Source organism: Micromonospora yangpuensis (genome assembly GCF_900091615.1).
Lineage (GTDB): Bacteria > Actinomycetota > Actinomycetes > Mycobacteriales > Micromonosporaceae > Micromonospora > Micromonospora yangpuensis.
The window spans coordinates 3,825,112-3,882,782 of the sequence record NZ_FMIA01000002.1; the positions used below are offsets into that span (position 1 = coordinate 3,825,112).

The following is a 57,671-nucleotide window of genomic DNA, read 5'->3' on the forward strand; positions in this document are numbered from 1 at the left end:
GATGCCGAAGGCCAGGTAGAGGGTGAGCAGCAGCACGCCGTAGTAGGCGAGCTTCGCGACGATGTCGCTGGCGTCGTACCTGGACCTGGCCAGTGCGGTGCGGATGCCGCCGCGTTCGACGGCCCGGTCGAAGCCCACCCGCTCCAGCACCTTGTCGACGATCTTCAGAACGGCCTTGGCGACCAGCCAGCCGGCGACCAGGATCGCCACGAAGGCCAGCGCCTTCGGCAGGAACAGCAGCACGGCACGGAACGCGTCACCCACGGCGTCGCCGACGTTGTCGGACATGAAAAGGGTCCCTCCACACGGTCGGGGCGGACAGTAGGGACCCCATCTTCCCCGAGCCGCAGATGGACAAACCCGGCGGGTCGTACCCGAAGCGGGTCCCGGCCTGCCGACGCGGGCCCCGCCGACCCCGGGGGACCTTCGGTGATCGGGTAGTGACACATCGGCACATCGGCCTGCATAATTGCCGCTGCCACGCGCCGGCACGCCGTCGGTCTCCGACGCGCCGACGCCGAGTCGAAGGGACCACTGCGTGAAGCGGGACCACTGCCCGATGCTGCCGGGCGACGGCACCACGGACTACGCGCGCTACATGCGTACCGACGCCCTGCTCGACCTGCAGCGACGGCCGGCGGAGATGCTGCACCGCGACGAGTTGCTCTTCCAGGTGGTGCACCAGTCCACCGAACTGTGGTTGAAGCTCGCCGTGGCCGAGCTGACCGAGGCACTCACCCGGCTCGACGCCGACCAGCCGGCGGCGGCCGAGGCCCTGCTGGTCCGGGCGACGCTGGGCGTCCGGCTGGTCACCGCGCAACTCGACATGCTGGAACACCTCCGCCCGGCCGACTTCCAGACGATGCAGCCCGCGCTGGGCAACGGCTCCGGTGCCGAGTCACCCGGCTGGCGAGGGCTCCAGGCGGTCAGCCGGCAGCTCGGCCGGTCCTTCGCCGCCCACCTCGCCGCCCGGCGCGTCACCCCGGCGGCCCTGCGCGAGGCGGATCCGACGGACCCCGCCCGCCGGCTGGCCGAGGCCATGTGGACGTGGGACGAGCAGGTGTCGCACTGGCGGGCCCGGCACTACCAGATCGCCCTGCGCATCGGTGGTCACGCCCCCGCCGGCACCCCGGGCAGCCCGGCGACGATGCTCGCCCGGCTGGTCGAACACCGGTTCTTCCCGGAGCTGTGGCCACCGCAGCCGAGCACGGTCGAGCGCGCCTCCCGGACGGATTGAGACAGCCGGAGTTCGACCCGCACCGTCCCGATCTGACTGGAATCCCGAGGTGCTCCACGTGCGCGATGTGACCCGCTGGCTGTCCGGCGCGGCCGAACCCGACAGTTTCCCCTACTCACCGGTGCTGCGGGAGTTCCACCGGGTGGGCAAGCACTTCGTCGCCCCGGACCTGCTCGCCCTGCTCGACCAGAGCCGGATCCGGGTGCGTCCGGCGGCGGACCGGCCCACGGGTGACGCCCGGCTGCTGTGCGACTTCCTGGACGTGGCACTGGACAAGTGGGACGGTCGGTACGACTACCGCAGCTACCTGGCCCTGCCGGTGCTCCGGCTGACGGGCCCGCCCCGACAGACCGACGACGCCGTCGAGCCGACCGACGCGCGCCGGGCCCGGGACCGGCTGCTCGTCGGCCTGGTCGCCGACGCGTTGGCGTTCGAGCTGGCCGCCGGGGTGGACACCGACCTCCTGGCCGAGCTGCGTCCGGGGCCGCAGGTGGTGGCCAAGCGCTGCCGCCTGGGCCTGCGGGCGGTCCGGCCGGCGCTGGGCCGGCTGGGCCTGACCACCACGACGGTCGCCGAACCGGCCGCGGCGGCGGCCGCCGCCGCGCTGCACGCCATGGTCACCGCCCTGGACGACCCGACCGACCGGCAGGCGTTGCGGCTGAGCATGCTGCCGGTCTACGTGTCGCACGACGAGTACCTGTTCATCCGGGTGCTCCAGGCGTACGAGTGTCTCTTCGTGGGGCTCGCCGCCGAGCTGCACGCGACCATCGCCGCGCTGGCCGCCGGGGCGGCCCGCACCGCCGCCGAGCGGCTGGCGTACGCCCGGGAGCTGCTCAGCACCGCCAGTCCGCTCTTCTCGTTGCTGGCCACCATGCAGCCGGCGGCCTTCCGCACGTTCCGCGCGTACACCGAGGGGGCCAGCGCCATCCAGTCCCGGTCCTACAAGCTGATGGAGTCGCTGTGCCGTACCCCCGACCGGTCGCGGCTGGACTCGGCCGCCTACCGGTCGGTGCCGGAGGTCCGCGACCGGGTACGCGCCGGGCAGCCCTCGGTCGACGAGGCGTACCGGGCGGCGGTACGCGGCGGTCGGCTCGACGCCGCGGAGCAGGCCCTGCTGGTCGGGCAGCTGCACGGCTTCTCCACCGCCGTGCTGCAGTGGCGGCGCACCCACCACGGGCTGGCCACCCGGATGCTCGGCCCCCGCCCCGGCACCGGCTACACCGAGGGTACGCCCTACCTGGCGGCCACCCGGGGCATCGCGGTCTTCACCGCCGTCGCCCCCGAGTCCGGCGCGCCGTCACCTACCGAACCGACTGGAGGCTGCCCCGCGTGAGCGCACCCGAACTGGCACCCGACATCGAGACGCCCCGGTGCCTGGACCCCGCCGCCCACACGGCGTTACGCGCCGAGTTTCCCCTGCTGGAGACCTGTGTCTACCTGAACAACAACTCGACCGGCGCGGTGCCCCGGGCGGCCGAGCGGGTGCTGACCGACTACTGGGACACCCTGCGTACCTGGCGGGACGACGTCTGGCAGGGCTGGCACGTCGGCCTCGACCGGTACGCCGACTCGGTGGCCGCCCTGATCGGCGCGCCGCCGGGCAGCGTCATCACCGACGCCAACCTGAGCACCCTGCTGGCCCGGGTGGCGTCCTGTTTCGACTACCGCCCGCCCCGCGACCGGGTCGTCACCACCGACCTGGAGTTCCCGACCGTGCCGTTCATCTTCGACGCGTTCCGCCGTTACGGCGCCCGGCCCGTGGTGGTCGGCTCCGGGGGGCCGGACTTCGACCTCGACGCCCTCGACGCCGGGATCGACGAGCGGACGTTGCTGGTCTGCGTGCCGCACGCCAGCTTCACCTCCGGCGCCACCATCGACCTGCCGCGCCTGGTCGACCGGGCCCACCAGGTGGGCGCGCTGGTGGTGGTGGACGCCTTCCAGACCGTGGGGACGGTGCCGCTGGACGTGACCGCGCTCGGCGTCGACGTGGTGCTCGGTGGGGCACACAAGTGGTTGTGCGGGGTGGGCACCGCCTTCCTGTACGTCCGCCCGGAGCTGGCGGCGACGCTGGAGCCGGCGGCCACCGGCTGGCAGGCCGGCGACCGGGCGTTGACCTTCCGCCGGTCGACCGGGTGGGCGGCCGACGCCCAGCGCTTCGCCGGCGGCACCCCGTACCCGCTGACCTCGCTGGTCTCCCAGGTCGGGCTGGACCTGCTGGCCGGCGTGGGCGTCCCGGCGATCCGACGGCACTCGCTGGCGCTGACCGGGCGGGTCCTGGAGCTGGCCGGGGCCGCCGGCATCAAGGTGGTCAGCCCGGTCGAACCGCACCGGCGGGGCGGGGTGGTGTGCCTGGACGTGCCCGACGGTGAGGCGGTCAAAAGGCGGCTGGCCGACCGGAACATGATCTGCAGCTGGCGGGGCTGGCTGCGGGTCGGACCGCACGTCTACAACACCCTCGACGAGGTCGAGGTCTTCATGGCCGCCCTGACCGAGGAACTCCGCCGCTGAGCGCAGACGCGCTGAAGGACGGCGGGAACCGGATCAACCCCTCGCCCGACCAACCAGGAGGAATCACGATCACGAGAAGGTAACCGATGAGCAGCAGTACCCGGCTCGGCCGACGCCGCGCCCTCCTCCTGGCCGGCACCCTGGTCCTGGCCGTCGCGGCCACCGGCTGCGGGTCCTCCGACACGACGACCACCGGCGGGCCCAGCCCGTCCGCCCCGCCCTCGGCCTCGACGCCGACGGACGCCGGGGCCGGGGTGCTGGAGATCCGCGACCCGTGGGTGAAGGCGGCCGACACCGGCATGACGGCGGCCTTCGCCACCCTGGCCAACACCGGGGACACCGACGTCACCCTGACCGGCGCCTCGACCGACGTCTCGGTGATGGAGGTACACGAGATGGCGATGCGGGACGGCAAGATGGTCATGAAGCCCAAGGAGGGCGGTGTGGTCATCAAGGCCGGCAGCAGCCACGTACTGCAGCCCGGCGGCGACCACCTGATGCTGATGGACCTGCGCGAGCCGGTCCCGGCCGGCGCCGAACTGGCCATCACCCTCACCTTCGCCGACGGCCGCAGCCAGCGGTTCACGGCCGTGTCGAAACCGTTCACCGGCGCGCAGGAGAGCTACTCCCCCGAGCACGGCGGGCCCAGCCCGATGCCGGGCGGCAGCGCGACGCCCGGGATGACCATGAGCCCGGCGTCGTGACCGGTGCCCCCGGCTCCCCCGCGGTGAGCAGACGTGGGCTGCTCGCCGCGGGGGCCCTCACCGCCGGTGGCGCGCTGGCCGGCGGCGCGGCGGTCGCCGTCGGCACCGGCCGACCGGACGCCCCGGCCACCCCGCCGGTGCCGGTGGCGGCCGTCGGTACGGCGGTCGAGCCGTTCCACGGTGCCCGCCAGGCCGGGATCGCCACCGAACCGCAGGCGCACGCGGCGTTCGTGGCGTTCACCCTGCGCCCGGCGACCGACCGGGCGGCACTGGGCCGGTTGCTGCGGCTGCTCAGCGACGACGCCGCCCGGCTGACCCAGGGCCGGCCGGCGCTGGCCGACACCGAGGCCGAACTCGGGCTGCTGCCGGCCCGACTCACCGTCACCTTCGGCTTCGGGCCCGGCCTGTACCGGGCCGCCGGGCTGGACGACCGCCGACCGGCGTCCGTGGTCGACCTGCCGTCGTTCCGCATCGACCGGCTCCAGCCGGCCTGGTCCGGTGGGGACCTGCTGCTGCAGATCTGCGCCGACGACCCGATCACCGTCGCCCACGCCCAACGCGTACTGGTCAAGGACTCCCGGCCGTTCGCCACCGTCCGGTGGGTGCAGCAGGGATTCCGCCGCAGCCCCGGCGTCGAGGCCGGCGGACACACCCAGCGCAACCTGTTCGGCCAGCTCGACGGGACCGCCAACCCGCAACCCGGCACCCCGCTGGACACCGCCGTCTGGATCCCCGACGGGCCGCCGTGGCTGCGCGACGGCAGCACCCTGGTCGTGCGGCGGATCCGGATGGACATGGAGACCTGGGACCTGCTCGGCCGCACCGACCGGGAACTGGCCGTCGGCCGTCGGCTGGACACCGGCGCACCGCTGACCGGCACCGCCGAACGCGACGAGCCCGACTTCGCCGCCACCGACGAGTCCGGGCTGACGGTGATCCCGGACTTCTCCCACCTCACCCGGGCCCACGTCACCGACGACCGGTTCCGGATCCTGCGCCGGCCCTACAACTACGACGGGGTACCGGCCGCCGACGGCAGCGCCGACAGCGGTCTGGTCTTCGCCGCCTACCAGGCCGACATCGAACGCCAGTTCCTGCCCATCCAACGTCGGCTCGCCGAGCGGGACCTGCTCAACGAGTGGACCACCCCGATCGGGTCGGCCGTCTTCGCCGTACCGCCCGGCTGCCCGGCCGGCGGCTGGATCGGAGAGCAGCTACTCGGATGAGAACCCGAATCGTGTTGGCGCTGTCGGGTGTCGTGGTGGTCCTGCTCGGCACGCCCACACCGGCGTGGGCGCACAACTCGCTGCGCGCGGCGACCCCGGCCCAGAACGCCACCCTGACCACCGCACCGACCCAGATCACCCTGGACTTCCAGCAGCGCATCGACCCCGCCTTCACCACCATCGTGGTCACCGACGCCAGCAGCCGCCGGATCGCGGCGACGGACCCGGTGGTCACCGGCGCGACCGGCACCGCCCGGCTGACCGAGACCCTGCCCAACGGCAGCTACCTGGTCGCGTACCGGGTGGTATCGGCCGACGGCCATCCGGTCCAGGGCTCGTACCCGTTCACCGTCGCCGACCCCACCGCGCCGCAGGTCGCCCCGCCCACGCCCGCCCCGGCCGCCGCCGCGGCCCCGGACGACCGCCGGTGGACCTGGCTCGCCGTGGCCGCCGGCACGCTCGCCACGCTTGCCGGGCTCGTCGTGGTGACGCTCATCGGCCGGCGGCGGCGCGCCCGTCCGGCCCGCTGAGCACCGGGTACGGGCCGAGCGGCGGGACAGGGCACCATGGGAGGCATGCGCCTGGTGTCGTTGCTCCCCTCCGCGACGGAGATCGTCCACGCCCTCGGCCTCGGCGACGACCTCGTCGGGGTCACCTTCGAGTGTGACCACCCGCCGACCGCCCGCACCGACGCCACCGTGGTCGTCGGCGGCCGGGACACCCGGGGCATGAGCCCCGCCGAGATCGACGACTACGTACGCGCGCAGCTGGCCGCCGGTGGGGACCTCTACACCCTGCACGCCGACGCGTTGTCCGGGCTCGCGCCCGACCTGATCCTCACCCAGGACCTGTGCCGGGTCTGCGCCCTGCCGTCCGGGCACGTCTCCGACGCCCTCGACCATCTCGGCTGCCGCGCCGACGTGCTGTCGTTGGACCCGTACTCGCTGGACGAGGTCCTGGCGACCATCATGGAGGTCGGCGAGCGTACCGGCGTACCGGAAAGGGCCGGCGCGCTCGTGGCCGACCTGCGGGGACGACTCGCGGCGGTGGCCGCAGCGGTCGCCGGGCGACCACGACCCCGCGTCGCGGTGGTCGAATGGGTCGACCCGCCCTTCCCCGCCGGACACTGGGTGCCCGACCTGGTACGCGCCGCCGGCGGGGAACCGGTGGCCGCCCGCCCCGGCAGCCGGACGGCCCAGACCACCTGGACGGAGTTCGTCGAGGCGGCCCCCGACGTGGTGCTGGTCTCCCCCTGCGGCTTCCATCTGCCGGGCGCGGTCGAACAGGCCCGGCTGGTCGCCGAGCGGCTCCCCGACGCGGCGATCTGGGCGATCGACGGGGACGGCCTCGTGGTACGCCCCGGCCCCCGACTCGTCGACGGCGTCGAGGCGATCGCGGCGATCCTGCACCCGGACGCGGTACCGGCCGCCCCCGCCGGGACGGTCGCCCGGGTCGCCTGACCGGCAACCCCCACCACCGGTACGCAGAGCGACCGGTTGGTACCGTCACCGTGGCGCGGCATCGCTGTCGGTGGCGATCCTGACGGGTGACGCTGGTGTGATTGCCGGCCTCGTGTGGTCGGTGCCGGTCGCGGCCGGTGGGGTCCCCTGGGGAGGGTCGGCATGTGGTCCGACGAGGCCGCGCTGGACGCGGCGGCGCGACGGCTCGACGACTGGGAGGCCGGCTTCGCCGACCGGGCGCAGCGGGCCCGGTCCCTGGCGGCGCGGATGCGCAAGCTGACCGGCACCGCGCAGAGTCCCGACCGCAGCATCACGGCCACCGTCGACTCGTCCGGCCGGCTCCTGGACCTGCGGCTGGACGAGAGCACCCGGCAGCACTCCGCCGCGCAGACCGCCCGGCAGGTCCTGGCCACCACCCGGGCCGCCCACGCCGACCTGCTCCGGCAGGTCACCGACGCGACCCGGGACACCCTCGGCGACGACCCGGCCGGGCAGGCTGTCATCGACGCGTACCGGCCCGGTCCGGGTGGCACCGGTGCGTGACCCCCTCCAGGTCCGCCCCGGGGACCTGACCGCACACGCCGGGCACCTCGACCGCACCGCCGCCAGCCTCGACACCGCCCGCGCCGCCGGCCAGCACGTCCGGCTCGGCTCCGAGGCGTACGGGCAGCTCTGCGCGATGATGCCGGTGCTGCTCGGCGGCGTGCAGCGGACCCTCGTGGACGGCATCGGCACGGCAGCCGCCTCCGTCCGCGACACTGCCGGACGCGTGCGTACCAGCGCCGATGGCTACCGCGCCACCGACGCCCGCGCCGAACAGCTGCTCGACCGGGTCCAACCCGCCGGTCAGCCCGACCCGGTCCGCGTATTCACGCAGCAGGATCGCGCCCGCGTGACCGACCACGCCCTTCCCGCCCGAGCAAATCCCGTCTGACGGACCGCCCACTCGAGATCGCCGCTGCCGTGGAAAGCCGCGGAGATCATGCGCCGAGTCGGGTCCACCACTGGTGTTGTCCCCAATTGGACTGCCCGGTGTAGACCGCGCCGTCGAAGTTGCTGTCCAGGATCAGGCCCGTCGCCCGGTTGCCCCAGAGGTACGAGGTGATCCCGTGATCACTGCCGATCATGTCCCAGATCTGGTGGTTGCCTCCGTTGCACGGCAGGGCGTACACGGCGCCGTTGAAATTGCTGTCCAGGCACCAGCCGGAGGCCCGGTTCACGAAGGTGTACCCCCCGTTCACCACGTTGAGGATCCAGTGCTGATTGTGGACGTTCGAGTAGCAGGGAAGCGTGTAGACCGAGTTGCCAGAGCTGTCTAGGCATCGCTTCGTGGCGTAGTTGCGCAGGGCCGTGGTGTCGGCGGCCAGTGCCGGCTGGGCGGCGACCACGAGACCGGACGCCACCAGGCCGATGGTCATGGTGACGCGGAGCAGGCTGCGGGTGAGCAGGTTCTTCACAGTACCTCCGATGCGAGTGCTTGACGTGAAGGTACGGTGGCGCCATTCGGCTCCGCGTCGGCGAAAACTACGTACGTGGGTGCCACGCAAAGTTAGGTGAACGGCCCTCTCAGCCCCCTCGACGGACATCACGATGTCGTCGTGCACGGGACCGACAACGGACTGCGCTGCCGCGTAGGCTCGTCATGAAGGGGAACGGTGCGCGAAGGTACCGGGTGGGGGGGGCTCGTGAAGGTCGTCATTCCCGGTGGCACCGGGCAGGTCGGTTCGATCCTGGACCGGGCGTTGACGGAGGCGGGCCATGACGTGGTCCTCCTGACCCGTTCGCCCCGGGGCGAGCGTCAGGTTTACTGGGACGGTGCCACGCTCGGCGACTGGGCCGAGCAGATCAACGGCAGCGACGTGGTCGTCAATCTGGCGGGCCGCAGTGTGAGCTGCCGGTACACCGCGGAGAACCTCGACGCCATGATGCGCTCGCGGGTGGAGTCGACGCGGGTCGTCGGCGAGGCCATCGCCCGGGCAGCCCGTCCGCCCCGGGTGTGGCTGCAGATGAGCACCGCGACGATCTACGCCCACCGCCTCGACGCGGCCAACGACGAGGACAGCGGTCTGATCGGCGGCAGTGAGCACGGGGTGCCCGGGTACTGGGCGTACAGCGTCGAGATCGCGCGGAACTGGGAAGCGGAGCAGGAGCGGGCGGAGACCCCGTACACCCGGAAGGTCGCCCTGCGGTCGGCCATGGTGATGAGCCCCGACCGCGGTGGGGTGTTCGACGTGTTGAGCTGGCTCGCGCGGCTCGGGCTCGGCGGACCGGTAGCCGGTGGCCGCCAGTACGTCTCGTGGATCCACGATCTGGACTTCGTCCGGGCTGTCCGGTTCCTGATCGCACGCGACGATCTCACCGGCCCCGTCAACCTGGCCGCTCCGGGTCCGGTGCCGCACCGGGAGTTCATCCGGGAACTGCGGGCGGCCTGGCGGATGCCCGTCGGTCTGCCGGCCACCAGATGGATGGCCGAGGTCGGTGCGTTCGCGATCCGGTCAGACACCGAACTGCTGCTGAAGAGCCGGCGGGTCGTCCCTCGCCGACTCTCGGAGGCCGGGTTCACGTTCGACCATCCGCGGTGGCGGGCCGCCGCCCTGGACCTGGTGTCGCGGCGTCGCCGAGGTTAGGAGCCGACCTCAGCTCGACAGGCCGACGGGCCGGGTCGGTCGATGCTGGAGGCGGGCCAGGCGCATCGACGGTAACGGTCACGAGCGGCGGTTGAGGCGGAAGGGGCGGCGGACGGCGACGAACTCGTTGAGGTCGGTGGCCTCGGCGCTCTGCCGACGGGGCAGGTCGGTGGGGATGTCCGGCCGGGCCTCGTCGGCACCCTCCGGGCCGGCCCGGCCCATCCGGCGCAGCCCGAACTGCCGCCGCAACTGCACGGTCCGGTGGTCGTTCGGGCCGAAGACCTTGGTGTGGTCGTCGATCAGCCCGGCCAGTTCCTCGCTCATCTGGTCGGTGAGTCCGAGCAGGGCGTGGCAGGTCGCCACCCTCGACCGGTAGGTCAGGGCCCGCTCGGAGAGCGGGCCGTGGCGGTTGGCGACGTCGTCGGCGAGTAGCCGGTAGACCGCTGCGGCCTGCCGGTAGTCGCCGTCGGCGAAGAAGGCGTCGGCCTGCTCCGAGCGCAGGGTCAGCACGTGGCCCTCGGTGAAGGCGCCGACGGTGACCGGGCGCGGCCCGGCGGCGAGCATCCTGCTCAGGGCGCGGGCGTAGAGGCGTACCCCGTTGGGGGTGGTCGGTGATTCGACCACGCCGGGGATGGGCGCGAGGTCGGTCACGTACGCCAGCAGCAGCTGGTGGACCACGTCGGCGTCGGCGAGCCGTTCCTCGGGGCGTTTGCGCAGCATCTCCAGGACCAGGGCCTCCAACCCGACCGGCACCTCCGGCCGGGCCTGGCGCAGCGGTGGGGGCTCGTCGCGGACCTGCCGGTTCATCACCTCGAAGGGGGTGGCGCCGGCAAAGGGGCGCCGGCCGGTGAGCAGCTCGTGGATGGTGCAGCCGAGCGCGTAGATGTCACTGGCCGGGCCGCTGACGTTCGACTCGATCCGCTCGGGGGCCATGTACTCCGGTGTGCCCATCATGAGCCCGGTCACGGTGATCAGCGACGAGTTGCTGAGCGCCGGCGCGACGGCGAGCCCGAAGTCGAGCACCTTGACCGTGCCCTCGGGCTCCAGCATCAGGTTGCCCGGCTTGAGGTCGCGGTGGATGAGCGAGGCCCGGTGTGCCGCGGAGAGCACCGCGCAGACCTGGGCGGCCACCGCAGCTACCCAGCCGATCGGCAGGCGCCCCTCCTCGACCAGGAGGGTGCGCAGGCTGACCCCCCGGATGCGCTGCATGACCAGGTACGGCCGTCCCTTGTGGGTGCCCACGTCGTAGACGGCCGGCACGCCTGGATGTTCCAGGTGGGCGGTGATCCGCGACTCGCGGACGAAGCGCCGGGTGTAGTCGTTCTCGGCCGCCTGGTCACCGGCGGGAAACCGGATGAACTTGACCACCACCTGCCGGTCGAGCCGGATGTCCCGGCCGAACCAGACCTCCCCCATGGCTCCCTGTTCGGAGGGCCGCTGCAGTAACTCGTAGCGGCCGTTGACAAGTGTTCTCCGCCCCACAGCCGCTCCAGTCACCTGTTTCGATCGGTACCCGAAGGCTAACGAAACCGAAGTCCACTGTAGTCAGCGACACTACGCAGTGCTATCGAACGGTGCACCCTGGTGACGCCCGGGGTCGGAGTCTACCGGCAGGTGTCGACCTGCCGACGAAGGACACCCACCGACCGAAACCACCTCGTCACACCCGACCTATGGATGATCGGGCGGCCTTCCGGCCGTCCCGGGTGATAGCCAGGAGTCAATTTACGACTACCGTCGGCTGATGCCAGCCCACCGACGCCGAATGCTCACGAGGATCACCGATGTGGCGGAACCCCCGAGTGGTGGTGGCGGTCGTCATCACCGGTCTGCTCACCGCGGCGACCGTCCTGACCGGCCTGATCACCAACGAGGCGTCGGCACAGCAACGCTGGCCCGGGCTGCTGGAGTTGGTGCGCACCCACCCCTGGCACACCCTCGGTGTCCTCGCGGTGCTCCTGGTCGCGCTGACCGTCGTGCTGGCCGCTCTGCCCGAGGGCGACAGGTCACGCGGCGAGGGCACGCCCGGCCAGGACGGCGCCGCCCGCCCGGCGGCCGCAGTCCCGCCGGCGGCGTCCAGTGATCCCGTGGCACCCGCGCGGACGAGCAGCGGACGGGTGAGCCTGCTCGACGAGCGGCCCGACCGGCTGGACCGGCTCTCCGCCGGCCTGGTCGGTCGACTGGGCCGGCGGCGGACCGCGTACCCCCTTGATCTGAGCCTGGCCGAGTTGCACCGGATGGGTCTCTTCGTGCCGGGACGACTGGCCGCGTACCACGATCGTGCCGCCGGGCCGGGTGAGCAGTCCGTGGTGGCACTGGTGGCCCGGCTGCGTCGCGGTGAGTCGGTGCTCCTGCTGGGCGAGCCGGGATCCGGCAAGAGCCTCACGCTCTACGGTGTGGCGCTTGCCCTGCTGTCGGCCGGCCGGTTGCCGCTCCCGCTGCGGGCGCTGGATGCCGTGGCGCTGCTGGACACGTTGCGCGGGGCGGGACTCGATCTGGCGGGGCTGCCCGGTGCGGTGGTGCTCGTCGACGGGTTGGACGAGGCGAGTGAGTTGTTCGGCGGCGGCCCGCTGGCCACCGCCCTGCTGAACCTGATGCGGCACGCTCCCGTGCTGGTCACCTCGCGCACCCGGGAGTACGAGGAGTGGATCGCCTTCGAGACCACGGAGATCAGCTTCGACGAGGTCTTCGTGCTCCGGGGCTGGTCGGTGGAGACCGAGTTCGCCGACTACCTGCTCCGGTTGCAACGGCACGGGTTGATCACCGACCCGGATCTGTATCGCACGGTGGTGACCTCGCAGCGGTTGACCGGACTGGTGACCCGGCCCCTCTACGCTCGGATGTTGACGTTCATCGGCCAGGACGCGGCGACCCGGATAACCAGCACGAGCGGCCTGTACGGGGAGTACCTGACCCGCCTGGGTCACGCCACGGACTTCGCGGTACGCAGCGGTCATCCCGACTGGACCGGCGACTCGTTGGCGCTCTGGCAGACCGCCGCCTGGTTCGTCCACTCCCGGGGACTGTCCGCCGACGCCATCCCGATCGCCGATCTGCACGTCACCCTGACCAGGGGGCGTGGCCGCAGCCCCACGGTGCGGGCTCTCGACCAGGTCATCGACCGGCGCACCCTGCACGGCATCGACATCGGCGAGTTCCTGCACTACTCGTTCTACGAGTATCTGCTGGCCCGCCACATCCGGGATCGTCTGCTCTCCGACCTGACCGCCGGACAGGCCACCGCCCTACTGCGACGGGACCTGACCAGGGAGGTCCGACATCACCTCGCCGGACAGTTGCAGGAGTTGTCCGACGAGCGGCTCGGCGACTGGCTGTCCGCCTCGTACCGGCAGATCCGTGACGAACCGGGGATCGACCAGGCCGACCGGCTCACCGTGTGCAACCTGCTGGTCTACCTGATCTCGCGCACGAGCCCGCAGGCTCAGCGTCAGTTGGACGCGTTGCTGCACCGGGAACGCGACGAGTTCCTGCTCAGCGCGATCCTGTGGGCGTTGTGCCACCACCGGTCGGACCAGGCGCTCGCGCGCTTCTTCGCGCTGTTGCAGTACGACGCCGTGTTCCGGGCGTGCAACCGCGGTTACGTCCTCTACTACTACGGGGACGTCCGGACGGGCCGCCCGCCGTTTCTGGACGAACCGCCGCACCAGGCGCACGAGCGTACGTCGACCCGGGTGTTGGCGATGTTCGAGAGCCCGACGTTCCGGATCATCCCGGCGCAACGTCGTTACGTCGACCTCTACACCTTCATTGACATCTATCTTGTACGCCATGAGACGGTCGACGGTCGCGCCCTGTCCACGCTCCGCGCGGCCGTCGCCGACCTGTCGGGACAGGGGTTGGCGAGCCCACTGGTGGAACAACTGTCCGAGATGCTGCAGGCAATCTCCGGTCAGCCCATACCGGACGCAAATCCACCCTCGTTCTCGGGGTGAACGAATGACGATCCCACGCAACCCTGGGAGGGCCGAGAAGTGAAACTCTTCGTCTGGGACCTGCACGGCGTACTGGAACAGGGCAACGACCGGGCGGTGGTCGACATCTCCAACGAGGTCCTGTCGTCGTTCGGCTACACGCCCCGCTTCGGGTACGCCGACGGCCGACGCCTCTACGGGCACAAGTGGTACGAGTACTTCGCCTTCCTGCTGCCCGAGGAGCCGCATGAGCGCCACCTGCAACTGCAGGACGCCTGTTTCACGCTCTCCGAGGAGCGGCCCGAGCTGCAGTACCGGTGGATGCAACCGACCCCGCACGTCAACGACGTCCTGGCCGGGATCGCCGCCCGGCACCAGCAGATCGTCATCTCCAACACCCGCCCCGGCACCTTGGACATGTTTCTCAAGCTGTTGGAGTTGACCGACTACTTCACCCCGGACCGCGCCTTCGCGGTGGATCAACATGTCCGGGACGTGCAGACCACCAAGAAGGACGTACTGGCCCAGTACCTCGCGACCCGTGCCCCGTTCGAGGAGATAGTGATCATTGGTGATTCAGCCGGCGACATGCACCTGGCGGAGGTCGCCGGCGGGACGACCTACCTGTTCGCCCATCCGGGTTTTGCATTCCGCAAATGTCCGTCGGATTTCCGAATTCGAGACCTACGCACGATACTCAACCACACGTAGACCCGACGAACGCCACTAAATACACTGGCGACAGTCGATGCCTCTGTCGTGTGAGGTGCCCATGGCATCACCTCGGGCCGATTGGTCCCCGTCACCGGACACACCGTCCTCGCCCTGCGATGCGTTGATCGTCGTACCACCGCCGTCACCGTCGGACACGAATCCGCCACTGGGTCCGGCGATCCTCGCGACCGCTGCGGCGCGCGGTGGTTTCCGGGTGGAGGTGCTGGACCTCAACATCCTGTTGCTCAGACGGTTCGCCAGACAGGCCGACCGCGCCGGCCCGACCCTCGGTGACCACGGCAAGGACCGCTCTGGCGTGTCCGCAGCGGCGCGGTGGCTCTTCACGCAGACCGGCCTCTACGACACCCCACCGTTGCACCTGCCCGACACCGCCGATCCGGTCGCCGGCATGCACTACCCACTGGAGGCGGTCACCGCGGCCGTCAGCGGTGCCGTCGGATCGTGGCGGGAATGGTTGGAGCAGCAGCTGCGCGCCTGTTGCGACCGTCCGCCGACGATGGTCGGGGTGTCGCTGATGGGACCGTCCCAGGTCTTCGTTGGCCTGCTCGTCCTCCGGGTGGCCAAGGCGATCTGGCCCGGCACGACGACCGTACTCGGCGGCAGCCACGTGACCCTGCTGGCCGACGAGATAGAGCGCGACCAGCGGCGGAGCGTCCTGGCCGACCTGATGCTCACCGGGCACTGCGAGGACGACTTCGTGACCACCCTGGCCGATCTCGACCCACCCGGCGTCCAACGGCCACCCGCTCCGGCGCCGGACCGCCCCGAAGGCCCCTTCGAGTACCTTCCCACCTTCTCCGAACGGCAACTCGCCCACTGCGGGCCTTCGCCGAGGCACTGCTCGCGGAGCCGGTGACGTCGATCCGATGGAGCGCCACCACGAAGGCCAACCGGGCAGCCCCCGGTTGGCGGCGGGACTTCGTCAGCGCCCTGGAGCGGGTGGAACGGGCCCGGTAGCCCTCCCGCGCGAACGCCCGGCCGACGGGACGTACGCGGCGGGCCCGGCTGTGCGCCGGGCCCGCCGCCGTGGTTCTCAGCCCCTCGTGGTCACGAGCGGGTCGGTCCCCGGTCGTGTCGTCAGCGTTGCAGGGTGAGCATCCCGGGCCGGTACGGCAGGCGGCCGTAGTCGCCGCCGGAGTTCGGGTCGCGGCCCTGGTAGAGCAGCTGCAGGTTGCAGGGGTCGATGGTCATGGTCTGGTCGGCGTTGGTCCGGATCAGCTCGCCGTGGCTGATGTCGCTGGTCCAGGTGGCGCCGCTGTTGGCCTTGCCGGCGAACGGGTTGCTCTCGGTGGCCGCCTGCGGCGTCCACGTACCACCCAGGCTGGTGGCGGTGAACGACCGGAAGTACCGGCCCTGCGCACCGATCGCCTCGACGATCATGAGGTACCGGTTCTCACCCTGGAGCTTGTAGACCTGCACCGCCTCGAAGAGGTTGTTGGTGGTGTCGGTCATGATCGTGGTGTAGTTCGTACCGAAGCTGCTCGGGAAGTTGCCGATCGGCATGCTGGCCCGGTAGATCCGCCCGTTGTCACCGGCGAAGAACAGGTACATGTTCTGCCCGTCACCGATGAGCGCCTGGTCGATCGGCCCGGTGCCGGAGTTGGAGATGCTGCCGCTGAACAGCGTCTGCGCCGGCCCCCACGAGTTCACGTTCGTCGGGTCGGTCGAGGTCCGGTAGGAGAACGCCGGCCCACCCCACTGGTACGCCAGCACCCAGATGTTCTTCGGCGCGAAGTAGAACAGGCTCGGGGCCACCGCCGAGAACGGCATCGCGTTCTGGCTGGCCGAACCCATCTCCGACCAGTTGGTGAAGAGGCCGAAGTTCATCGAGCCCCACGACGTACCGTTGTCGTGCGTGGTGCCGTACACCAACTGCCGGCCGTTGTACGGCGCGTGGGTGAAGTCCTTCAGCGACACCCAGCCCGACCTCGGCTGGGCCAGCGGACCCGTCGACGACCACCGGTACGACGACGGCAGGCCGCAGGTGCCACCCGGTGGCGGCGTGGTGGGCGGCGGGTTGCTGCCGCCATCGACCCGGACGAGCTGCCACTGCTGGTTGGTGCCGCCCCAGTCGTCGTACTGCACGATGTTGCCGCCGTCGGCGGTGGAGGCGCCCTGCACCTCCACGGCCTTGTTGCTGTTGCGGTTGATCAGGCGGACGTGGCCGCCGTCGGAGTCGGCCAGGCGGAACTGCTGGTTGGTGCCGTTGCCGTCGCTCCACTGCACGATGCTGGCGCCGTTGGCGGTGGAGAAGTTGTAGACGTCGAGGACCTTGTTGGACAGTCGGGACTTGAGCCGGTAGTAGCCGCCGCCGGAGTCGACGAACTGCCACTGCTGCTGGTTGCCGTTGTTGCGGGTCCACTGGGTGATCCGCGCGCCGTCGTTGGTAGCCAGGTTGTAGACGTCCAGGGCCTTGCCGCTGTTGCGGTTGACCAGCACGTACCAGGCGCTGGTGTCGACCGTCGCGGCCGCCGCCGGCGTCGACACCGCGACGGCGGCGACACCACCGACCACCACTGCCGACACACCGGCGGCGACGGCTCGCGCCAACCACCCGCGCCGCCGCCGCGACGGCGGCGCGATCGATGGAACTGTGCCCAAGGCAGACATGATCCTCCTTCAACGACCAACAGCCGAACGGTCTGCCCGAAGCTGGGCGCACCGCTTCACACGGGCCGGGCGTGGTCGGGAGATGTCAGCGCTAACACCATCTCCCGCACGCCGTGGCGCACGCCTTGTCCAAGGTCCGGCGACGCGGGCCCGCCCGGTGAGCCCCGGGCGGCGCCACCCCTTGGCCATCGACTGTGAGCGATAACATGCTGTTCGTCAAGTCGTAACGTTCGATGTCCGGTCAGCCGGTACGGTGCCCGCGTCGCCGTTCCAGCTCGTCGAGGATGACGTCGAGTCCGTAGTCGAACTCGGCGGCGAACGAGTAGTCGCCGCTGGCGGTGAGCTCCCGGACCAGCTCGACGAGGTACGGGTACTCCGCCGACGGCGGCGCGACCTCGGCGACGAAGTCGGCGGCACCGGTGGAGGCGTCGAACGGCAGGTTCTGCTCGGTCAGGACGAAGCCGTAGACGTACGCGTCGACGACGGAGAAGGCGTGCGCGGCGAGGGCGACCGGGAAACCGTCGCGTCGCAGGCATCCGAGGACGGCGTCGTGGTGGCGCAGCAGCGCCGGGCCGGGGTTCCTTCTCGACTCGATGAGGGTGAGGGCCCACGGATGCCTGCCCAGGACCCCTCGTGCCGACGCGGCCCGTCGCCGCATCCCCTCCCGCCACGACGATCGCCGGTCGGGCAGCTCGATCCTGGTGAAGATCCAGTCGGCGAGGCCATGAGAGCCGCCGTCGTCGTCCGTTACGGACCGCCGGAGCAGGTAGTCGTCACCGACGTACGCACGCCCGAGCCGCGCCCCGGTGAGGTGCTGGTCCGCGTCGAGGCCGCCGCGGTCACCGCCGGGGACGCCCGGCTGCGCGCCGGCCGCTTCCCGGCGGGCTTCGGCGTCCTCGCCCGGCTCGGCGTGGGCCTGCGCGGGCCTCGGGCCCGGATCCTGGGCGGCACGCTCTCCGGTCGGATCGAGCGGGTCGGCCGGGACGTCACCCGCTTCTCCCCCGGTGACCTCGTCGCCGGGATGACCGGCATGCGACTGGGCACGCACGCCGAGTACGCCACCGTCCGGGCCGCCTCCCTGGTGCCCAAACCCGCCGGGGTAGGGCACAGCGACGCCGCCGGGGTGCTCTTCGGCGGTACGACCGCACTGTGGTTCCTGCGCGAGCGCGCCAGGATCAGGGCCGGGCACCGGGTGCTCGTCAACGGGGCCTCCGGGGCGGTGGGGTCCAGCGCCGTGCAGATCGCCGCACACCTCGGCGCCACCGTGACCGCGGTGACCAGCGCCCGCAACACGGCCTTCGTGACCGGGCTGGGCGCCCACCGGGTGGTCGACTACACCACGACCCCGGTCACCGGACTCGACGAACGGTTCGACATCGTCTTCGACGCGGTAGGCAACGTCTCCCGCGCCGAGGGGCTACGACTCCTGGCCCCCGGCGGCTCGCTCGTGCTGGCGGTCGCGAACCTGCTCGACACCCTCCGGGCACGCGGGCCGGTCCTCGCCGGCCCCGCGCGGGAGCGGGCCGAGGATTTCGGGTACCTACTCGATCTCGTGTCGAGCGGGCAGTTCGCTCCCGTCACCGAGGTCGTCGGCGGGCTGGACCGCCTGCCCGAGGCACATCGCCGCGTCGACACCGGCCGCAAGGTCGGCAATCTCGTGATCACCCCCCACTCGGCGGCAGGCTGACCGCCCGGCTCGGGCCAACCCGGCCGGCGACGGCCACCTGCCCGCGTCCCCGGAGGTCGTCGCCGCGTTACCAGGACGTGCACGGCGTACTCGATCATGATTTGGCGCTGCGCGACTGGGCCGTCGCGGCGGCCGGCGCGGTGGGGTTGCTGGTCGCCTCCTGGGCGCTGTTGATCCTGCTGGCCCGCCGGCTTCCGCCCGGCGTGCTGCGCGAGGTCGCCGGCTTCGTCCCGGACTGCGTCACGGCCGTCCGGCGGCTGCGCCGGGATCCCCGGGTACCCCGTCGGGCGAAGGTGGCCGTCCTGGTCGCCGGGCTCTGGGTGGCCAGCCCGGTCGACCTGATCCCCGACTTCCTGCCCGTCGTCGGGGCCCTGGACGACCTCGTCGTGGTGGCGCTCGCCCTGCGCTACGCCGGCCGGCGGGTGCCCCGGGAGGTCCTGCTGGCCGCCTGGCCGGGTGAGCCCCAGCTGATCGAACGGCTACTCGGCACGCCGTCGACCCAGGGCTGCCCCGCGCCGGTCAGTCGGCCTCGACCGGCGCTTCGCCGAAGACGGTGAAGCTGACGACCCAGTAGGCGACGTAGAGGGCGAGCAGCAGGTACCCGTGCCACCGCCGCAGCCGGCGGGTCCAGAGGAAGTACGCGGCCAGCGCGGTCATGCCGACGAGCACCGGCAGGTGCCAGCTGAGCACGTCGTCGTCGACGACGATGCTGCCACCGGCGAGCAGGATGATGCCGAGCTTGCCGGTCACCCCGAAGACGACGCTGCCGACCACGTTCGCGAGACCGATGTCGACCGCGCCCCGGCGGGCGGGCCGGACGGTCAGCAGCACGTCCTCGAAGGTGAGCACGAGGGTCGCGATGATGGCGCCGAAGAGGGCTCCCTGGATCTCGAACTCCTCCAGGATGCCCTCGGTGCCGATGCTGGTCATGGCCGCGCCGACGACGAGACCGACGAGTGCGACGACGGCCAGCCCGACCGCGGGCCAGCCGGAGCGCGGACGACCCCGGTCGAACGGCCCGGTCACGACGAAGGGCGACGGGCCTGTGAGTGTCGGACCGGTGGTGGTCGGGCCCGAAGTCGACGGGCCGGTGGTGGACGGGTCCCGGTGCCGTTCGCGGACGGCGACGTAGCCGAGGAAGAGCGCGAAGAGCAGCAGGAGCAGCCGTCCACCCGGACGCAGCACCCGGGCCATCTCACGGACCGCCGCCACCGGGTCGGGAATGGCACAGAGCGACAGGGTGCAGGTCACCGTGTCGAAGCTGGCATCGGGGTACGGCAGGGCCTGCGCGTCGCCGACGCGCAGTTCGACCGCCAGGCCGAGTGCCGTGGCGTGACGCCTGGCGATCTCCAGCATCGCCGGACTGAGCTCGATGCCGGCAAGGCGCACCCCGGCCGGGTAGCAGGGCAGGTTACGGCCGGTGCCGACGGCCACCTCCAGCACCCGCCCGGTGGCCCGACTGCCCACCCACTGGCGACCACCGGCGAACTGGACCCGTTCCCAGAACTCGATGCCCCGGTCGTAGCGGGGTGCCACGCTCTCCCACACCCGCCGCGCCTTCGCGGTCGGGTCCTCCCCTGCTGCCATCCGACCCCCTTCGGTGACAAGTGCCCCCGCCCTCATTGTCCGCGCCGGGTCCGCCCGCGACAGGGCGGTGCCCTGAGCCAACCGGTGGCTCAGGGCACCACCGAAGCGCTGTCCGACAACGGGTCGCGGTGTCGCCACCGGCCAGTCGTGGCTCGATTCGCGCAGGTCAGCCGGTAGTCGCCGGGACGGACAGGTTGGTCTGGTCAGGGCACCACACCGAGGACCCCAGGTTGAGCATCAGGTCGTCCCGGATCCATCCCCGCTTGGTCGGGTTGGGGACGCTGACGACGTAGGTCCACGTGTCGATCCCGTTGATGTCCAGCGCGTAGCTTCGAACCTCCCCGTGAAGGATTCAGACCGCCCTATCCTCGGGATACATTCACCGCAGTTCAACACCAGGCGGTGTCAGAAGAACGTTTCGGATTCAATCGAACATCCGTCCCAAAACCGGCAGAGAACATCGTAGAATGTCGTTCGACATGATCCATTCGTGCGGGCCTCCGTGCGATCACACGGAGGCCGTCCCTCCAGTCGGCGCCCCCGACCGTCACCGTCGGGGGGCACCTCGGTTGGTGTTGCCCTGGGCGGGGCCCGGCCCGATGGCCGACTGTCCGGGCTGGGTGGTGTCAGCCGGGCCCGACCCGATGCGCTGCCGGGCCATCCACACCCGCAAGTCGCCCACGGTCTGGTACTGCGGCGCCGGACCCGCCGGGGCCTGATACTGCATCGGGTACGACGTCGGGCCCTGCGGCGGCAGCCCCTGCATCGGGTACGACGGGGGCCCGTAGGGCTGTTGCGGGTGGCCGTACGTGGGCAGGTTGGCGACCTGGTGGGTGGCCAGGGGCGGTGCGGCGGGAGGCTGGGCCCGATTGGCCCGGTCGGCACTGCTGACTGCCGCGTTCAACTGGGTGAACAGCCCCCGCAGAGCGGCGTCGGACACCTCGGCCTCACGCCGCACGGCCTCCCCCGGATCGGGTGCCGGCGGGCCGCTGGGGTCGGCGGTCGCCTGCGGAGCATTCGGCCGGGCATATGCCGCATGCCCGTACTGCATGTTCAGGTTCTTGCGGTACTGCAGGTTCTCCTCGATGCCGTAGAGCGCGGTCTGGACGCCACGGTTCATGGCGATCTCCGCAAGGTTCGAGCCCTGCGCCTGCAGAGCGCGCCAACTGTCGGCATGGAGGTGCTGCTCGAGCAGACCCAGCGCCTGCTCCGGGGTGTAGATCACGGTGCTACCTCCGCTTCACGGGAATGTCACATCCCCTTAACGGCCTCCCACCCCGCCCGGTTCAGGCAGTATCTGTTTTCATGGATGCACCGTCGGCAAAGAGCCTGTTCACCGGGCTCCGACGTCGTCAGCTCGGTGGTGCAGGGGGCAGGAACGGGCTGGGTTGGCCGCTCCAGGACACCTCCAGCGCCTCGCGGGCCCGGGTGCTGGCCACGAAGAGCAGGCAGCGTTCCCGCAGCAGGTCGTTGTCGTGCTGAATCTGGTCCACCTCGACCGGGGTGACCTCCTTGGCGAAGGGGATCGCCTTGGCGGTGGCCGCCACCAGGGCGACGCAGCGGAACTCCAGCCCCTTCATGGCGTGCATGGTGGCCAGCCGTACCCCGTCGACGTGCGCGCCGGGCTGGTCGCGTACCCAGGCGGTTGGAATGCCGGCGGCGGCCAGTTCGTCGTGCGCGCTGCGCAACGTTGTGGTGAACCGGGCGCAGACCGCGATCTCACTGGGACGGACGCCCTGCCCCAGCCACTCCCCCACCCGTTTCACCAGCGCCGCGAGTTCGGCCTGCGGCGTCGGGTACCCCTGGGCCCGTGGCCGTTTGCCGTGCAGCAGCGACCGGTAGCCGGTGAGGTTGTCCTCGCCGTCGCCGCCGAGCTCGTCGACCCGCGCGCCGACGAGCACCTTGGTCGCCCAGGTGAGGATCTCCTCGGTGCTGCGGTAGTTGACGCGCAGCCGGCTGCTGCGTCCGGTGACGGTGATGCCGAGCGAACCCAGCGACACCCGCGAGTCGTAGATCCGCTGGTGCGGGTCGCCGGTGACGAACAGGTCGTCCGGCCCGGGTGCCACGGCGGCGCGCAACACCCGCCACTGTGCCGGGTGTAGGTCCTGCGCCTCGTCGACCACCACGTGGTCGAAACCGTGGGCGGCCAGGTCCACCTCGGCCAACAGGTCCGCGGCCCGCGCGCAGATCTGCAGGTACGTCGCGGAGCCGGCCGCGGTCAACTCGGCCTGGAACAGCTCGACGGCGTCCCACAACCGGTCGCGCTGCCGGGCACCCAACGCCGAGCCCCGGCCACGCCGAGGAGCCGCCCGGTACGCCTCCCGGCTGCGCACGTCGTGGGCGAGGATCACGTGCCGGAACTCCTGGGCGAGGAACTGCTCCGTCCAGGGCAGCGTCAACCGGCGGCAGACCCGCCGCCACACCTGCCGCTCGTCGGCCTCGCCGACCGGGGTCGGCACCCGACCAGCGAGGGCCCGCACGGTGCGGTTGGCGAAGGCGTTCACCGTGGTCACCTCCACCCGCGACAGCTGCTTGTCGTCGTCGAGCAGCAGCGCCAGGTGCTCCCACAGGGTCGCGGCCAGGGCATTGGTGTACGTGGTGAGCAGCACCCGCTTGTCGGGCGTACGGGAGAGCAGGTGCTTGACCCGGTGCAGCGCCGCCACCGTCTTGCCGGTGCCCGGCCCCCCGGTCACCTGGGCCGGCCCGGCGTACGACACCCGGTAGGCGACGCGACGCTGCGACGGGTGCAGGAAGACCCGCCAGGCGGCGAACGGCTTGGCCAGGATCTCGGCCAGCTCGTCGGGGCGGGTGACCAGGGTGATCCGGCTGGAGGTGTTGGCGATCGCCACGGCCAGGCTCTCGCTCGGCTCCTGCGGGGCGTCCGCCGGCCGACGTTCGGCGACCAGGTCGCGGTAGACCTCGTCCGGGCTGAACCCCTCGGCGAGGTGCTGCAACACCTCGAACTGGTCCTCGGGCAGCAGCGTCCCGAACGCCTCCAACTGCGGCTTGTCGGTGATCGTCCGGACGGCCCGCAGCACCTGGTCGTCGATGCCGAGGTGCCGCAGCGCCGTATCGGAGTGCCTGGCGAACAACAACGTCGGCGCCTGCGCCGCCGCCTTCTCCAACACCGGGGTCAGCTGCTCGATGGCGACGGCGTTACGGACCTCCAGCGCCCGGGTCGCCGTGTTGACGGTGTAGAGCCGCTTCGCCGCCCAGGTGTACGCGTCGTCGTGCGGCACGACGTTGATCAGCAGGAACGTGTCGCTGCCGTCGTCGGGGGCCAGGACCACCCCGCGCCAGAAGTCGTTGATCCGGATGGTCCGCATCCGGGGGTCCCGGGCGTTGTTGACCGACTCCAGGTGCAGGCCCTTGTCGGCGTACAGCTCGGCGATGGTGAGCTGCTGGAACTTCTCCATCGCCTTGCGGACGCCGGCCCTGATCGGCTTTTCCAGCACGTCGAAGCTGTGCCAGAAGCTGTTGGCGAAGGCGAGCTGCGGCACGAGAGGACTCCAACAGGTGGTACGTGGTGGGAGGGGCGATCCCGAAGGACGGGGCGACAATCAGCTCTGGGGCTGCACGGCCTGCCCGTAGAACCAGCGGAGATGCTCGATCAGCGTCTCGCGCGCCTGAGCGTTCACGAGGACGTCCAAGGAGAAACCGGGGCGGAGTCCGAGCTTGGCTGCCGCGATCTTGACTCCTGGCAGCTCGTTCAGCCGCTGGCGGAACTGCTCCCGCAGCGCGATGTCGTCGAACGGCGGCCGGATGCTCAGGTGCTGGAACACGATCTCGAACTTCCCGCTCGGGTAGATCGTCGCGGGCCAGATATTGCCGAGTTCGTGGTCCTTTCCACGCGCCATCAGGAAGCACGAGGTCTCACCACCGGAGCCGTAGAGCGGCACGCCGCCCATGGCAGCCCAGGCTTCAAGAACGGCAACCGTGCCGTTCGCGACCTGTGCGTCCTGGAGGTCTGTCAACTGCTCGATGAACCGGTCATCCAGCGAGTTGTTGTGGCGGGATCGTGGTCGGAGAAGCTGACTGGAGCCGTCCTGCTGCGGCATTCCGGCGAGCTGGGCCAGCTCCTCGACACCGATGCGCTGTGCCTGGCTGGCCCGGCCGTACTTGTCGAACTCGACACCCTCTTCGCGCAGCAGGTCGCGCGGATCGTCCTTGCGGGACGGGTCGAGCCAGCGGAAGTTCGGCGCGACCGCGCCTTCGGCCTGGAGCACCCGGTGTGCGTTCGGTGCCGAATGGTTACCGAGCCGGGCACCGACGGAGACCGGGTGACTGCCGATCAGCGCGGCCAGGTCACCGTACGCGGTCCAGGAGCCGGCGGGCAGCGCGGCGAGGGCCTTGTTCATGACGTCCCAGGGGACCTCGGACCGGTTACCCGCCTCCTCGGTGGGACCGGGCCAGGTGGCGATGATCCGTTCCGCGAGCGCATCGGCTCGGGCATGGATCTCAGGGCGCCCCCAGCGCTTCTGATCGGCGATCTCACGGTTGAGGGAAATCCCGCTCTTGCCCAGTTGTGCCCGCTTGACCAGGAAGGAACTGTTGCTCAGCTCCGCGTTGTAGCCGGTCAGGGTGAGGTTTCCCAAGGTGTGGACCAGAGCCTCGTGTGCCTCGGCGAAGCTCTCCTCCCCCTGAAGGTCCTCGCTCAGCATCTGCCGCCATTCCGCGGTCGGGCTCTGCGGCATGACGTGTTCGATGGTCAGCGTTCCCGGCGAGACCGGTTCCTTGCTGCCGTACGACTCCTCCAGCCACTGGAGCACCAGCTTGCGCTGAGTCGCGCGCCCGTTGAGATAGAACGGGATGGACCGCACCGCCTCCCGAAGCCTCGCGTCGGTGGCGTAGTGCTTCCGACCGACCGACAGGTACGACCGCACCGCCTCGTCAACCGGAAGATCCTTGCGCATGTCGGTGACGACGCGCAGCAGGATCCGGTTGATGCTCGCGGTGGCGCGGCCGACGAGCAGCCGCCGGATGAAGTAGCTCTCGACGTGCAGCATCGCCGAGGCGATCTGCTCGGAGGTCGCCGTCCCCTCCTTGCGGCGATCAAGCAGGTGCAGCAACAGCGGCAGCACGGTGGTCGTGTCCCAGGCGTTGAGCCGGGCCAGCCGCCGCCGTACCTCTAGGTCGTGCTCCTCCTCGGGGTGCAGGATGATCCGCAAGAGGGCACCGAGTCGGCAGAACCGGCGTACCTCGGCCTCGATCTCCGCCTCGGTGTGCAGGCCGTTGAGCCGGGTCTGCTGGCCGGTGTAGGTGTCGGTCTGCTTGACCTCCGGGTTCCGGTGAACCAGGTCGAGCCAGAACAACTGCTCCAGTTCCCCGGAGTCCAACTGCTTCTGCAACGGGAACCACAGGGAATCGTAGACGGCCTCGCCTCGGGTCGGCAGGCGCATGAAGAGGTAGTTGCGCAGCAGGTCGGCCTGGGTGAGCTTCAGGCCGGTGTTGTTCAGCGACTCGAAGATCCGATAGACGTTGTCGCCGGTGTGTGCCACGACCGAGACCAGCGCCATCCCGGAGATGACCGCGTCCTCGATACGTTCGATGTCCATCGGCTCGTCCTGGTCGTCGACGGCAGCGAGTTGCGCGGCGAAGAACCGGTACGCCGCGCCCACCTGATCGCTGCCACCCGCCTGCGGCGTGGCTCCCAGGCACGCCTCGTACGCGGCACGGTCGGCCTGGGTGGGAACGAGCTTCAGGCGGTGGGCGGGCTTGTACTTGTTGATCAGGTACTCCTGATCGATCCGATCACGGTGATCCGGATTCTCGTGCTCGGCCCGGTGGTCACGGATGGCGCAGAGCAGGATGGACAGGGTGGTGAGTCGCTGCTGACCGTCCACCACCAGGAACTCGGAGACCGACGGCCCGTGCGTGGGGCTGGGCGCGAGCACCAGCGAGCCGATGAAGTGCGTGAGGCTCGGCTGTTCGACCCGTTCCTCCGCCAGCTTGCGGATGTCCTCCCATAGCCGACCGAGTTGGGAGTCAGTCCACGAGTAGGTCCGCTGGTACAGCGGCACCCGATACTGCTTCGCGCCCTCGAGCAACTCCCGCAGCGTCGTCTCGTGTGCCGCAACCATGTGTGCTCCTGTCATCCCCACGCGCAATCCGGACAGCCAACCAGACGCTTCGGATGGATCAACACTTCAGTCAGAAACGCGACTTTCCGGCAGCCGCCCAACCATTGACACCCGGAGAGCCTTCGATCACCGGGACTGCTCCAACCCATGCGGCAGATCAACCACCGGGTGGTGAGCATGGACATCGAGTCGCTCGTACGATCTCTTTGCCAACCCTCCAGACTGGTCGTCGGCCTGGAGCCCAAGCGTCGCAGCGCCGGTTCAAGATGGCCGTGTGGAAGGGTGCCGACAGCATGCGCAAGCGCCGCGCTCACCTCGGCCATCGAGTGACCCATTCGCCAGGTCGCGCAGACCGACGTCGGTGGTCAGGGTGGCGTGGTGCCACCGAACATGATGCCTCCGTGGACGTCACGTGCCTGAATCACCGGTCCGGCGACGTCTCCAGACACGGTGTTGGTCACGTTGCCGGACTCGGTGAGGCTCGCCTGGATCTTCCTGACCCTGGCCTGGAGTTCGGCACCGAAGGACGGGTCGCGCAGTGACTCGCGCTCCAGCACGCCCGCGAGTCCGCTGACGGTGTCGGCAGAAGGTCGGTGCAACGCGACCTCGATCGCCTGATGCGCCGTCTGCTCGTGGCGGAATCGGTCGTGGAGGAACTCGATCAGGGAGGTGACCGCGACACGACCGCTCTGCGCCAACTCGGTGGCAGCCCAGGCGACGAGCGTCGTCGCGACGGTGACCATGACCGGATCCGCCATCGGTGCCGCCCCCGCCCACTCATGCCACCCCGGAACATGAAGCCGAGACGCATACTATCAAGCTGCTCGATGTTACGGTGAGTGCCGGGGGGGTGACGTAACAGGAGGCGATCATGGCTGGACAGCGGTGGGAAGCCGACTCCTCGGCCGAACTGACCCGTCGGTGGGGTAAGTCGTCGCACGAGCTCGGCAACACCTCCGGTGACGGAAGCTGCCCCGACACGGGTGAGCGGCTTATCATCATTCCCCGATCAACCATGATCGCGGCGAAGGCGGACGTACCCGATGCATGAGCTCTTTGACCATGATCCCGGTGAGCTGCTGAGCCTGGAGGACTACTGGGCCGACTTCGAGGCACGGTTCTGGAAGACCACTCCCCCTGGCTTCTGGAAGCTGGAACGGCAGCAGACGTTCAAGGAACCCGGCGACGAGGGTTGGCGGGCGTTCGCCGACGGCCGGTGGGAGGAGTCGCTACGGGTCCTCGACGATCGCCGTGGCGAGTTCGAGGCCTACTACCGCCGGATCGCCGAGTGCGGTTTCGCCACCCGCCGGGTCCGCGTGGTCGACGAGCCGCTGACCCCCTATCTTCAGTGGGAGCTGCACGTGCTGCGGCTGCGCCACGAGTACGGCGGGCTGACCCGGGTGATCGGCCCCGACCAGGTCGCGTCGGCCGAAACGGCCGGTCCGGTACCCGAGATCTACACCCTCGGCACCGAGGTGATGTACGAGGCGGTCTACGACGCCGACGGCATCCTTGCGGCCGCCCGGCGCTGGGAGGATCCCGCACTGGTGGCCCGGTGCCAACGGTTCATCGAGGCCCGCTACCGCGACGGCGAGCCGCTTGACGAGTTCTTCGCCCGCGCGGTGGCACCCCTGGAGCCCCCGATCCTGGGGTAGACGTGGATGACCTCGGGCCGGACCGGCGGCGGAAGCCGGAGCAGGTCAACCGGGCCGGGCTGACCGGCCCCGCCGAACTGGTGCAGGCCCGGGACGTGTTCGGCGGCGTACACTTCCACGGCGCAGATCCGCCCCCTGATATGCCACCGCGGCAGCTTCCCGGCGACGTACGCGGCTTCGTCAACCGGGTCGAGGAGCTGAAGGCGCTCAATCGGTTCCTGCGAGACGGCCCGGAGGGGACAGCCGACGGCAGCCTGTCCGTCATCGCCGGGACCGCCGGGGTCGGTAAGATCCAGCGCCGGCTCGGTGACCGCAGCCGGGAGGCCATGGCACTCGACGGCACCGGGGAGGCCTACCGGGATCTGGGACGACCGGACGAGGCAGCCTCCTTCCACCTGCGGGCCACGGCCACCCACCGACAGCTCGGTGACAACTGGCAGCTGGCCCTGAGCCTGGACCGCCTCGCCACCGCCCTCAAGCTGACCGGCCGCACGCGTGACGCGCAGCAGCACTGGCGCGAAGCGTTGTCCCTGTCGGCGGCGTACGACGACGCCCGTGCCGCTGCCTTGCGCGACCGCATCACGGAAGCCCTGACGCGGGACGCCGAGTCTCCTCCAGGATCTTCTCGATGAGGATTCGGGACTGGTCCGGGTCGAGGGCAAGGTTGTCGAAGCTGGCCCAGGCCCGCTGGTACGCGGCCAGCTCGTGCGGGCGGTCGAGGTAGAGCGCGCCGGTCATCGACTCCTGATACACCACCGGCGGCGCGACCTCGGCCCGGTTGCCGGGCGGGAAGTCCAGCAGCACGAACGGCCCGGCGAGCACACCCGCACACATCCCGGCGGCGAACGGCAGCACCCGGATCGACACCTGCGGCAGCCCACCCACCTCCACCAGGTGCCGAAGCTGACCCACCCCGGTCGCCGGATCACCGGCCGCCCGCAGCAACACCGACTCCGACAACACCACCTCCAGCCGCGGCGGCACGGGAAACGTCCGCCGCAGCAGCCCCTGCCGGGCCAACCGCGCCCCGACCACCCGATCCCGCTCCCCGGCGGGCAGGTGCCCCTCGACGCGCAGCGCGTACCCACGGGTCTGGAGCAGGGCGGGGATCAGCGCGTGCTGGTACTCGCGCAGGCCGCAGGCGTCGGCCTCCAGGCCGGCGTACACGTCGAACCAGGCCGGAACCGGCCCCTCGTAGGCGCGCCACCAGCCCTTCGACCGGGTCTCCCCCGCCAGCGCCACCAACGCGCCGGTCAACCTGGTACGCGCGTCGTACAGCTCGCACATCGCCCGCACGTCCGCGCCCCGGGTCGGGCCGCCACCGCCCTCGATCAGCCACACCCTGCGCCGACTCCACCCCAACGCGTCGGCCGCGCCCTCCAGGGTCATCCGCGCTTCGGACCGCAACTCCCGCAACGCCCGCCCCAACACCCGCCGAGGCACCCCCGACACCACACCCTCGCTCACCGCCCCCGACCTCCCCACAGCACCGGCACCACGCGAACCACCGCGCCGCCGCACCGCGACGCCACCACCGGATCGGGTACGCGACCACGCGCCGCCGCCTCCCCCACCCGCACACACCGATTCCCACGCCTAGCCATGTGCCCTCCCCTTCTGCTTGATGCCAATAGCGAACTCGCTTCCGCCACCCCCTATCAAGTTAGACAGTGGTCGCAGGTTGCGAGCAAATCCGGCTTGAGCTGCCCGTTCAGATGATCCGACCGGGGGTCGCGTATTCGTAAGGGGGTCAGCTCGGGATGCTTCCAGGGTGGGCTGGAAGCGGAGGCTGTACGGAAGCGCGGAGCTTCAGGAACGCTTGGGCGTCTCCCGGGTCCGCGTCGTTCAGCTCACCAGCCGCCCCGACTTCCCACACCCCTTCGACCGCCTGGCCGGCGGCGCTGTCTGGCTGGTGGAGGACGTGGAAGCCTGGATCGCCCAGCACCAGCCCTGGAAGGCCAAGGGTGCGGACGAACCGCCACCCCCGGAGAGCTGAGTCGTCCCGAGCGACCCCCCCCGCGGTGGAAGCACGGGAGGCCTTCGGCTGGTGGCGAGCCAGGAGATCCAGGAGATGCTCGGCGTCTCCCGTACGCGCGCCTACCAGATCACCAACTCGAAGTCCTTCCCTGACCCGGTGGCCGTCCTCTCCGTCGGCCGGATCTGGCAGACCGAAGACGTCGAACGCTGGATCAAGGCCCACCGCCCCGACCTCCAGGACAGCGAGGGGTAGGGACCGGCACCCACCACCGGACCGGGTACGCGAGCCGGCAGAGTCGCCTCCCACCCATAAAAACCACTACCACCGCCCAGCCATGGACCTCCATCGTTGATTGGCGACTCGGTGGCAGTTTGCCTTCCCTCTCCTTCGCCCGATGACGCGGCAGTCGCTTTCCTAGGGTTCCTAGCAAACCCACGGTTGCTCGCCGACAGGCAGATGGTCGATGGTCGGATCTGGATATGACCCACGCCCAGCACCTATGGCGATCGATTCGTGACAACCTCAGGGCCCGGATCAGAGCCGGCCTGCTGAAGCCGGGCGAGAAGATCCCGACCACCCGGGATCTCATGGACCAGCACTCGACCAGCTCCGCCACCGTCCGCAGAGCCGTCGACTCCATGATCGAGTCCGGCGAACTCATCGGCAGGCAAGGGCTCGGCGTCTTCGTCGTCGACGCCCGCGCGGAAGACTCATAGACCCGTATCCGGTCGCTGGGGCACCAGCGCCAAGGCGATCTCCGCGCGAAAGGCCAAGCCCGTACGTGCCCGCCCGGCGGCAACCCCCTCCACTCGTTTTCTGGCTGAGGAATACGAGAGGATTCACATGATCAGACCTGAGCTGCCCGACTACATCCGGACGCTGATGCGCGGCGAGCACGCCGCGAACGATGCGATCGAGGCCAGACTCCAGGCCGAGGGGTGGGACGGCTTCCCGAAGTTCCTGGCGATGGTCTTCTTCCTCGCCGTGGACCTCCGGTTCGGCGAGAACGCCGAGTGGTCCGACGTGATCAAGTTCGTGGCCGACCTGCGCACCGACCTGCACGGCGGCGCGGAAATCAACGCCGAGGCCGCCGAACGGCTGATCATGTCGGTCATCGACCCATCGGTGGACTACACCGCCGCCCAGGAGATGATCGGGGCCATCCAGGCCGCCACCGCGTTGAAGATCCTCTCTGAGGCCAACCTCACCGACACCGAATTGGACTCCATCCTGACAGAAGCGGCCACGCTCGCCAGCCACCCATAGAACCCTCGTCTTGTACAGGCAACCGGCATCCGCAAACTCCCGCGAACTCGGCCAGCACCAATCCAAGCCACCGACGCGGCCATGGAATCTCCGCATCCTCAGCGCACGGACTGCACCCTGACCCGTCGTCATCCGGCTCTTCAACCCAGCGATGATGACCTTTACTGACCGCGAGAATCACCCCCAATCAGCAACGGAGCGCGCTGATCCTCAGAAGATCAATGGGAGGCATGTGACGACTCTGTATCGAACCTTTTAGGATCATCTCGCACGAACTTGCCGATTTCATTCTCGTAGATACAGGAAATGCCAAGACTTGCCAGCAAAATACAAAGATCACTCTCGGGTCGAGCGGGCAAAAGAACAGCAAGACTGCGATAACTCACAAACCTCGCGTAGTCAAATAACTGTCCTATCGCCAATCGCACCGAATTACGACGAGCAGACGACTTAACCTCAATCAACTCAAATGAAAAGGCATCGAAGATGTCCGTGTAGAGATAACCCTTAACCCCAGGCACAGATATGCGATGGCGTGGCACAACTCGCCCAGACTCTCCGACGAGCCAGTCTAGATATCGGCGGACCAACTCCGCTTCTGGGCGGCCCATCACGCCACTATGAGGCTGGAGATGTCGCCCAACCAGCGGCGAGTAGGCTTCTACCGCAACATATCTAAAACAGCGCCGGGCCTTAACATCAACAGAGTTGAAACGATTACCCGGAGAGGCAGCTTCATGCTTTTCTGTTAAAGACAACAAATGGTCACCAATAAAGTCCGCAAGAGGCGTCGAAGTACCTGCGGGCAAATCCTCACGATCGGCCGCCAAGGCAGCAAGAACGACTTGTGCAGCACTGCCCTTAGCAAGGGCGATGCGCCCAGAAGTCAGCGGTCCTTGAACTGTGATCGAACTGTCAAGAACGGCACTTCTAAGGACTAAGGAGAACCGGAACTGCTCCGCATGTTTCGGCCCTCGAACTTCAGGCTGCCAATCCTGCACTTCAAGATCAATTGTCCTGAGAGTTTTGACCAATGCATCGACGGGACTGAGCTCTCGAAGTGCGCCCGGCGCGATGTAGGTCAAGACGGGATCCCATTCGTCCGGCCAGTCGGCAAGAAGGCTATCCGGGCAGCCTTTGGCCAAGTAGATTGCACCAACTATCGCTTTGAAAAAGTCAGCAGACATCTTTTCACGAACACCAATCCGCTTCTCACTCCGCGACAGAAGCACTCCCGTTTCAAGATTGGTAACTTCGAATGAACTGACGAAGTGAGCTTGCGTTAGGCTTTGCTCCTTGAACACGGCAGGAGGGTTCTTGCACGCATTCTTTACGGCAGAGAGCAGATACTCGTGTGATGCCACACTAGAGCCGAGACTAGCTAGCACAAGGCTAGAACTCTTTCGAGTCTCCAAATTTCGATTCTTTCTACTTCCCTCATTTTCCTCCCAAGAAGAATGAGTCAGCGCAGACGACACTAATCCCGACGCCTCGATCGGAAGTTCAAATATGCATATTACTTGATTCACGGCATCGAGATGCTCCTGAGGCATTGCGCGATTCGATTTGCCAAGAAATTTCCACTCCTTATGAATATTTCGGGAGCCGCCATTAGCAGCAATTGCCGAACGAACAATATTTCCTGCAATATAAGTACGGTCAGTAAGGAGCAACAGCCCCAATAGCTGGTAGTAGACCTTGGCGCATGCTGATGGTGACAATAGGGATCGATCTTCAGATTTTGCCACCAGTGCCGACTTTCGAATCCAATCCATCTTTACTACGTGATGAGGGACGGATTCTACTATCCTAGAGACTCGGTCGTGCAGGACAGATTGATCATTAGCCTTGAGGTCCAGCAGTGCATAAACCGTAGCTTCCCGCCTGATGTAAGATCGACCAAGCGCCGCTAAGGCTTGGAGCACTCCAACAGTCACACCTCGAATCTCAGAGGCATGCTCGCTCAGGAAAGAAGTGCTCATGAGTGCGATTCTCATGTCAGCTTCAATGCGACGGAATTCCTCTTGATCAAGCCCATGTTTATGCAAATGCGCCAAGACTGGCTCGTTATCTGAAAAGTATGATAAGAAGCTCGGCGAGTTGTCAAATAATGGCATTGCCGGGGATTCACTCAGCGCAAACAAGTCGATTACTTCCCTTCCCCTGCTAGGTAGCAGCTATTCAGGCTGGCCGGACGGATGCGATCGATTCGCGGGGACAATGCCCCCTATACCCCCTATGCCACCTCGTGGCGAGGACCCAAACCAGGCAACGGAGTAAGGGTTGATTCGTAACTCTGTCCATCTATCAAGGGGCTATCTAGATTAAGACCAGCAATGGCCATACGGTCGTACTCAGTGAGGATCAACTCCTTGGTACGGTAACAACCGTACTTAGTGATGTCATTATTTTTGAGCCCTCCAGTCGCCGTCTGGAACGTTTCCATAATGTAGTCGACATCGTCGCGATCCACGCCATACAAATGAAAGAAGTAGGCATCCAACTCTGCACGGATGTGAGCACGGCGGTGCTCATTCCAACGAAAGGGCTGCCCTTGATCGCCGAGGTCTCGTGCGAGCGGAGCCATGTCGAATGCCGTGTAAACGAGTTCTAGGACGCGATTCAGAACAAAAGAGGAATGCGGTTCCAGCACTTCGGGCGCAGGAACCGGAAGCTGCTTCCAGGTCATCAACGCCATGTGCACCCCGCCAATCTTCTGACGACTAACAAAATCGAAGACCAGCGAGGATTGAGCTGCAACAAGAAGGGCAACTAGCGGCGGATCAACCGTTGGTAGCATCAGAGGATACGTGTGCCCAACTGCCACGAGCGGGATGAAAGCGGGGATCGCGGTTCGCTCGTTCGTCGACGCAGTAACGTCACACCAGCCGCACAGCCACTCCCTCCGCCATCCGATACTTTCGACCCGACTGCGGACAGCAGGAACTAGAAGATCCCTACCGTTACGTCGACTCAATATGGCACCGCCCTCGGCGACCCAATTTTGCGAAAACGAAGCACGCGAAGGGTTCTGAAGTTCGTTGGATGAAAGATAGCGCGGTTGATTCTGACGGTTGAGTGCCGTCGGGCTCTTCACTACATCCGCGGCTCGATGGTTAAAAAAGTCGACCATTTTTGCCTCGTACAGCGGAAGCATCCGCTCCTCAGCGCGGGTGAATACGTTTCCGTGCAACTCCCAGCCTTCAGCCTCCAACTGGTCTCGCGTCCTGAATACGTCGGAGTCGTCGGTCATATGAAACATTGTGGCCTTGAAGGTTATCTCCCACGGATTCCCTCCACCACCATCTTGTTCTCTCACGAGGACAGGAAAACGGTGGTACATGGCTACCGTCAGGTTTGCATCTCGGCGACTGCGGAAGATCGGCAGCGTTCCGGTGTTCGGGTTGATTAGAGTAATCTCTTCGGGGGCAAGGGCAAAGATTCGGCCCCCCTCATCGAGGCCCGTCCGGTCTTCCAAAAAGAAGGCGTAGCGCGCAGCAGGCTCGATGAGCGCTCGCCCGGTAGCTGACAGCAGACAGAACTTGTAACTGGAGTGCACACCAACGAACAGCGGCTTGCGATTGTCAAAGTCATAGAGAGACGCAATTCGACCAGAACTACTGAGGCCGCTAAACAGGTGCTGCGCCCCAGCACTCGTCGCGACGGCCGTCGGCAAAATGCAACCAAATCGACCTACCGGGGCGACGATTGAGGCAACCCGCTCGGCAAAAAGCTGATCAGTTTGAAGCATAGTCACCCCCTTGACGGTGAGGCCTTTAGCGCACAGGGGAAATGCACCGGAGTCTCCTGCAAAGTGAAAGGTGGATTTGACCCGCCGACGCTCGGCCCGATAACGCTCGCCCTCGTCCGGGAACTCCTCGGCCCAAGCGGCTATCCGGGTGCGACGAGCGGTGCCAGCAATCGCGGCGATCAGGGGATCGACCACGCTAAAGTACTTCTTGTCCTCGAAGTCGACCTTGTCCCAGGGCGGGTTGCCGAGGACACACGAGAAGCCACCCGCCCAACCCGTGGTCGAGTCGACGTCGACATGGGAGGTGGATTCCTTCGGCACCACGAAGATGTCCGGGAACTCCAGGTGCCAGTGGAAGAATGTGTACCGCTCACGTAGTCGCATAATCTCGTCGTGCGTGACCTGGGAAGCACCTGCCCCGGCCGGATCCCGGAGCGTTCGGAAGATCTCATGCGTGATGGCTTCGGGTGCATCCTTCGCCTTGTGCCAGACGAATGCCGCGCACCACGCGTCGGCAACGTGCTTGGCGTGCACGTACTCCGCAGAGCTGGCCCAGTCACGGTATGCGGCGGCCCGCTTGCGGACGTCGCGAAGGTCGCCGGCCGAAGTGCGGGTGATCTGCCGCAGGGCGGTCGCGAAGGTGATGTTGGTCAGCGACATGCCTTCGTCGAGCCCGAAGAGGACGGGATGTTCGTCCCGTTCGACTTCATTGCGTCTCTCCAGTGCCCGTGCCCAAGCAGGGTCGTCGCCTTCGACTGGCTTGAAAGCCTTACTGGGGATGCCGCCTCTGATCAAGGCTGGCGTCGCCCCCATCAAGCCGTTGCCGTGCTTGACGTGCGCGTCCAGGAAGTCCAGCGGTCGGCCCGGTTCCAGCGCCTCCAGCCAGAGGGATACCTTAGCGAGTTCCACCGCCATCGGGTTGAGGTCGACGCCATAGATGCACCGACCGACCACTTCGTGCAGCGCGTGGCGTACCGCCTCGACCGTGGGCTCCGGGTTGCCTTCCCGGATGGCCGCGACGCGCTTGGCGATCCGGCGAGCGGCAGCGACCAGGAAGTGGCCGGACCCACAGGCCGGGTCACAGACGGTCAGCGACAGCAGCTCGTCGATGATGCTCTCTGTCGTGTCGGGCTTGCCTTCAGCCGCCGCCTTCTGGTCACCGCGCTTCTGCGCGTCGTCGATGACCGGGTCGAGCGTGGAGTCGAGCAGGGTCTCGATCAGCGAACTCGGCGTGTAGTACGAGCCCGTCTTCTTGCGGTCGTTGCCGGCACGGTCGACCAGTTCGAAGGTGCTGTCCGTCGGGCTGTGCTTCGGCACCGACTCCAGCAGCGATTCGTAGATCGAGCCCAGTTCCTCGGCACCCATGTTGCGGTAGTCCACCGGACGCCAACGGCCTGATCCACCGTCCCGGACCCGGCAAAGGAAGCGCACCGCTTCCAGCAGGTCCTTGTTCGCGAGCGACAGCCCGTGCAGCGGAGCATCGGCCTCGACGTCGTCGTAGAGGCCGCCGAGGCCGGGAAGTCCCAGTTCAGGGCGTCCATCGACGTCGCCGAGCGCCGTGAGGACGATCCGTAGCGACTCGTAGAGGTCTGCGTGCGGGGTGCCCCGACGGCGCAACGCCTGGCGGCGCAGCCGCGCAGAGGAAAAGTACTTCGCATACCGATCGCGAGTCTCGTCGCTGGTGCTTGGTGGGTGCAGGGCGTCGCGATCCTCGGCGACGAAGAGGAAGATCAGCCGATAGACCAGTCGCAGCAGGGCTGCGTGGTAGGCGTTGACGTCGAGATCGCGCCGCAGCTCACCGTTGGCCGGATGCTTGAGGAATCCGGTGCCCAGCGTCGTGATCGCATTTTTGACTGCATCTCGGTGCTGGTCCAGCGCGCGCACGCCGGAGGAGATCGCCTCCGTACGCCACTTCTCCAGCCAGCAGGTCGACGGGGTGGCCCCCTCCCCCACCGCGAAACGGCTGACGTGCAGCAGCCGGTAGAGCAGGACGAACTCACTGAACAGTTCACCGTCGAAGATCGCCTCCAGGTCGAACTCGACGTAGGCGGCGGTGGCCAGGGCGTTGGAGTCGCGCAGCAGTCGCAGTTGCCGGCCGTTGGTGAGCACTCCCCACAGGTGGGCGTCGGTGCGGTTCAGGCACTCCTGCACCAGTGACTGCGGCGGGATGCCGCCGGTGGCCGGGCGCTTGTCGAGGGTGGCGTTCCACGGGGCAAGGTGGATCGGGACGTGGTCCCAGCGGTGGCTGATCGGGAAGGTCTTGCCGCCGTCGTCGGCGGTGATGCCGGTGGCCCCGATCGGGGTGAGGACACCGAAGCCGAAGGCAGCGAACAGGGGATCGAGCCACTGGGTGACGGCGTGGCCGGTCGGGTCGGCGGGGGTGTCGGCCTCCGGGGCGACGGGCAGTCTGTCGCGCAGGTTCTTCCACACCGACCTGAGCCAGTCCCAGTGGCGTTCGGCGTCGTCGCGGACCGAACGTGCGGCGACCACCCGGTAGTCGGCGGGCTTGCTGCCGGGGACGTCCCTGCCCTCGGCGATGCGGACCAGCATGTCGGCGGGGAGCAGGCCGCCGATGGTGTGCACGGCGGTGAAGATCTGGTTGCGGGCGGTGGCGGACATCAGGCGACAGCTCCGGCGGCGGGGGCGGGCAGGTAGACGTAGGCACCGAGGACGTCGGGGCGGCCCTGGGCGGTGACGGTGAGGCCCCGGACGATCTCCCCGGCGGCGCTGCGCACCCGGCGGTGCGAGGCGAGCAGGTCGGCGGCCAGCTCGTCGCCGTACCCGGTCAGGTGGTCGTGGGTCGCGGGCAGGTCGGTGAGGATCTGCCGCATGGTGCGTTCGCCGAAGCCGGGGTCGGTGTTGGCGTCGGCGGTGGCCTCCAGCAGCGCCAAGGCCTCGGGGTGGTCAAGCCAGCGGGCGTTACCGGGGCTGCCGGCGAAGGCGAGCAGCCGGGCGTCCTCGGCGACGAGCTGCCGACTGCCGGCCCGCGAGGGCAGGGTGAGCTGGAAGCGGTAGCGAACCACCAGCAGGGTGGTGCGGCTGGTCACCGCCCGGGTGCGGATCACCCCGCAGCGGCGGGCCGGGCGGGGGCCGGCGGTCTGCTCGTCGAGGGCGGCGTTGAGGACGTACCCGGCCAGTGCCGCCACTGCGGGGTCGGTGCGGACCATGGCGACCTCGCCGCGTTTGACCGCGGCGGTGGTGCGGAACGGTACCGGCCGGCCGGTCTCCACGGCGTCGCCGCCGAGCGCCGGGGCGAGGGCGTCGCGCAGGCCGGCGGGGGTGCCGCTGACGTCGGCGGTGAAGTCGCCCGGGTGCGCCGGGTCGTCGCGCAGGAAGCCGTCGAGGCTGCGCAGGGCCCGTCGGACGAAGCCTTCGATCTCCGAGGTACGGCCCAGGGTGTCCCGGATGGCGGCGACCTCGCGGGCCACCTCCTGCGGGTGGATGGCGTGCTGGGCGAAGCGGGAGCGGGAGGTCTTCTCCCGTTCGGCGGCGGACTGCCAGTCGCTGGCCAGTGCGGCGGCCTTTTTGTCGATGGCGCGGTACTCGTCGGCGTCGAAGAGGCTGCCCTGTTCGCCGTCTCGGCCGCGCAGCAGCAGCCACTCCACGATCGCGTCGGTCACTCCGGAGGAGGCGGCGTCCGGGACGGAGACGGAGATGCCGAGGTCCTTGCGGATCTGGCGGTGCTTGCGGATGAGGACGTCGAGGACCTTGCCGTCGATGCCGTTGTCGCTGCCGTAGAGGGTGACGACCCGCACCACGCCGCGCTGCTGTCCGTACCGGTCGACCCGCCCTTCCCGTTGATCATGGCGGGTGGGGTTCCAGGCCAGGTCGTAGTGGATCACCGCGTCGAAGTGGTGCTGCAGGTTCACCCCCTCGGAGAGGCAGTCCGTGGCCACCAGCACCCGGCGGGCGGCCGGGTCGTCCCCGGCGTCGCGGGCCAGGTCCTCGATGCGCTGGATGCGCTGCTGCGGGGAGAGGGTGCCGGTGACCGCCCGGACGATGGTCTTCTTGCCGAGCTTGCCGTCGAGGTGTTCGGCGACGTACTCGGCGGTGGGGATGTAGCGGCAGAAGACGATCGGGTGGTAGCCCTCCTTGAGTAGCGCCTTGACCTGCTTGACCAGGGCGGCGAGCTTGGTGTCCTCGGTCGGCCCCTCCAGCTTCGCGGCCTGGGCGGCGAGCTGCGCCAGCCGTGCGCCAGCCGCGCTGTCGGCGTCGGTGGTCTCCGCGCCGGGGGCGACGTCCAGCCCCTCCAGCGCGTCGGCGTCGGAGAAGTCGCTGGTCAGCGGGGCACCGAGCCGGTCGGCTTCGGCGGCGTCGCGGGCGGTGGCGGTCGCCGAGCGGGTCTGCAGGGTCTGTGCGGCGGCGCGCGGGGAGGAGACCAGCGAACGCAGCAGGGCGATCGCCGACCACCAGGCGATCCGGACCTCCCGCCGGCCGCGCTGGTCCGCGGCGCTCACCCGTTCGCTGGCGTACGCGATGGCGTCGTCCAGCAACGCCCGGTACGCCGGGGAGAGCTTGTACGTCTCGTCCTTGAACTCCCGGTCGGTGGGGAACGAGGTCTGCTCGGTGAGCGAGCCGTCGGCGACCCCGTCCTCCCGGGTCAGGTACTTGCGCACGTCCTGGCGCTTGCGGTGCACGAAGTACGGGGCGAGGGCGCGGCGGCCGGCGTCGGAGCCGAGATCGACGTCGGCCAGCTCCGGCTTCAGCAGGCCGAGCAGGTTGCGGAAGGCGCCCTCCTTGCCGCTGTGCGGGGTGGCGGTGACCAGCAGCAGGTGCCGGCCGGTGTCGGCGGCCACCCGTTGCAGCAGCTCGTAGCGGAGCTGGTTCTGGCTGGTCACCGTGTCGTCGGCGGCCACGCAGGTGTGGGCCTCGTCGACGATGACCAGGTCCGGGCAGTGCCGGACGAAGTCGTCGCGGTGCCGGGTGGACTTGATGAAGTCGGTGGAGACGATCACGTGCGGGTGCCGGTCGAAGAGCGACTGGCCGAGGTCAAGGCCGCGTTCCAGCCGGGACACCGTGGAGGCCAGGACCAGCTCCGCGTCGATGCCGAACTTGGTACGCAGCTCGTCCTGCCACTGCTCGGCCAGGGCCGGGGAGCAGAGCACCGCAAGCCCGCTGGCGCTGCCCTGGGCGAGCAGCTCGCTGGCGATGAGTCCCGCCTCGACGGTCTTGCCGATGCCGACGTCGTCGGAGATGAGCATCCGTACGGTCGGCTGGCGCAACGCCATCAGCAGCGGCACCAGCTGGTAGGCGCGGGGTTCCACGGCGATGCCGGCCAGCGAGCGGAACGGGCCGGCGCCGGAGCGGAAGCCGATCCGCAGGGCCGAACGGAGCAGCCCGGCGGCCTGGGCGTCGCCGAGGTCGGTCGGGGACGGGTCGGCGAACTCGGCGCTGCGTACCTGCTCGAAGGCGGGGAAGACGGCGGCGATGTCGTCGTCCGCACCGCCGAGCGGGCGCAGCACGAGCAGGTCGCTGGCGCTCTCCGGCAGTACTACCCAGTCGCGGCCCCGGGCGGAGACCAGCGATCCGGCGCTGAAGGGGATGGTCATGAGGGGAGGGGGTCCTTCGCGTCGTGGACTGTTCTGTTGTGGTGGTCAGGTGGCGCGGGGGTCGGGGTGGGCTCAGCGGCCGGTGCTGGTGCCGAAGCAGTAGCGGTGCTCGGCCACGATGGCGGCCCAGTCCGCGTCGTGCGGGAACCGGATCACGTCCCAGCCGGCGTCGCGGAGCCGTTCCTCGGCGTCGCGGTCGCGCTGGGCGACCGTCTCGTGGTCGTGGACCGGGCCGTCGACGAAGACGGCGACCTGGCCGCCGGGCAGCCGGTAGACGTAGTCCGGCCGGGCCAGCGCCTCGGTGATCAGGACCTGCGGCTCGTCGGGCAGCCGCAGACCCCGCTCCTTGAGCCAGGTGACGAGCTTGCGTTCCAGCGCGGTGTCCGAGCCCTCGCTGAGCCGGCTGAGCTGCTCGGTGCGGGACTCGCCCTGGCCGGTGGTGGTGGCCCTGGCGGCGGCGAAACGCAGCAGCAGGTCCCGGACCAACTGCCGGTTGATCAGCTGGTGGGTGAGCTGGTTGCCGTAGGTGAGCAGGCAGTCGTAGCAGCCCCGGGCACAGGACCTCTCGTCGGTCAGGTCCTGTAGGTCGCTGCCGTCGGGGGCGAAGTGACAGATCTCCAGGGCCTTGGCGGCGGCGGTGGCCAGCGCCTGCGGGTCGGCCTGCATCAGCCGCAGCACCCCGGCCCCACCCTCGGCGGCCTCGGTGAACAGCATCCGATCTCGGGGTCCGGTGTCCGGCGGTAGCAGCTCGGTGGTCAGCTCCGAGTCCTCCAGCTCGAACGCGGCCTCGATGCCGCGTTCCAGGGCGTACATCAGGGTCAGCGCGACCTCCTGCGCCACCGGCTCGTCCAGCTTGAGAACGAGGATGTTGCGCCGGTCCTCGACGTACGGGATGACCCGCTTCTTGCGGCGTTTCTCGTTACCGTCGTCGTCGACGACGGGCATCTCCCGGGAGTCCCCGGCCGCCTCACCCGCGTCGCGTTCGTTCATCCAGCGGCCGTCGGCGGGGTCGAGCCAAAAGCCGTCCGGTTCGTTCTCCTTGGCCCGGACCCGGCCGACGTTGGTGACCCGCACCGTGGCCGAGTCACCGTAGGACAACAACCCCAGATCACCACCCGGATCGGCGATCAGGGCGTCGCGGCGGCCCGGTCGGGCCCCGTGGTCGTGGAAGCGGTACGAGGTGACCAGCCGGTAGCCGGCCCGGCGACGCTCCTCCTCGTCGGAGGAGATCCGCTCCCGCCGCTTGGTGTAGACGGTGTGCAGGTGCAGCAGGCCGGTGCTCGTGTCCTGGCTGCTGAACGGCTGGTCGCACATCTGGCAGCGGTCGGCCTGGTGCCTGGCGTCGTGGTGGTAGCCGCACCGGGTGCAGCGGGTCGCCTCACCGGTGGTGACCTCGCCGGCCGCGTCCGCCGGCAGCTGAATCCGGGTCACCTGGTAGCGGGCCCCCTCGTGGTAGATCAGCGCGCCGGGGCCGAACTCGCGGATCGCCAGGAACCGGGGCCGTTGCAGGTAGTCGCCCTCCCCCGACCGCCGGCCGGTGGTCGGCACGTACGCGGCCAGCGGCAACCGGGGGAACGAGTAGCCGGGAAGGAACCCCTCGCTGGCCAGATACCGGTACGGGTTGAAGTCCGACAGCACCGACCGGCTGTCCACGCTCTCGTTCTTGAGCAGGTTGAGCTGGGTCTCGGCCTCCTTGCGGCGGCCGACGGCGATCCGGCGGTCCCGTTCGGACAGGGTGTGGTCGAGGACCCGCCGGTTCTGCTCCGCCTGGTCGACCAAAGCCGCCTTGAACAGGCCCCGCCACCTGTCGAAGGCGCGGTCGAACCGGTCCGGGGTGGTCCGGACGGTGTCCTCGATCCACTGGTCGTCCCACCAGCTCGACTCCCGGTACTCGGGCAGCAGGCCGGCGAAGACCCGCCGGGCCGAACGCGCGGCGCTGTCCTGGAAGCGGGCGTCGTGCAGCGCCGCGGCGATGTGGTCGTGCAGCGGCAGGGTCGGGTTCGGCAGCCGGGAGTCCTCCGGGTAGCTGATGTCGATGTTGTCCGGGATGGCGCGGCCCAGCTTGAGGCCCGTCTCGGCCAGCCAGATCGCCTGCACGTGCGAGCGGACCAGGTCCTCGTTTGCCAGGTCCAGCCGGGGCGGGGCGACCGCGCCGGCGACCATCTTCTCCGAACGGCGGAAGTAGTACTGGTCGTGGCTGTTGCCGGTGGCACAGTACGTGGTCACCAGGGCCGGTTGTCCGGATCGGCCGGCCCGGCCGCTGCGCTGGGCATAGTTGGCGGGCGTCGGCGGGACGTTGCGCATCATCACCGCGTTGAGCTCGGAGATGTCGACGCCCAACTCCATGGTGGGCGAGCAGTAGAGCAGCCGCAGCTCCGCCTTGCGGAAGGCCTCCTCCCGGCGTTCCCGCTCGGCCGGGTCGACCTGCGCGGTGTGCTCCCGGGCGGCCAGGCCGGTGAGAGTGCTGGCGGTGTCGCGGTAGAGCTTCCGGAAGAAGGTGTTGACCCGGGGGCCTTCGCCGCTGGCGTAGGTGCGGGTCAGCGGATCGTGGCCGCCGGTCTCGCCCCGGCCGGCCCGCCAGAGCAGGGCGGCGGCGGAGACCCGGTAGCCGGTGGTCGGGGTGACGGCCCGGCGGAAGCGCGCCGGACCGCTGGGGGTCTCGGTGCACTCGACGACGAGGTTGTCGTGCTGCAGCACCTTGAGCAGGTCCACGATCAGCCGCTGCGCGTCGTCGAAGGAGAGGCCGGTGCCGAAGTGGGTCGGACGCCGGAGGAATTTGCCGACCTTGCCGCGCCCGGACAGGAACAGCCCGGACCGGCTCGACCCCTTCTTCGACGACTGCGGATAGGCGGTGCCGACCACCGGTTGGTCGCTGGCCGACAGCGTCCACGGGTCGACCAGCAGCTCCTCGCTGGCCCGCTGCAGCGAGTCGAACTCGCGGAAGTACTGCACGTCGATGGCGAGGCCGCGACGCATCTCGTTGAGCAGCGCCCGCATGATCTCGGATCGCTGACCGGGCGTGGCGTCCCGCAGGTGCCGGTCGGTGCCGGCCCACCGCTTCTCGTTCCCGGCGATCCAGTCCACGTCCGAGTAGTCGATGACCAGCAGCCCGGTCTGCTCCAGGTTGGGCATGGTGACCCGCCAGCCGCGCTCCAGGTCGAGGTAGAGGCGGTAGGCGACGACGTCCCGGAACGCCTTCTCGGCCCGCTTCCTCATGTTGGGCGCCAGGTCGTCGCCGCGGGCGAAGTCGGTCAGCCGTAGTCGCAGGGCCGCCGTCACCGCGTCGGCGAGCTGCTCGTGGGTGAGCGCGGCCTCGTCATCGTCGCCGGTGGCCGCCTCGGCCGCCTGCACCGCCGCCCGGTAGAGGGCACCACGGAGCTGGGTGATCTGCACGAAGTCGTTGAAGTGCCCGGCCTGCAGCGAGGCGTCCTGCCGGTTGTCCACGAAGGTCAGCAGCTTGCGGGCCTTCTCGTCGAGGGCCTCCGGGGGTGCACTGAGCAGTGACCGGATGATGGACGTGGACACCAGCGACGTGGCGGATGACCGTCCCTCCTGGTCCAGGCTGGCCAGCTTGGCGAAATCCTGACCCCGGGCCTGCTCGTAGCTCACCCCGCAGTGCAGACAGAACCGGAACGGCGAGGGTACGAACGCGGCCTGCAGCGCCCCCTGCCCCTCCCAGCCCTGGGGGTTCACGGTGACCGCCAGCGGCAGCCGGTCCCGCAGCGTGGGGCGGACGGTCTCGTGGCCGTGGTCGTCGGCCTCCAGCCAGGACTCTGGGATCCGACGTTCCTCGATGGCCAGCTCCGCCGTGGCCGGCCAGGCCCGCTCCGAGTCGACGTAGAGGTAGCCGTCGCCGGCCCGGCCGCCGGTGGCGGTGGTGTCCCGGCGCGGCTCGTACCGGTACGAGCCCTGGTGCTCGGTGCGGAAGACGGTCAGGTACTCCTGTCCGCACTCCCGGCAGAACGCCAGCGGCAGCAGGATCTTCTCCTCCGGGCCGGGCAGCACCAACTGGTACTCCCGGGTGAGGTGCCGGGTGAGCTCGTCCTCCAGGGTGACGTAGACGGTGTCGCCCTTGGAGAGGAACTGGTGCAGCCGGAAGGCGAACAGGGGCCGCTCGGTGACCGGGTGGCGGGCCTCCGAACCCGCCTTGAGGGTGTCCCGGATCGCGGTGACGCACTCGTTCCCGGGCAGACCGCTGGACCCGGCCAGTTCGGCGGCGGCGTCTTCGATCTTGGCCGGTTGCTGCCGGACGAGCTGGCCGGTCGGGTCCGGGACGAGACCGAAGCGGCTCTCGATCCACCGGGCGAGGGGATCGTTTACCAGGTCGGCGTAGGCACGCGGGGCACCAGGCGCCCGCAACCGCTCGACGGACACCGTGTCCGGCGTCGGGCCGGTCGCCCGGACCAGGGTCTCCCCGATCACGTTCTGCCGGGTGACCGGCGTACCGAACAGGGTGGTGGCCACCCGGGCCACCGCGGACCGCCGCTGCTCGGCGCTGCCCTCGCTGGAGATGGTCGCGGAGGTGCCGACGCACTGGAGCTGGTCGGCCGCGCAGGCCTCCCGCACTCGGCGGATGAGCAGGGCCACGTCCGCGCCCTGCCGGCCCCGGTAGGTGTGCAACTCGTCGAAGACCAGGAACTCCAGGCCATGGGCCATCCGGATCAACGACCGCCGGTCGTCCGGCCGGGTCAGCATCAGCTCCAGCATCACGTAGTTGGTGAGCAGGATGTCCGGTGGATTCTCCCGGATCTGCCGGCGCTGCTCGTCGCTCTCCTGCCCGGTGTACCGGGCGTAGGTGACCGGTTCGCGGCCCTGGCCGTAGCCGTCGCTGAGGTACTTGTCGAGTTCCTTGAGTTGGCTGTTGGCCAGCGCGTTCATCGGGTAGACGATGATCGCCCGGACCCGTTTGCCAGCCTTGTCACCCTCCGCCCGCCGGACCTTCAGCACCCGGTCCACGATCGGCACGATGTACGACAGCGACTTGCCGGAGCCGGTGCCGGTGGTCAGCACGTACGACACGCCGGACTGAGCCTTGTCGATGGCTTCGCGCTGGTGCTGGTGCAGGGTCAGCGGCCGGCCGTCACAGGACCGGCCGCCCTCGGTCTTGCCAGCCTGGAAGATCCGGGCGCACTCCTCGTGCAGCACGCCCTGGCTGACGAGTTCGAGGACTGAGCCGCCCGAGGCGAAGAAGGGGTTGAGCGACACCCAGGGGTCCGGCCACTGCGACTTGGCCTCCAGGTCCTCATCGACAAAGATCGCGATCCGGTCGTCCCGGATGACGGTGCCGCCCTTGGTGAAGGACCGGTAGTCGTTGATGAGCTGCTTGTGCACCCCGAAGACGTCCATGCCCGACGGGGGCGTCACGGCCAACGGCCCCGGTGCGGCGCGGACGGGCACCGGCTCGGTGGCCACCCGCTCGCGGGCCTGGGCGAGATAGCGGACCGGATCGGACTCCGCCCAGCCGGGGACCGTGTCGGTGCCCTTGGCGTAGGGCAGCAGCGCATCGCGGACCGTCGCGGCGTCGGCGGGACGGTCCGCCGGATCCTTCGCCAACAGGACGGTGATCAGCCTCATCAGGTCGCCGGGCACGTCCGAGCGCATCAGATCGATTGGTGGGACCCGCTCGTGCAGGTGCTTCTGCCACAGCTCGTGCGGGTTGTCGCCCTGGAAGGGCGGCACCCCGGTCAACAGCTCGTAGAGCACACAACCCAACGCGTACAGGTCGGCGGCCTGGGTCACCGCAGCGACACTGAACTGCTCGGGAGCCATGTACCGCACGGTGCCGACGGTGATGCCGGTACTGGTCACCTTGCCGTTCTCGGCGTCGTCGAGCATCCGCCCCATGCCGAAGTCCAGGACCTTGACCACGCCCGAGCGCAGCAGCATCACGTTGGCCGGCTTGAGATCACGGTGCACGATCCCGACGGTGTGCGCGGCGGACAGTCCGCTAGCGATTTGCGCACCGATGGCAGCGGCCCAGGAGATCGGCAACTGTGGTTGCTCGTCGACCAGGTCCCGCAGGGTCCCGCCGTCGAGGAGCTCCATCGCGATGTAGGGCAACTCGTCGGGGGCGGCGGCCCCGGCGATGATGCGCGGCAGATTGGGGTGATCGAGCTTGCGCATGATGCGCACCTCGCGCTCGAACCGCTGCCTGGCCTTGTCGTCGGCCGAGGTCCCGATGGCGGTCCCCGCCCGGCTGCGCAGGATGAGCTTCAGGGCGACCCGGCGGTGCGGCGAGTCCTCCGGCGCCTCCATGTCGTCGGCCCGGTGGACCTCCCCCATGTTGCCCTTGCCGATCGCCCCCCACAGCCTGAACCGGCCTGCCACCCAGTCGTTCTTCGCCGTCACCCTCAACGCCCCCAGCTCGTCGCGCACGACGACCACGCATGCGGCGGGACCGTTTTGATGCTGGCTGCCCACTCAGCCAGCGGGTCCCGTGCACAGGACTCCACGGGGACATTTCGCCCAGAAGAGATGTTCGTGATGCCGTCCGTGGAGTATGCCGCGCAAGCTCCAAACAGGAATCATCCGGTCGGCGACGAAGGCAGACCGTTTGTTGCCAGGACTCGGCACCGCCATCGTGGTCCTGAGCGGACCGTTTCATCATCAAGCCTTGGCGATGACAACCATCGCTACTGGTCAAGCCTGCCATTGTGGACGGCAGCGACTCTTCCCACCGACCGCACACGATGGACAAAGCTGTCGTCTGACGCGCAGCCAGCTGAGGTGTCGGATTGTCGACTCAATGTCTTTCAGCCACGGAATGTCCGGACCGGGCTACCTCGTCGTCGGAGGCCGACGGTCAGCTGTTCCAGAACATCAGCGCACGCGCCCGCCGCGCGCGGGCGGTCAACTCGGGCACGCCCCGCGCGGGAACGGCGTACCCGCGCGCCCGGATCAGGGCCAGGAACTCCGCCGGCACCGCGACCCGGTGCCGGCGTACGTAGTAGGCGAGATCCCGACGCCACAGCCAGTCGCCGTCGGTCAGCACCGTGGAGCCGTTCATCACCTGATCGGTGGGCTCGAACGGGTCGGCGGCGACGTCCATCACGTCGATGAGCACATGACCCGCGTCGAGGTAGCCGACCACCCGGGCCAGGTCGGGCAGCTCCTCGTCGGCGACGCTGTCGAGGATGCTCCGCTGCGGCTCGGCCGAGCGGACGGGCCCGAACTCCAGGAACATCCCCGCCGTCTTCACCTGACCGCCGTCCATCAGTGCCCGCCGTTCGGATAGTAGGTCTTCCACTGCCCGTCACCCCGGCGGGCTCGGTGGCACCGGTCCGCTATCGGTCGCCGTAACGGTATCGGCAGGCGATGATCTCGACGTCGTCCTTGGTGATGCGGTACACCAGCCGGTGTTCGCGATCGATCCGGCGGGACCAGAAGCCGGACAACTCGCCCCGCAAGGGCTCCGGCTTTCCGATGCCCTCGTACCCGTTGCGCATCACGTCCGCGATCAGGTCGTTGATGCGCTTGACCAGCTTGCGATCGGAGTGGTCGAGGCACTGGCTCCATGCCGTCGCGGTGAAGACCAGCCTCACGCGACGTCCCGTACAGCGGCCGGATCGGGCAGCTTCCGCTCGGTCGTGTCGCCCTGCTCAAGCTCGGCGATCGATCGGCGGAGGGCAGCAGCATTGTCGGGGCAGCGCAGGTGGGCCGGAGGCACCACCAGGTGAACGACACCGCCACGGGCCGGCAAAGCGGCAGCCCGGATGACGCCAGGAGCTAGAACCGTAGAACATATCGTTCTACACTCGTTTCCATGGAACGCATCGGTGTCCGGGAGCTGAACCAGAACACGAGCCAGGTCCTGGCTCGGGTCAGTGGCGGCGAGACCGTCGAGATCACTGATCGCGGCCGCCCGATCGCCCGACTTGTTCCGGTAGGCGACGACAGGTCGGTGTTGGCCAAGTTGGTGGCGGCAGGGCGAGCCGCCCCTCCCACCGGCGGCGGCTCTGTGCCACTCCCGCCGAAGCTCGGTGACGAGAGTGTCGACGTGGCCACCTCGCTCGCGGCGATGCGTGACGAGGAGCGCTGGTGATCTATCTCGATTCAGCTGCCGTCGTCAAGCTGGTTCGCCAGGAGGAGTGCAGCACCGACCTCGTCTCCTGGCTCAACAAGCACGACGACGTGCCGCTGGTCTCCTCCGCTCTGGTCGAGGTGGAAGTACCCAGAGCGCTGCGCCGATCAGCTCCGCAGGCCTTGATCGGAGTGCCGGCTGCCGTCGGACGGCTGTTCCGGCTGGAAATCGACAGCACGATCCGGGCAACCGCAGCAGCATTCGCCGAGCCGACGATCCGCAGCCTCGACGCCATCCACCTGGCCACCGCCCAGGTGCTGACCAACGAGTCCGGCACGGCGCTCACCGCCTTCGTCACCTACGACCGGCGGCTGCTCCAATGCGCCAGAGAAGCAGGGCTACCCGTAGCAAGCCCCGGCCAGAACTGACCCACGAAGTCCCGGCCGCCGCACGGCCACGACATCGGCCGTGGCCTGCGTTCTGCGCTCTTGCACCCCTCCCGCTTGAGGCATCCACCTTCATGGCCAGCGGATGCTCCCGAGACGCCGCCGCCACCCGCAGGCCGGGGTGGTCGAAGACGCGCGGAGCCGTCGCATCGCCTCCCGGCGCGACATAAGCACTCGCCTGCTCATTCGGATCTTGGACACCATGACAGCCAACATCCCCGCGTGCGGGCGGTTCACAGGACGAGGTGGCGTACCAGTTCGATGGTGCCGGCCAGGAGTGCGCCGCCGAGCAGCGCGACCACCGCGCACCCGCTCTTGGCGTGTGAGCCGCCCAGCACCGGCGCGGACCGCCCGACGGCCGGTCCGGCCGGAAACTCCTCGGTGTCCGCCACCGGCGCGGGCGGGATCGGGTCGATGACCGTCCCCCCGTACTGCTCGTGGTACTCCGCCGGGCTCAGCTCCCGTACCCGCCAGAACTCGTGCCAGCGCGGCCCGTCGTACACCTCGGTCGGCTCGTCGGTCCCGGCCTCCTGGCCACCGCCGGTCGCGGCGGCGATCGCGTCGGCCAGCAGCGGGTGGGCCTCGGCCACCGACAGCACGGGTACGCCCAGCTCCCGCGCCCGCACGATCCGGGGATCGGTGTCGTCGGCGGCGGGGTCGGTGACGACCAAGCGGACGGTGCGGGTGAGCTTCACCGCGACGGTGGCCCCGTGGTCGACGGCGACGTCGACGACTCCGGTGACCTCGGCGGAGTCGCCGACGGGCAGGATGCGCCAGCCGCGCAGTGGTGCGCCGCGGCGGGCCCGGTTGGCCGCCGCGGCCTCCTCCAGGTCCATGATCAGGTGGGTGGCGGCGAGTTCCTTGGCGGCGCGTTGCAGCTCGCGCAGTTCGGCGGCGGTGACCACGCCGTCGGATTCGGCGTGGGCGCGGCGGACGACCAGGAACTCCTCGTGTACCTGGCGGGCGGTGGCCTGGGTGAGGCCGGCCCGGCCGACCAGGGCGGCGAGGTGGGTGGCCTCGTCGCCGACGATCCGGCCGTCGGTGAGGGCGCGGGCCAGCAGCGCCCGGTAGTCGCTGAGCCCGTCGGGGCGCGGGGCGGGCGGGTCCACCGTGTACGGCAGTCGGGCGCTGAGGGTGGCCAGCCAGCCTTCGCTGCCCTTGCGCAGGCCGACGACCCGGGGCGTGACCGGGGTGTGTCGTGGCTGGCCGGGTAGGGCGACCGGGGCCAGGCCGCGCCAGTGCAGCGGCTCGGGGGCCGCGCCGACCAGGCTGGCCAGGGTCGCGGCCATGGCGCGGGCGATACCGAGGGCCGAGGGCAGCGCGCTGGGCCACTCGCCGGTGATCAGGTTGGCCACCTCGGCCAGTTTGTGGTCGGGGCGGTCGAGGTGGAGCCGGGCGGTGGTCAGGGAGCAGAGCCCGGGTACGGGTGGCAGTGCGACGCCGAGGCGGTCGTACTCGGCGCTGAGGAACCGGTCGACGTAGTCCAGGCTGTGGCCGACCACGATCGCGCCGCTGAGCCGGGCGAGCAGGTCGTCGGCGATCTCGGCGAAGGTCGGCGCGTGGGTCACGTCGGCGTCGGTGATCCGGTGTGACTCGGGGTTCGGCACGGGGGTCTGCGGGTCGACCAGGGTGGCGTACTCGTCCAGGACGACGCCGTCGCCGCGCATCCGGACCACGGCGACCTCGCAGATCCTGGCCCCCTGCGCCGGGTCCAGGCCGGTTGTCTCCACGTCGACGAGGACGAAGGTGACGGTCCGTGGATCTGCTCCTGGCTGCCGGGTCAGCTGCCCGGCGACGAAGATCGACACCCCCGAAGTGTGCCATGCCTGTCAAACGGCATGACTGTTGACACGGTTCACAGAGGATGCTCTCATTGACGCCACCGACGACGCGAGGAGTCCGTCATGGACAGTTCCACCAGGCCGCCCCGGAAGCGATCCACCACGCGCCCGGCCGTGAACCGCCGACGCCGCCGCGCCGACGGGCCGCCGCCCGACCAGCCGGCGCTCTTCGACCACCAGCCGCACCGGCCGGACACCTACCTGACCACCGTCTACCGGCTCGACACCGCGCCCACCATGGCCGGGCTGCGCCGCGCGCTCCACCACCCGTACCTGCGGGAGAAGGGGTTCACCGCGACGCCGCGCCGGGTCGCCGGACGGCCGGCCCTGCTGGTCGACGGCGTGGTGCGGCAGCCCCGGGCCGAGTACTGCGACGTCATCGCGCGGCTCACCGGCCACGACATCGCCCTGGGCCACAGCAGCGGCGGCAGCGTCCTGCTCCTGGCCGTCGACGACCGGGTGTACGCCCTGACCTACGGCACCCTGGGCCGGCACATGATCGACCCGTCGGCCATCGACCGGGGCTTCGGCATCGAGTTCGCGGTACGCGCCCTGCTGCCCGACCACATCCGGCAGGTACGGCGCCGGGTGCTCGGTGCCAGTGGCCGGGTCGACCGCAGCCAGGTGCCCGGTGGGCAGCCCATCCGCTGGTACACCATCGACAAGTGGAACGAGCTGGTCGGCCAAGTCGCCGGTCAGGTCGACAACCCCCGGCTGGCCGACTGCCGGCGTACCGGCAGGCCCACCCTGGTGGAGGGCAGCGACAGCCTGCGCATCCGGCTCTGCACCGAGCCGGACGGCTTGCTCGCCGACCTGCGGGAGATCGACCGGGTGTGCCGGCAGGAGTCTCCCCTGTCCGACCTGGAGTTCATCACCCAGCTCCGGCCGCTGCGGTCGGACGACCCGAGGATGAAGGAGTTGCGCGACGCGGTGGACGAGCGGCTGGGCCTGGCCAATCCACCGGCGTTCGGGCTCGCGGTCCCCGGCCCGCTGCTCGGCGAGATCGAGCAGGTCCGGTCGTACCGGATCAGGATCGCCAGGTCGAGGCGGCCGGCGACCTCGACGACGGAGCTGGACCTGGACGCGGTGCTGGCCCACACCCGGCGGGTGCCCGACGGGAGGCGGTGGACGGGTCTGCAGGCCACCGACAGCCTGACCCTCTGCACCGACGAGGCCGGCAAGGAGACCATCACCACCACGCCGCTGTCCCGGTGGCTCACCGCCGAAGTGCCGGTGGGCGCGCACCGCCTGCTGCTGCACGAGGGCACCTGGTACGAGATGGGCGCCGGACACCAGCGTTTCCTGCGGGAGGAGATCGAGCGGTTGCTGGACCGACCGGCCAGCCTGGTGCTGCCGGCCTGGCCGACCGGCATGCCGGAGAAGGACTACAACGACCGGGTGGCCGGCGTCCTCCCCGGTTTCGTACCGCTGGACCGCAAGCTGCTCCGTACGGCCCAGCACCGGCACGGATTCGAGGCGTGCGACCTGCTCGGCCCGGACGACGAGCTGATCCACGTCAAGCGGGCCAAGGGCAGCTCACCGCTGAGCCACCTCTTCGCCCAGGGCGTCACCTCGGTCGACGCGCTCTGCCACCAGCACGACGCCCGTACCCGGTTCGTGGAGACGGTCCGGCGGCAGCAGCCCGGCCGAAGCATCGACGAGAGCTTCCGGCCCCGCAAGGTCGTCTACGGCATCGCCCTCGACCCGGGCCGGGCGCTCACCGTCACCGACCTCTACACCTTCGCCCAGGTGGCGCTCTACCACGCGGCGAAGACGCTGCGGGTCGAGGGCGTCGACGTCGAGGTGGTCAGCATCCTGCCCCGCTGACCGTCGAGGTCCACCCGGCCCGACGGACCGGTCCACCCGGCCCGTCGGGCCGCTCCACCCTGCCCGGCCGCTGCCACACGGGCCGCTCCACCCTGCCCGAGACCAACCAGGAGGCGTCGTGTTCCCCGACGAGTTCGACGAGGCCATCGCGAAGCTCCCGATCGACCTGTACCAGCGGGTCCGGGCGCTGCGGCCGCACCTGGACCGCCCGGCCTGCCCCGACTGCCTGCGGATCACCGACCCGGTCGAGTTGGCCCTGCTGGCGGCCCGCTACGGGGAGCTGTCCGCCAGCGGCAAACTGATCGCCGCCGCCGAGCGCCTCGCCGCCGCGCACCCGCACGACGCCGCCGAGCCGGACCCGCAACCAGAGACCGCGGTGCCCCCTGCCGCAGGGGCTCCGGCAGCGGGTGCCCCGGGCACAGGGGCCTTGGCAGCGGGGGTCCCCGCGGCAGGGGGTACCCGGGCCGCCGGACGGCGGCCCACCAGGCGACGGCCGTCCAGGGTGGCCGACCGGCGTCGGCCGTCCACGGTGACCGTCCGGCGGATGACCTTCCGCGGTTCACCTGCTGGCAGGTAGCCGATTGATCGACTCGGTTGGGTTGATGTGGCGGTATCAACCGGCCCCGGACACCGCCATATCGCCCCAACCGAGTCGATCACCATCCACCCTCGTGCATCCACGCTCCCACCTCGGCCGGCCCGTCCCCGTAGCCGGCGACGGACTGGCAGGTCTGCCGGGCCGGGTAACCCTTCAGCCGCAGCTCCAGCCAGGCCATGATGTCGTGGTCGGCGATGGCCACCACCGTGTTGTGGTCGGCCCCGGGGTACGTCCGGTAGTCCACGACGTCGCCCACCGCGCAGAGCGCGCCCACGCCCTGGTTGGCCTGGGTCTGGGCGGCGATGGTGTCCTCGGCCCCGTGCACGAAGAGGATCGGCGCGGCCGTGCGGGACCGTACCGTGGAGACGTTCTTGACCCACTCCAGCAGCGTCTGGTTGCGGGCCCAGTCGGGGTTCACCCAGCGGGTGATGGGTGGCGACACCGCCATCAGGTGCTGCGCCAGCTCTTCCAGGCAGAGGCTGCGCACCGCCGGCAGTTCGGCGGCGAACTCCGGGGTGAGCAGGTCGGTGGCCTGGTGCGGTCGGGCGCGTACTGCATGGCGGCCACCGCGATGAAGCCGACGAACGCGGCCGAGGAGTAGATCCCCGTCGCGAGGGGGGCTTCGTCGTGGCCAGGGTGTCCAGGCCGGGGGCGAAGTCGCCGCCGGACGAGATCGGCACCACGCCGAGCAGGTCCAGCTCCGGTGCCCGGTCGGCGGCCAGCTCGCCGGGACCGAGCGCGGCGAACCCGCCCTCGGAGTGGCCCACCGAGAACCACCGCCGGCCCACCTCGGCGGAGAGGTCGCGCGCCGCCCGCACGCTGTCGATCATCGACCGGCCGAGCGCCTGCCGCTCCACGAAGTTGTGCAGCTGTCCGGGCAGGCCGAGGCCCGGGTAGTCGGTGCCGGCGACCGCGTACCCGTCCCGCAGGTACTGGGCCAACAGGCCGCCGTAGTCCAGGTCAGGGTCGCGCGACGGCGCGCACTGCGGTGCGACGCCCGTGGTGCCGTGCGCCCAGGAGGTACGCCGGAGGCCGAATTAGAAGAACCTTCGCGTTGTCCGCCCGTCGCAGTGGCTCGGGGCGGACCAGGGTCAGAGCAGCAGGAAGAGGACGATGCTCAGCAGCGACAGGCCGAGACCGGCGACACCCAGCAGGATGCCGATGACCGCCAGCGTCTGGTTGGGCGGGCTCTTGAGGGCGGGCCGCCCGAGCAGGATCGCGGCCACCCCGAGAATCCCGCCGATGCCCCAGCAGAGCGCGAAGAACAACGACGCCCCGCCCAGGACCACCGAGACGATGGCCCAGGGGCGGGCCCGGAGATCGGAGTCGGTGGCGGGCCGCAGGGCGACCGGGGCCACCGGAACCGGGTACGGATACCAGCGGAGCTGGCGGGGAAGGTCGGCCACCTGGCTGGTCAGGTCACCGACGAACAACGCGCCGTGGACGGCGGAGATCCGGCTCTCGTACTCGGCCAGATCGAGGTAACCCTGCTCCAGGGCCTGCGACAGCAGGTCCAGGACCTGGTTGCGCTGCGCCGTGCCCACCCGCTCTTTCAGGTTCATCGCACGAGTCCCGTCCTCCGTCTGCGCCGGGGCCCCGGGAGCTGCCGGGACCTCAGCGTAGACAGCATGATCAAGCGAACCGGCTACCGCGGATCGGGGCAGCAGACCGTCAGGGCGTCCGGGACGACCTTCACCTTCATCCGGCTCACCTTCGCGCGGGCGCCACCGTCGAGTTCGTACGTCCTCGGGGTGTCCAGCCGGACGGTGACCTTGCGGGCGCGGGTGATCCGGACGAAGGGTGACTCCTCGGAGCGGCCGGCGGCCATCCGGCTCAGGGTGCGGGCCCAGTCGACCGCGCCGCTGGCGGTGGCCACCCCGACCTCCAGCGCGCCGTCGTCGGGGCGGGCGTCGTCGAAGGCCGGGATGCCGCCGGTGATCGTGCCGACGTTACCGAAGAGCACGCAGCTCGCCTCACCGTCGAACCAGTCGCTGCCGTCGACCCGGATCCGGGTACGCACACACTCGCCGCGCACGTGCCGCAGCCCGGTCAGCACGTACGCGAGGCGACCGAGCTTGCCCTTGAGGTTGCGGTCGGCGTCCTTGATGAGTTCGGCGTCGAAGCCGGCGCCGGCCATCACCGCGAAGTGTTCGCCGTTGAGTTTGCCCAGGTCGAGGGTACGTCGTCGGCCACGCAGCCCGATCCGTACCGCCTCGGGCAGGTCCTTCGGAATGCCCAGGTTGGTGGCGAAGAGGTTGGCGGTGCCGGCGGGCAGTACGGCCATCGGCACCCCGGAGCCGGCCATCGCGTCGGCGCTGCGCTGCACCGTGCCGTCGCCACCCCAGACGAAGACCAGCTCGGCGCCCTCCTTCAGCGCCCTGCGGACCTTCTTCGGCGCCTTGCGGCTCTTCGGTACCTCGTACCAGAGCAGGTTCTCGATGCCGGCGCTGACCAGCGTCGACCGCAACTGGTCGAGGCCACCGCCGAAGGTCTTCTTCCGGTGCGCGACGACCGCGACGGTGCCGAGCTTCGGCCCGGCGCCGGCCGACTCGGCGGCGGCGTGGCCGTTCGCAGCGTGCTCGGTGGCAGCGTGGTCGGCGGCAGTCGGCTCGGTGGGGTGCTCGTCCAGGGTCCTCGTGCTCATGGTGGTCGCTGTTACCCAGCCGGGCGGTGCGGTACGCGTGTCCACGGTGGAAGAGTCGCGGTGGACGGGTACGGAGGTTCGCCGGAACCGGCCGAGGCGGGGGCTGCCTCGGCCGGGTTCGCGGTCGAGGTCAGATGCTGAGGCGCTGCCCCGGGATGATCAGGCCGGGGTCGTCGCCGACGACGTCCTTGTTGCGCTCGTACAGCGCCTGCCAGCCACCGGTCACGTCGTGCGCGGCGGCGATCTTCGTCAGGGTGTCGCCGGACCTGACCACGTACGTGTCCCGGTCGGTGCTGCGGCTCGCCGGCGGGGCGTCACGCTCGGCGGCCTCGGTCGGGGCCGAGGAGCCCGAGGAGGAGACCGGGCCGCCCAGCGGGCCGCAGGTCGGCCAGGCGCCGATGCCCTGCCCCTTGAGCACCTCTTCGGCGATCGCGATCTGCTGGGCGCGGGTGGCCAGGTCGGCGCGCGGGGCGTACTGCAGGCCGCCGTACGCCTCCCAGGTGCTCTGCACGAACTGCAGGCCGCCGAAGAAGCCGTTGCCGGTGTTGATGCTCCAGTCGCCGCCGGACTCGCACTGGGCGATCGCGTCCCAGTTGACGCTGTCGGCCTGGGCGGGTGCGGCGGTGCCGAACACGGCCGCGAGGCCGGTGACGGCCCCGACGGCGAGGGTGCCGAGTGCCCTGCGGCGGTTGCTGAGGGCGCGGTGTCGGGATTGGTGACGAGTTGCCATGGGTTCCTCCACGCCGACGAGGTGAGCTGTCGGGTTCGGGCCGAGGAGCCCGGCCGCCCGGATCGGGCGGCTTCACCCCGAGGTGACGTGCACCGTGGAACCTGGGTCCCCCGCTCCATGCCTGTGGTGAGTGTTCCGCGAGGCCAGGGGCATGGATTGGGCGTACCGGGCGGCGGTGTCCGCGTCGGCGGACCCGTAAGAATCTAGGGGTGCGCCCCGGTGGCTGCATACGCTGCGTGAGGTTGTTCACCCGGTCACGCGGGGCGACCGGCGCCGGGGTTGCGGTCGGGGCGCGGACGGGGGACCCTGCCGGTTCACCGCCCCTGACCAGGGCATCAGTGTCAACCGTCACCCAACGGGACGGGCGGGACGGGTTTGAACGGGTGTTCACTGGTGAGGTTGAAGGGAACATCGCGTACGAGGGGGGCCGCAGGTGACCAGCCAGACCGGAACCGACCGTCAGGACTTCCCGCCGGAGGGTGTCACCGACCCGATGCTGTGGCGGCTCGCGGTCAGCGTGGCCGAGGAGCACCGGGGTGCCGAGCAGGGGCACTGCCGCAACCTGCAGTGTGCGGATCAGCCGCAGCCCTGCGCGCCGTGGACGTGGGCGCAGCGGGCGATGGAGCTGGCATACCAGCAGGGGCAGACGTTCGGCTACCGGCCGGCGTCGGCGCGGGCCCGGCAGGCGCCGCGGCGGCCCGACGCCGCCGCCGCCTGAGGCGGTCCCCGCCCGGATGGGCCGCGTCGACCCTGCCCGGGTCGGCCGCAGCGGGATCACGTACCCGTGGTTCCGTGTCGCGGAGGCCCCGGTCCACCCCGGTACCGGGCGGGAATCAGCCAGATCTGGGAGGCGGGCACCCCGAAGGCCACCAGGCGGACCGTCTCCAGCATCCACAGCGCCGCCCGGGACAGCTGCTGCGCCGGTCGCCGCAGCGGGTCGCCGGCGGCGGGCCGGCCCGGGGTCCCCGCCGAC

General features: G+C 69.6%; 49 protein-coding genes, 2 pseudogenes and 1 riboswitch (2 of these 52 only partly in view). Of the genes and pseudogenes, 27 read left to right on the forward strand and 24 right to left on the reverse strand.

Features of this window, described 5'->3' with window-relative positions:
* Positions 1 to 288, reverse strand: a pseudogene (locus GA0070617_RS32190) (membrane protein) (its annotated part extends 477 nt beyond the left edge of the window); the annotation flags it as partial.
* A 250-nt stretch (positions 289 to 538) separates the two neighbouring features.
* Between GA0070617_RS32190 and GA0070617_RS17345 the strand changes: the two are divergent.
* From GA0070617_RS17345 to GA0070617_RS17385, 9 genes are all read left to right on the forward strand, one after another.
* On the forward strand, positions 539 to 1,237 hold the full coding sequence (locus tag GA0070617_RS17345) for a tryptophan 2,3-dioxygenase family protein (protein WP_091439138.1): 699 nt from the start codon (positions 539 to 541) through the stop codon (positions 1,235 to 1,237).
* A gap of 58 nt (positions 1,238 to 1,295) precedes the next feature.
* Positions 1,296 to 2,570, forward strand: a complete 1,275-nt coding sequence (locus GA0070617_RS17350) for a tryptophan 2,3-dioxygenase family protein (RefSeq protein WP_229688583.1) — start codon at positions 1,296 to 1,298, stop codon at positions 2,568 to 2,570.
* A complete protein-coding gene (locus GA0070617_RS17355) occupies positions 2,567 to 3,745 on the forward strand; it encodes an aminotransferase class V-fold PLP-dependent enzyme (RefSeq protein WP_229688582.1) in 1,179 nt (392 codons plus the stop codon). Before GA0070617_RS17350 ends, GA0070617_RS17355 begins: the two co-directional genes overlap by 4 nt.
* A gap of 86 nt (positions 3,746 to 3,831) precedes the next feature.
* A complete protein-coding gene (locus GA0070617_RS17360) occupies positions 3,832 to 4,449 on the forward strand; it encodes a copper chaperone PCu(A)C (RefSeq protein WP_091439144.1) in 618 nt (205 codons plus the stop codon).
* The gene (locus GA0070617_RS17365; RefSeq protein WP_091439147.1) at positions 4,446 to 5,675 is read left to right on the forward strand and encodes a Dyp-type peroxidase; all 1,230 of its coding nucleotides are present in this window, start codon (positions 4,446 to 4,448) and stop codon (positions 5,673 to 5,675) included. Before GA0070617_RS17360 ends, GA0070617_RS17365 begins: the two co-directional genes overlap by 4 nt.
* Complete coding sequence (locus tag GA0070617_RS17370) at positions 5,672 to 6,205, forward strand: copper resistance CopC family protein (RefSeq protein ID WP_091439150.1); 534 nt, start codon at positions 5,672 to 5,674, stop codon at positions 6,203 to 6,205. Before GA0070617_RS17365 ends, GA0070617_RS17370 begins: the two co-directional genes overlap by 4 nt.
* A gap of 45 nt (positions 6,206 to 6,250) precedes the next feature.
* Positions 6,251 to 7,135 carry an ABC transporter substrate-binding protein gene (locus tag GA0070617_RS17375; protein ID WP_091439154.1) on the forward strand — a complete coding sequence of 295 codons (885 nt, stop codon included), beginning with the start codon at positions 6,251 to 6,253 and terminating at the stop codon, positions 7,133 to 7,135.
* Positions 7,136 to 7,297: 162 nt separating this feature from the next.
* Positions 7,298 to 7,678 carry a YbaB/EbfC family nucleoid-associated protein gene (locus GA0070617_RS17380; protein ID WP_091439158.1) on the forward strand — a complete coding sequence of 127 codons (381 nt, stop codon included), beginning with the start codon at positions 7,298 to 7,300 and terminating at the stop codon, positions 7,676 to 7,678.
* Entirely contained in the window at positions 7,671 to 8,069 is a 399-nt protein-coding gene (locus GA0070617_RS17385; protein ID WP_229688581.1) for a type VII secretion target, read from the forward strand. The genes GA0070617_RS17380 and GA0070617_RS17385 overlap by 8 nt, the downstream gene beginning before the upstream one ends.
* Before the next feature lie 46 nt (positions 8,070 to 8,115).
* On the opposite strand, the gene GA0070617_RS17390 is transcribed toward GA0070617_RS17385, so the two are convergent.
* Complete coding sequence (locus GA0070617_RS17390; RefSeq protein ID WP_175440567.1) at positions 8,116 to 8,592, reverse strand: RICIN domain-containing protein; 477 nt, start codon at positions 8,590 to 8,592, stop codon at positions 8,116 to 8,118.
* Between the two features lie 228 nt (positions 8,593 to 8,820).
* Between GA0070617_RS17390 and GA0070617_RS17395 the strand changes: the two genes are divergently transcribed.
* A complete protein-coding gene (locus GA0070617_RS17395; RefSeq protein WP_091439167.1) occupies positions 8,821 to 9,762 on the forward strand; it encodes a TIGR01777 family oxidoreductase in 942 nt (313 codons plus the stop codon).
* Between the two features lie 78 nt (positions 9,763 to 9,840).
* Here GA0070617_RS17395 and GA0070617_RS17400 read toward each other — a convergent pair whose 3' ends face one another.
* Entirely contained in the window at positions 9,841 to 11,178 is a 1,338-nt protein-coding gene (locus GA0070617_RS17400; RefSeq protein WP_091439170.1) for a serine/threonine-protein kinase, read from the reverse strand.
* A gap of 368 nt (positions 11,179 to 11,546) precedes the next feature.
* Here GA0070617_RS17400 and GA0070617_RS17405 point away from each other — a divergent pair, with 368 nt between their 5' ends.
* The 3 genes from GA0070617_RS17405 to GA0070617_RS17415 all read left to right on the forward strand — a co-directional run bounded on the left by GA0070617_RS17405 (position 11,547) and on the right by GA0070617_RS17415 (position 15,285).
* The gene (locus GA0070617_RS17405; RefSeq protein WP_139135691.1) at positions 11,547 to 13,715 is read left to right on the forward strand and encodes an NACHT domain-containing protein; all 2,169 of its coding nucleotides are present in this window, start codon (positions 11,547 to 11,549) and stop codon (positions 13,713 to 13,715) included.
* A gap of 39 nt (positions 13,716 to 13,754) precedes the next feature.
* The gene (locus GA0070617_RS17410; RefSeq protein WP_091439178.1) at positions 13,755 to 14,405 is read left to right on the forward strand and encodes an HAD family hydrolase; all 651 of its coding nucleotides are present in this window, start codon (positions 13,755 to 13,757) and stop codon (positions 14,403 to 14,405) included.
* A 217-nt stretch (positions 14,406 to 14,622) separates the two neighbouring features.
* A complete protein-coding gene (locus GA0070617_RS17415) occupies positions 14,623 to 15,285 on the forward strand; it encodes a radical SAM protein (RefSeq protein WP_139135692.1) in 663 nt (220 codons plus the stop codon).
* Between the two features lie 221 nt (positions 15,286 to 15,506).
* On the opposite strand, the gene GA0070617_RS17420 is transcribed toward GA0070617_RS17415, so the two are convergent.
* Together GA0070617_RS17420 and GA0070617_RS17425 are read right to left on the reverse strand one after the other, a co-directional pair.
* Positions 15,507 to 17,039 (reverse strand): non-reducing end alpha-L-arabinofuranosidase family hydrolase, encoded by a 1,533-nt coding sequence (locus tag GA0070617_RS17420; RefSeq protein WP_091439184.1) that lies wholly within the window; start codon positions 17,037 to 17,039, stop codon positions 15,507 to 15,509.
* A gap of 241 nt (positions 17,040 to 17,280) precedes the next feature.
* The gene (locus GA0070617_RS17425) at positions 17,281 to 17,805 is read right to left on the reverse strand and encodes a TetR/AcrR family transcriptional regulator C-terminal domain-containing protein (protein ID WP_280519283.1); all 525 of its coding nucleotides are present in this window, start codon (positions 17,803 to 17,805) and stop codon (positions 17,281 to 17,283) included.
* On the opposite strand from GA0070617_RS17425, the gene GA0070617_RS17430 reads away from it, so the two are divergent.
* Positions 17,764 to 18,726, forward strand: a complete 963-nt coding sequence (locus GA0070617_RS17430; RefSeq protein WP_091439190.1) for an NAD(P)-dependent alcohol dehydrogenase — start codon at positions 17,764 to 17,766, stop codon at positions 18,724 to 18,726. The genes GA0070617_RS17425 and GA0070617_RS17430 overlap by 42 nt on opposite strands.
* Positions 18,727 to 18,827: 101 nt before the next feature.
* Complete coding sequence (locus tag GA0070617_RS17435) at positions 18,828 to 19,283, forward strand: YkvA family protein (protein WP_217628937.1); 456 nt, start codon at positions 18,828 to 18,830, stop codon at positions 19,281 to 19,283.
* Here GA0070617_RS17435 and GA0070617_RS17440 read toward each other — a convergent pair.
* The 5 genes from GA0070617_RS17440 to GA0070617_RS17460 all read right to left on the reverse strand — a co-directional run bounded on the left by GA0070617_RS17440 (position 19,246) and on the right by GA0070617_RS17460 (position 27,136).
* Complete coding sequence (locus GA0070617_RS17440) at positions 19,246 to 20,313, reverse strand: methyltransferase domain-containing protein (RefSeq protein ID WP_091439193.1); 1,068 nt, start codon at positions 20,311 to 20,313, stop codon at positions 19,246 to 19,248. The two genes, GA0070617_RS17435 and GA0070617_RS17440, sit on opposite strands and share 38 nt — an antisense overlap.
* A gap of 547 nt (positions 20,314 to 20,860) precedes the next feature.
* Complete coding sequence (locus tag GA0070617_RS17445; RefSeq protein ID WP_091439197.1) at positions 20,861 to 21,538, reverse strand: hypothetical protein; 678 nt, start codon at positions 21,536 to 21,538, stop codon at positions 20,861 to 20,863.
* A 127-nt stretch (positions 21,539 to 21,665) separates the two neighbouring features.
* Positions 21,666 to 23,813, reverse strand: coding sequence for a UvrD-helicase domain-containing protein (locus GA0070617_RS17450; protein WP_091439200.1), 2,148 nt, complete (start codon positions 23,811 to 23,813; stop codon positions 21,666 to 21,668).
* Positions 23,814 to 23,873: 60 nt separating this feature from the next.
* Positions 23,874 to 26,393, reverse strand: a complete 2,520-nt coding sequence (locus tag GA0070617_RS17455; protein WP_091439206.1) for a GmrSD restriction endonuclease domain-containing protein — start codon at positions 26,391 to 26,393, stop codon at positions 23,874 to 23,876.
* Positions 26,394 to 26,758: 365 nt separating this feature from the next.
* The gene (locus GA0070617_RS17460) at positions 26,759 to 27,136 is read right to left on the reverse strand and encodes a hypothetical protein (protein WP_139135693.1); all 378 of its coding nucleotides are present in this window, start codon (positions 27,134 to 27,136) and stop codon (positions 26,759 to 26,761) included.
* Between the two features lie 300 nt (positions 27,137 to 27,436).
* Here GA0070617_RS17460 and GA0070617_RS17470 point away from each other — a divergent pair, with 300 nt between their 5' ends.
* Positions 27,437 to 28,048: a DUF6879 family protein gene (locus GA0070617_RS17470; protein ID WP_091439216.1), complete on the forward strand. Its 612-nt coding sequence runs from the start codon at positions 27,437 to 27,439 to the stop codon at positions 28,046 to 28,048.
* 2 nt (positions 28,049 to 28,050) lie between these two features.
* Positions 28,051 to 28,680 carry a tetratricopeptide repeat protein gene (locus GA0070617_RS31090; protein WP_091439218.1) on the forward strand — a complete coding sequence of 210 codons (630 nt, stop codon included), beginning with the start codon at positions 28,051 to 28,053 and terminating at the stop codon, positions 28,678 to 28,680.
* On the opposite strand, the gene GA0070617_RS17480 is transcribed toward GA0070617_RS31090, so the two are convergent.
* Entirely contained in the window at positions 28,628 to 29,515 is an 888-nt protein-coding gene (locus GA0070617_RS17480) for a helix-turn-helix domain-containing protein (RefSeq protein ID WP_091439221.1), read from the reverse strand. The genes GA0070617_RS31090 and GA0070617_RS17480 overlap by 53 nt on opposite strands.
* Before the next feature lie 352 nt (positions 29,516 to 29,867).
* Here GA0070617_RS17480 and GA0070617_RS17485 point away from each other — a divergent pair, with 352 nt between their 5' ends.
* From GA0070617_RS17485 to GA0070617_RS17500, 4 genes are all read left to right on the forward strand, one after another.
* The gene (locus GA0070617_RS17485) at positions 29,868 to 30,044 is read left to right on the forward strand and encodes a helix-turn-helix transcriptional regulator (RefSeq protein ID WP_308472690.1); all 177 of its coding nucleotides are present in this window, start codon (positions 29,868 to 29,870) and stop codon (positions 30,042 to 30,044) included.
* A 51-nt stretch (positions 30,045 to 30,095) separates the two neighbouring features.
* Positions 30,096 to 30,278: a helix-turn-helix transcriptional regulator gene (locus tag GA0070617_RS17490; protein ID WP_229688579.1), complete on the forward strand. Its 183-nt coding sequence runs from the start codon at positions 30,096 to 30,098 to the stop codon at positions 30,276 to 30,278.
* A gap of 227 nt (positions 30,279 to 30,505) precedes the next feature.
* On the forward strand, positions 30,506 to 30,742 hold the full coding sequence (locus tag GA0070617_RS17495; protein ID WP_091439230.1) for a GntR family transcriptional regulator: 237 nt from the start codon (positions 30,506 to 30,508) through the stop codon (positions 30,740 to 30,742).
* A 127-nt stretch (positions 30,743 to 30,869) separates the two neighbouring features.
* A complete protein-coding gene (locus GA0070617_RS17500) occupies positions 30,870 to 31,292 on the forward strand; it encodes a hypothetical protein (protein ID WP_091439234.1) in 423 nt (140 codons plus the stop codon).
* Positions 31,293 to 31,510: 218 nt separating this feature from the next.
* Here the strand turns inward: GA0070617_RS17500 and GA0070617_RS29940 are convergent, their stop codons facing one another.
* From GA0070617_RS29940 to GA0070617_RS17525, 6 genes are all read right to left on the reverse strand, one after another.
* Positions 31,511 to 33,436 (reverse strand): ribonuclease III domain-containing protein, encoded by a 1,926-nt coding sequence (locus GA0070617_RS29940; RefSeq protein WP_139135694.1) that lies wholly within the window; start codon positions 33,434 to 33,436, stop codon positions 31,511 to 31,513.
* Between the two features lie 92 nt (positions 33,437 to 33,528).
* Positions 33,529 to 37,662 carry an Eco57I restriction-modification methylase domain-containing protein gene (locus GA0070617_RS17505; protein WP_091439236.1) on the reverse strand — a complete coding sequence of 1,378 codons (4,134 nt, stop codon included), beginning with the start codon at positions 37,660 to 37,662 and terminating at the stop codon, positions 33,529 to 33,531.
* A complete protein-coding gene (locus GA0070617_RS17510; protein ID WP_091439240.1) occupies positions 37,662 to 40,592 on the reverse strand; it encodes a DEAD/DEAH box helicase in 2,931 nt (976 codons plus the stop codon). Before GA0070617_RS17510 ends, GA0070617_RS17505 begins: the two co-directional genes overlap by 1 nt.
* 72 nt (positions 40,593 to 40,664) lie before the next feature.
* Positions 40,665 to 46,967 carry a protein kinase domain-containing protein gene (locus tag GA0070617_RS17515; RefSeq protein ID WP_217628826.1) on the reverse strand — a complete coding sequence of 2,101 codons (6,303 nt, stop codon included), beginning with the start codon at positions 46,965 to 46,967 and terminating at the stop codon, positions 40,665 to 40,667.
* Between the two features lie 427 nt (positions 46,968 to 47,394).
* A complete protein-coding gene (locus GA0070617_RS17520; RefSeq protein WP_139135695.1) occupies positions 47,395 to 47,838 on the reverse strand; it encodes a hypothetical protein in 444 nt (147 codons plus the stop codon).
* A 37-nt stretch (positions 47,839 to 47,875) separates the two neighbouring features.
* Entirely contained in the window at positions 47,876 to 48,133 is a 258-nt protein-coding gene (locus tag GA0070617_RS17525; protein WP_091439251.1) for a Txe/YoeB family addiction module toxin, read from the reverse strand.
* A 221-nt stretch (positions 48,134 to 48,354) separates the two neighbouring features.
* On the opposite strand from GA0070617_RS17525, the gene GA0070617_RS17530 reads away from it, so the two are divergent.
* Positions 48,355 to 48,633 carry a type II toxin-antitoxin system Phd/YefM family antitoxin gene (locus GA0070617_RS17530; protein WP_091439256.1) on the forward strand — a complete coding sequence of 93 codons (279 nt, stop codon included), beginning with the start codon at positions 48,355 to 48,357 and terminating at the stop codon, positions 48,631 to 48,633.
* Complete coding sequence (locus GA0070617_RS17535; RefSeq protein WP_091439259.1) at positions 48,630 to 49,040, forward strand: type II toxin-antitoxin system VapC family toxin; 411 nt, start codon at positions 48,630 to 48,632, stop codon at positions 49,038 to 49,040. Before GA0070617_RS17530 ends, GA0070617_RS17535 begins: the two co-directional genes overlap by 4 nt.
* A 251-nt stretch (positions 49,041 to 49,291) precedes the next feature.
* Here GA0070617_RS17535 and GA0070617_RS17540 read toward each other — a convergent pair whose 3' ends face one another.
* Positions 49,292 to 50,866 carry an exonuclease domain-containing protein gene (locus tag GA0070617_RS17540; protein WP_091439262.1) on the reverse strand — a complete coding sequence of 525 codons (1,575 nt, stop codon included), beginning with the start codon at positions 50,864 to 50,866 and terminating at the stop codon, positions 49,292 to 49,294.
* A 147-nt stretch (positions 50,867 to 51,013) separates the two neighbouring features.
* On the opposite strand from GA0070617_RS17540, the gene GA0070617_RS17545 reads away from it, so the two are divergent.
* Together GA0070617_RS17545 and GA0070617_RS17550 are read left to right on the forward strand one after the other, a co-directional pair.
* Positions 51,014 to 52,726, forward strand: a complete 1,713-nt coding sequence (locus tag GA0070617_RS17545) for a DUF6119 family protein (protein WP_175440568.1) — start codon at positions 51,014 to 51,016, stop codon at positions 52,724 to 52,726.
* A gap of 118 nt (positions 52,727 to 52,844) precedes the next feature.
* Positions 52,845 to 53,303 (forward strand): hypothetical protein, encoded by a 459-nt coding sequence (locus GA0070617_RS17550; RefSeq protein ID WP_091439267.1) that lies wholly within the window; start codon positions 52,845 to 52,847, stop codon positions 53,301 to 53,303.
* A 79-nt stretch (positions 53,304 to 53,382) separates the two neighbouring features.
* On the opposite strand, the gene GA0070617_RS17555 is transcribed toward GA0070617_RS17550, so the two are convergent.
* Entirely contained in the window at positions 53,383 to 53,742 is a 360-nt protein-coding gene (locus GA0070617_RS17555) for a prolyl oligopeptidase family serine peptidase (protein WP_175440569.1), read from the reverse strand.
* A gap of 33 nt (positions 53,743 to 53,775) precedes the next feature.
* Here GA0070617_RS17555 and GA0070617_RS30645 point away from each other — a divergent pair, with 33 nt between their 5' ends.
* Complete coding sequence (locus tag GA0070617_RS30645) at positions 53,776 to 53,925, forward strand: hypothetical protein (protein ID WP_175440570.1); 150 nt, start codon at positions 53,776 to 53,778, stop codon at positions 53,923 to 53,925.
* An 88-nt stretch (positions 53,926 to 54,013) separates the two neighbouring features.
* On the opposite strand, the pseudogene GA0070617_RS32410 reads toward GA0070617_RS30645, so the two are convergent.
* From GA0070617_RS32410 to GA0070617_RS17570, 4 genes and pseudogenes are all read right to left on the reverse strand, one after another.
* Positions 54,014 to 54,265 (reverse strand): annotated as a pseudogene (locus tag GA0070617_RS32410) (lipase family protein); the annotation flags it as partial.
* A 150-nt stretch (positions 54,266 to 54,415) separates the two neighbouring features.
* Positions 54,416 to 54,886 carry a DUF1707 SHOCT-like domain-containing protein gene (locus GA0070617_RS17560; RefSeq protein WP_091439271.1) on the reverse strand — a complete coding sequence of 157 codons (471 nt, stop codon included), beginning with the start codon at positions 54,884 to 54,886 and terminating at the stop codon, positions 54,416 to 54,418.
* An 83-nt stretch (positions 54,887 to 54,969) separates the two neighbouring features.
* Positions 54,970 to 55,968, reverse strand: coding sequence for a diacylglycerol/lipid kinase family protein (locus GA0070617_RS17565; protein ID WP_091439274.1), 999 nt, complete (start codon positions 55,966 to 55,968; stop codon positions 54,970 to 54,972).
* A gap of 130 nt (positions 55,969 to 56,098) precedes the next feature.
* Positions 56,099 to 56,698 carry a LysM peptidoglycan-binding domain-containing protein gene (locus GA0070617_RS17570; protein ID WP_091446592.1) on the reverse strand — a complete coding sequence of 200 codons (600 nt, stop codon included), beginning with the start codon at positions 56,696 to 56,698 and terminating at the stop codon, positions 56,099 to 56,101.
* Positions 56,695 to 56,837, reverse strand: a riboswitch (cyclic di-AMP (ydaO/yuaA leader). Its footprint overlaps the gene before it by 4 nt.
* A gap of 294 nt (positions 56,838 to 57,131) precedes the next feature.
* Between GA0070617_RS17570 and GA0070617_RS17575 the strand changes: the two genes are divergently transcribed.
* Positions 57,132 to 57,416: a hypothetical protein gene (locus GA0070617_RS17575; protein WP_091439277.1), complete on the forward strand. Its 285-nt coding sequence runs from the start codon at positions 57,132 to 57,134 to the stop codon at positions 57,414 to 57,416.
* A 56-nt stretch (positions 57,417 to 57,472) separates the two neighbouring features.
* Here GA0070617_RS17575 and GA0070617_RS17580 read toward each other — a convergent pair whose 3' ends face one another.
* Positions 57,473 to 57,671: the 3' end of an AfsR/SARP family transcriptional regulator gene (locus tag GA0070617_RS17580; protein WP_175440571.1), read on the reverse strand. 1,298 nt of this gene lie beyond the right edge of the window; only the last 199 of its 1,497 coding nucleotides appear in the window; the start codon falls outside the window, past its right edge; it ends in the stop codon at positions 57,473 to 57,475.

What these genes read in the sequence shown, in the direction of transcription:
- GA0070617_RS17360 (WP_091439144.1), top strand. Translation starts at nt 3,832, where the DNA reads ATGAGCAGCAGTACCCGGCTCGGCCGACGCCGCGCCCTCCTCCTGGCC.
- GA0070617_RS17370 (WP_091439150.1), top strand. Translation starts at nt 5,672, where the DNA reads ATGAGAACCCGAATCGTGTTGGCGCTGTCGGGTGTCGTGGTGGTCCTG.
- GA0070617_RS17375 (WP_091439154.1), top strand. Translation starts at nt 6,251, where the DNA reads ATGCGCCTGGTGTCGTTGCTCCCCTCCGCGACGGAGATCGTCCACGCC.
- GA0070617_RS17380 (WP_091439158.1), top strand. Translation starts at nt 7,298, where the DNA reads ATGTGGTCCGACGAGGCCGCGCTGGACGCGGCGGCGCGACGGCTCGAC.
- GA0070617_RS17400 (WP_091439170.1), bottom strand. Translation starts at nt 11,178, where the DNA reads ATGGGGGAGGTCTGGTTCGGCCGGGACATCCGGCTCGACCGGCAGGTG.
- GA0070617_RS17405 (WP_139135691.1), top strand. Translation starts at nt 11,547, where the DNA reads ATGTGGCGGAACCCCCGAGTGGTGGTGGCGGTCGTCATCACCGGTCTG.
- GA0070617_RS17420 (WP_091439184.1), bottom strand. Translation starts at nt 17,039, where the DNA reads ATGTCTGCCTTGGGCACAGTTCCATCGATCGCGCCGCCGTCGCGGCGG.
- GA0070617_RS17430 (WP_091439190.1), top strand. Translation starts at nt 17,764, where the DNA reads ATGAGAGCCGCCGTCGTCGTCCGTTACGGACCGCCGGAGCAGGTAGTC.
- GA0070617_RS17440 (WP_091439193.1), bottom strand. Translation starts at nt 20,313, where the DNA reads ATGGCAGCAGGGGAGGACCCGACCGCGAAGGCGCGGCGGGTGTGGGAG.
- GA0070617_RS17455 (WP_091439206.1), bottom strand. Translation starts at nt 26,393, where the DNA reads ATGGTTGCGGCACACGAGACGACGCTGCGGGAGTTGCTCGAGGGCGCG.
- GA0070617_RS17460 (WP_139135693.1), bottom strand. Translation starts at nt 27,136, where the DNA reads ATGGTCACCGTCGCGACGACGCTCGTCGCCTGGGCTGCCACCGAGTTG.
- GA0070617_RS17470 (WP_091439216.1), top strand. Translation starts at nt 27,437, where the DNA reads ATGCATGAGCTCTTTGACCATGATCCCGGTGAGCTGCTGAGCCTGGAG.
- GA0070617_RS17495 (WP_091439230.1), top strand. Translation starts at nt 30,506, where the DNA reads ATGACCCACGCCCAGCACCTATGGCGATCGATTCGTGACAACCTCAGG.
- GA0070617_RS17500 (WP_091439234.1), top strand. Translation starts at nt 30,870, where the DNA reads ATGATCAGACCTGAGCTGCCCGACTACATCCGGACGCTGATGCGCGGC.
- GA0070617_RS17505 (WP_091439236.1), bottom strand. Translation starts at nt 37,662, where the DNA reads ATGTCCGCCACCGCCCGCAACCAGATCTTCACCGCCGTGCACACCATC.
- GA0070617_RS17510 (WP_091439240.1), bottom strand. Translation starts at nt 40,592, where the DNA reads ATGACCATCCCCTTCAGCGCCGGATCGCTGGTCTCCGCCCGGGGCCGC.
- GA0070617_RS17530 (WP_091439256.1), top strand. Translation starts at nt 48,355, where the DNA reads ATGGAACGCATCGGTGTCCGGGAGCTGAACCAGAACACGAGCCAGGTC.
- GA0070617_RS17560 (WP_091439271.1), bottom strand. Translation starts at nt 54,886, where the DNA reads ATGAACCTGAAAGAGCGGGTGGGCACGGCGCAGCGCAACCAGGTCCTG.
- GA0070617_RS17565 (WP_091439274.1), bottom strand. Translation starts at nt 55,968, where the DNA reads ATGAGCACGAGGACCCTGGACGAGCACCCCACCGAGCCGACTGCCGCC.
- GA0070617_RS17570 (WP_091446592.1), bottom strand. Translation starts at nt 56,698, where the DNA reads ATGGCAACTCGTCACCAATCCCGACACCGCGCCCTCAGCAACCGCCGC.